Raw genomic sequence first — 42,855 nt, 5'->3', positions numbered from 1 at the left:
TATAAATTAAAGATAAAAACAGCGCCGAGCTTCCAGCACCAAACGCCTGTTAAAAATACACACCGTCTTTTGTAGTCCTGCGCTTTAGCTGCAGGTCCTGCGGAGCAGGATGGTTTTAATAAAATCCCGCTGAGACGGGAGTGCGCGCTCAAAGCGGCACCCTACAAAAGCGCCCTATATTTCGCCGAGCGCCAGAAGTTATTTATTAACTTCCGTGGGTTCTGTGCTTATCGTAGCAAAGAATCGTGGCGAAGAAGTCTTTGCCTTTAAAGGCGAACCAGCCCTGAATCCACATTCGTGATGAGGTATTGTTAACCCCTTATACCAATCACATTAAACAATCGTTCTATTCGATTGTCATATCAGCCCCGAACAAAGGGCCTACTCCACCGACTCGCTACAAGCACATCCATGTGGCGCTCAGCACATGACATCCCTGTCATGTGATGGTCGGTGGAGCAGAACCCTTTGTCCTCCTTCATGCTGCAGAGTCTCCTGTTGGCACTGCCTTCGGGCAACTCAGTGCTCTGGGAGAGGCAACAGAGATCGCCTCCCAAATACCATGGTCGGTATTTCCCGAGCCCTCAGAGATGAGTTCATGGCGTGTCGTGGGAGGCGGCTGTTGTGCCTCTGGCACTCCGGCCCAATACCTGACCACAGACTTACTGACCTAATTGCCCTTAATTAACATTTTATAAGTCGTAACAATCTGATTTTATTAACAAAACTCTGTTTGCTGCATTGATTCTCGAGAATGAGGTCAGTAATATGATTGGTATAACTTCTTACTTCTATTGTGAGCGAAACTAGATGTGATTCGGCTTGTATGAGGGGATTGCTAAGATAACGGGGATGACTAAGATGCGACTACATACTCAAGAATTTTCTGGTGTAAGTAACCTTACGTAACTGATGCGGAAGTCTTCGATACAAGATCAAGCAGTGCGGCCTCCAAGTCGTTATGCATCCATACCTGTTATACCTGACTGCTTAGACAAAAACATGATTAAAACAGTTAAATTAACATCTAAATTCTTATAGCTGATTAAGGAGTTAACTTAATTTTCATGCGATTTATTTCTCTGAAAACCTGACTCTCAACCTGACGAATCTGCTTACCTATAGATTCACTCTTTGTAAGCTCTTCAGCTCGTTGCAAATATTTAAAAAATCCCAACCTAGGAGCGCCCTGAGGAAGAATACCTGCGCCAAGCTTTTGGTAAATATTAGAGCCATAAGCGTCGCCATACCCTAGTCGTGTCAGCCGAGCGTATAGTTGGCGTTTTTTTATAAATATAGTTTCATTTTTAATTGCAGCGATTTTAGCTCGTTTAATAGCTCTTTTAGCCTTGATCATAAAGTGAGCAATAGTAGACTCTCTGACCCGAATATTTACACCATCAAAAGTAAAGCCCAGATATGCCATCGGCCTTAGCACAGTTAGATTGTAATTTTGATCAAGATTAAAGCACTTTAAGGCCTTGGCAACTTCTAAATACCTACACCGCATGGTTTTGGTTGGTTCTACGGTTAAGCAGACTGTTTGTAACGCCTGCGTCACAATCCTTTCAGCTTTTTGTCCACTTCCCTTAGGTACAACTAACAGAATATCATCGCTATAGCGTCGATAGCTGCCTCCTAGCTCTTTTATATGTAGCTGGATAAGACTATCTACTTTCAACATGTATAGATTAGCTAGCACAGCACTGATTGGAAGCCCTTGTGGAATTCCAGCAGGGCTTCTTTTTAAATGAGCAGGCGGTTGTTTACGTTTTACCTCCCAAGCTAGCTCATGTCGAGGACGCAGTTTGTGTTTAACCTTTGAACGGAATTGGACTGGAGTACAAATAGCAGCACCATCCTTGCCGGCTCTCCGCCTAATTTCACCACTAAATAAGTCTCGCAAAACAGGTACAGTAACTGCACTATCGCGAGTGCAAGCTTTATAGACGGCGTAATGATCGGCAGGTAATTGTTCATGGCCAAGCAATTTTTCCCAAGCCTGTTTCAACAAGTGGTGGTCGAGGGTATCAAAAAAACCTTCGACATCAATTGCAATTACATCACACTCTTTTCTACTTTTAATTTCATTAAATGCATCTAAAGCAAAGTGAATATTATTCTTGGGAGAATCGAAACGCCGGTAGGCAAGTACATGCTCGCCTCCATATTTTTTATAACTATCCTCCAGAGCTAAGTTCAACTTTTTAGCATAATACGCATATATATGAGAGTCGCTATGCGCAGCATAAGCTATTGGACGATACTTAGTAGTATAAATTCGCCTACTAGTATTTTTTTCTTTCTTGCGGGAAATAACACACTGGGGATTAATGATAACCGGCCAAAATGCATGACTAGCGACATTATCTGGACATTCAACTAACCGACGAGCTTGATCCTTGTGGAGAGGTCGATCAAAATGTGCATAACCACGCCTGCGATACCAATCCAAATCTTGGCACATAAATATAATTCCCTTGGGTCCGGTGACAGCAAGTATTCTGCGGCCACTTGCTATGTGTCACCGTCTTGATGCACCTCTCGATACACCTGACCGGCAATGACAATCGTCACTACTGAGATCTTCACGAACAATTCAGCTTAGGGCTAAACGCTCATGCCGCAACATTACCTGTTTATATAATATGCTTGGAGGTATCCTATGAAGCAATACGCTAATCACATTGGCCAAGATACGCCGAACAATACTGTAATAGCTACAGTCTGGTATATCGTGAAGCACCATGCGATCGCATGGTTGGCTAACATAATACTTGACAAAGGTGTAACCAAACGGCCACTTGCTCTATAGCAAGAGTATGGCTATTCTGGCTTATGGACTCATAAGTGTCAACGCTCATTAAAAGCACACTTGTATGCGCATACTTAAATACTCACATTCACAATCCATTATTCATTAGCTACCAAAAAATAAGCTAGTGTCTGGCCTTTATCGTAGGCCATTTAACCGTTAACGATAATGCTGATGGCTTACCTACTCAAAGCAGCAAATTTTGATGACGGACGAAAAGGCGTAGCATACTTACTCACTAACCCGTCCTAGCTATTAAGAGCCACCACCAACATGTCGATAAAAGCACGGGTTTTGGCGGGCATTAAACGCCGGCCGGGAAACACCGCCCAGGCAATGTGCTCAGGCGCACTCCAGGCCGATAGCACTGGCCGCAATTGGCCGGCCTGCACGCTGGTTAGCGCAAACTGATGCGGAATTTCAACAATACCGGCGCCGGTGCAGGCCAGACGCATTAGCAGCTCTGGCGAGTTGGCCGTTAATCGCCCCAATGGCACGCCTTGCCACTGTTTGGCACCGTTGCGCAAATGCCATGTGGCAGGCTCGCCGGTACGAGTGAGTAAACGCACGGCCTGGTGTTGCTGCAAGTCCTCCGGCTGCCGGGGCTCGCCCTGTCGTAATAAATACTCGGGCGCGGCATACAGACCGCTGGAAAATACCGTGAGGCGACGGGCGGTTAGCAGGGCATCGTCGGGCAAGACGCCCATGCGTACGGCCAGGTCAAACCCTTCACCCAGCAAGTCTACCCGTCGGGCAGAAAGATCCAGCTCCAAAGACACCTCGGGATGCAGGGCAACAAACGCCGCCAGCATGTCGACCAAAAACAGGTTGGCGAAGTCACTGGGAATAGACACCCGCAATCGTCCGCTCGGTTGCACCTTGCGCTGCTCGCTCAGCGCCCAGGCCGCCTGCACTTCTGCCGTTATGTGCTGGGCATGATCCAGCAACTGTTCGCCAAACTCGGTTAACGTCATGCGCCGGGTCGTCCGCACAAACAGCCGTTCACCCAGTTGTTCTTCCAGTAGGGTAATGCGCCTGGATACCGTCGACTTGGGACGGCCCAGCCGGTTGGCCGCCTGAGTAAAGCTGTGCAACTGTGCCACTTGCGCGAAGATCAGCAAGTCATCCGCCGATAATTGTTCTGTTGATGGAACAATGTTACTCATTTACCCCACCTAATCATTGATTGGTCGATGATATAGAGTAATCACATCTTATCCAGGAGGCCATTCAAAATGAAAATATTACAAGTTAATGCCAGTGCTCGCGCCACAGATGCCAACTCGACTCGCGTTGCCAATCGCATTGTAGAGCGGTTGCTGGAAAACCATCCCGATGCCACAGTGCAGGTGCTTGATTTGGCGACTCATCCTGCGCCAGCACTGGATAACGAGGCCATTACCGCCTTGTTTACGCCCACCGAGCAGCGTAACGCACAGCAAGCAGCCAGAGTCGAGCAAAGCATGGCCCTGGTGCAGACGCTACAAGACGCCGATGTCCTGGTGCTGGGTGTGCCCATGTATAACTTTGGCATTTCCGGCCAGCTGAAAAACTGGATTGATAATGTCGTGCTGAACGGCGTGACGTTCCGCTATACCGACCAGGGTCCACAAGGCCTGCTGAAAGACAAGCAAGCCTATATTGGTTTTGCACGTGGCGGCATTTATCGCGGCACCGAGGCTGACAGCCAAACGCCTTATTTAAAGACGCTGTTAAAGTTTATTGGTATTACCGACCAACACTTTATTTATGCCGAAGGGTTAAACATGGGAGAGCAAGCCGCGCAAACCGGCTTTACGCAAGCCGAACACGACCTGGCGCAGGCCTTAAACGCATAACCTTCAGGAGCCTTATTATGTCTACTCTGTTGCCATCAGACGTTATTTCGCACTCACGTACTATTGAGCAAGTGATTACCGGACGCGCCACCTCTGATGGCGCAGGGGTCACATTAACGCGCTATCTGGATGCCTCGTTGCAGCAACGCCTCGACCCTTTTTTAATGCTGGATGCATTTGGCAGTGATGATCCCGACCACTATAGCGCGGGGTTTCCGGACCATCCCCATCGCGGCTTTGAAACCATTACCTATATGCTGCAAGGCCGCATGCTGCACCGCGACAGCGAAGGCAATGAAGGCTTGCTGGAGTCCGGTGGTGTGCAATGGATGAACGCCGGGCGCGGGGTGATTCATTCTGAAATGCCGCAGCAAATTGCAGGCCGCATGGCCGGTTTTCAGCTGTGGTTGAATTTGCCCAGCCATGAAAAGATGAGCACCCCCTGGTATCGGGATCTTGACGCCGACACCCTGCCACGTTTAGTAACTGACTCGGGCGCACACATTAGTGTGATTGCCGGTAACAGCCATGGCGTGCAGGGGGCGGTGCAACGCCCGATGACCGAGCCCGTGTATCTGGATGTGCACCTGCCGGCAGGCAGCCATTTGGTACAACAGCTCCCCCCTGCGCATAACGCATTTATCCAGTTGTATCAGGGTGAAATAGGCGTGGCGCAGCAAACCATGCAAGCGCCCGGCATGGCGATATTGAACACGGGTAACGACTGCGACGGGGTCCGTGTTCAGGCGTTGCAAGACAGCCGCTTTTTGTTGATTGCCGGTCAGCCACTGCATGAACCGATCGAGCAATACGGCCCCTTTGTCATGAACACCAAAGAAGAGATTTATCAGGCGGTGCAAGATTTTCGCCATGGCCGATTGGCCTGACACTAAAAAGGGCAGCCCCTGGGCTGCCCTTTTGCAATCATTAACTCGTGCTGCTTACTTGCGGTTACCGCGATAAGCAGGTGAAGAGTTCAACACCATGTGACGGTTAACGTCTTTGTACAGCAGGTAGCGGAAGCGAGTTGGGCCACCGGCGTAACACGCCTGTGGGCAGAAGGCGCGCAACCACATGTAGTCGCCGGCTTCAACTTCAACCCAGTCCTGGTTCAGGTGATAAACCGCTTTACCTTCCAGCACATACAGGCCGTGTTCCATGACGTGAGTTTCGTCGAACGGGATTACGCCGCCAGACTGGAAAGTCACTATGTTCACGTGCATGTCGTGACGCAGATCGGTCGGATCGGTGAAACGCGTGGTAGCCCAGGCATCGTTGGTGTCCGGCATGGCGGTCGGTTCGATGTCGTTTTCGTTGGTGACGAAGGCTTCTGGTACGTCGATACCTTCTACAAATTCGTAAGCCTTGCGTAACCAGTGGAAGCGTACCGGAGCGTCGCTGTTGTTGCGCAGGCTCCAGTTAGCACCCGGTGGCAGGTAAGCGTAGCCGCCCAGGTCCATGTGGTGCTCTTGGCCTTCCAGGGTCAGGGTCATTTCCCCTTCAACGACGAACAGTACCGCTTCGGCACCACTGTCCAGCTCAGGCTTGTCACTGCCGCCCTTTGGCGACACTTCCATGATGTAATGGGAGAAGGTCTCGGAGAAACCGCTCATTGGGCGTGCGATAACCCACAGGCGAGTCTCGTCCCAGAATGGCAGGAAGCTGGTCACGATGTCACTCATGACACCCTTGGGAATAACGGCGTAAGCCTCGGTAAACACGGCGCGATCGTGGATCAGCTGAGACTGAGGCGGCAAACCGCCCTTGGGAGCATAATAGGTATTACGGGCCATGATTTCTGTCCTTTAATACGAGAGGGCCGGTCACTGGCCGGCAAAAGCCACGCCCATGGGCATAGCTATATAAATGGTGAACATTCACTATTGTAGAGCAAAGCAGTTTGATTTATAAATTAAATAATTTAATGGTGACTAGTGGGTTTTCCACTGAATGGTGAGCGAGGCGACAGAGGTGAATAGTGGCGTCTGGTAGGCGAACACTTGTTCTCGCATTATGCCGCAGGCATAACCGGTTTTGCCAAGGAATACCCCGTATCCTGATGTGGTGCTATTTCAGTAGCCTAGGTGTTATCTCGTCCTCTTTTCCCTTCACGCTTCACTCATTACAGTACATTGAGGGATCACATGAATTTAAACGTTACGCTGGATCCGGTATTGCTACGCAGCTTTATTGCGGTGGCCGATACCGGCAGTTTTACCCGCGCCGCCGACAGCACGCATCTCACCCAGTCTACCGTTAGCCAGCAAGTGCGAAAGCTGGAAGCCCAGTTCGGCTGCGAGCTGCTGCACCGCAAAGGCCGCTACATCACGCCTACTCTGGAGGGAGAGCGGGTGCTCAGCTATGCGCGGCGTATTTTGCAGATGATGAACGAAGCCGTGGCGCAAACCAGCGTGAGTGCCGAGCAGCAAAAAATTCGCCTGGGGGTACCGGAAGACTTTGCGACCCACGCCATCATGCCCACCCTGTCCGCCTTTTCCAGCGAATACCCGGGAATTCGCCTGGAAGTAAAAAGCGGCCTGTGCAGCGATATCTGGCGCGAATTTCAACGAGGCGACCTGGATCTGGCACTGGTTAAACAGCGTCAGGGCAGCGCACCCGGTCTGGCCAGCTGGCCCGAGCCACTGTGCTGGATTGACAGCCTGCACAGCAATAACCTGGAGAATCATCCTGTTCCCCTGGTCACCTTTCCGATTGGCGGCCTGTATCGCAGCGAAATGGCCCACACCTTCGATCGTCTGGGCCGCAGCTGGCGGCTGGCCTATGTGAGCACCAGCTTGTCTGGCGTGTGTTGTGCGGTCGAAGCCGGCTTTGGCATCTCCTTGCTACCGCGGCGCCTGGTGACGACCGAGCACCGAATTTTGAACGAGCAGGACGGCCTGCCACCGGTACCGGACTTGGAACTCACCCTGCACGCGCAAGACAAGCTTTCGGCACATTGCAAAATGCTCGCCAAGCAGTTGATCAGTGCCTGCAACCACATCTGCCGACAGTAAACGGGAATGTGAAAGGAGCCTTCAGTGTTAACCCTGCCTCACACATCGGCGAAAATATGCTTGAGATTGACGCCTTCATCGGCAACCGGCTCTAACTGCAGCTGGGCTTCAATTTCGTTGAGGTGGTCAATCATCAACTGTACCGCCAGCTCGACCTGATGGCTGGCAATGGCGTCCAGCAAGGCATTGTGATCACGGCATGACAAGCCGGAGTGACCATGCCGGTGGTGTCCCGAACGCTGGTAGAGCGCGAGTATCAGGGAGGATCGCGGGATGATTTCATGTAAAAAAGACGTCAACACCGGCTTGTTGGCCAGCTTGCCGATCAATAGGTGAAATTCACCGGACAAGCGAATGCTCAGGCTCTGTTCACCTTGTTCTATCGCCTTGTGCTCCTGCTCCAGATGCTCCTGCAACAGCTTTTTTTCGCGCATGGTACATTTGTTTGCCAGCTCCCGTACCAGCTCGGCTTCAATCAGGCGACGAGCCTGAAAAATATCTCTGGCCTCTTCCGGTGAAGGCTCGGCAACAAAGGCACCACTGTTGGGAACCAGGTTGACCAGCTTATGATAAGACAACTGCAACAACAGCTTGCGCACAAAGCCCCGGCTCAGGCCAAAGGTTTCGCTTAATTCTTCTTCCTTCAGGCGGGTACCCGGCAACAGCTTGTGGGCCACTATGGCTTCCCAGATACGTTGGTACACACTATCCAGATCCCTGGTTTTCTTACTCATCACGTTACCTTGATATGCATGGCAAATATCTGCTCAATAAGCCTGTCGTGCTCGCAGGCAGAGCCGACGCCCGGCACTGTACTGCGATACAAAGACTCAACGTTATCACAAGACAAGTTGTGAACTATAACGGCTGTTTTCGTCAATAAAAAAGGGCCGCAGCCCTTTTTTGTTTATGCATGAGCCAGGTCAACATTTATTTCGCTCTCTGATGAGCCGGATCCCGAACCAGCATCACCAGCATTTTGTAGAAGAAGCCTCCCAGGGCTGCGCCTATCAACCATCCATAGCCGTTAAGGTCGGCCAGGCTGGGGAGCAACACGGTGGAAATAGAGAAAGTCGCCGCCATGGCAAAGGCCAGCAGTGCCTTGACGTTCCAACCACCCCGATAGTAGTAGGCCCCTGTGGGAGCAGACGAAAATAGCTGCTCCATATCCAGCTGCTGTCGTTTTACCAGGTAGTAATCCACCACTATGATGCCGTAGAAAGGCGCCACAATTGCCCCTAATGCGTTAACAAAGCCGGGGATGCCAATCTGGCTGATAAAGGATACCCAGAAGGCTCCCACGAAAAAGGCAATAATGGCCGTGATCAGACCCCCGATTCTGAAGCTGATCATTTTCGGAAACAGATTGGCCAGATCGTAGGCGGGTGGTATGAAGTTGGCGACCAGGTTAATGCCGACGGTGGCGGCAAAAAAGGTGAGCGCAGCCACTATGGTCAGGGGTAGCGAATCGACTCGTTCGATAATATCGGCCGGATTCGTCAGCGCCTCACCAAACAGCACCAGGGTGCCAGCGGTAATTATCAAGGCAATAAACGAGAAGAAGGCCACGTTCAGTGGCAGGCCCACCAGATTGCCTACCTTCATCTCTCTTTCGCTACGCACGAAACGCGTAAAGTCTCCGAAGTTGATGACCACGGCAGCAAAGTAAGCCACCATGGTGCCGACAATGGCACTGAACGCCGCCAGGTCGCCACCTTCTCTGGTACCCGCACTACTAAAAATAGTACTGACTGCGGGTATCAACTGATCACCGGCCTTTACCCAGACAATGATCATTAATATAACCATCACCAGATAGACCAGGGGCCCGGCCAGGTTGAGGAATGTTTTTATCTTGTCGATACCCTGCCAGAACAACAGGATCTGAAACAGCCAGACGATAACGAACGACAACCAGGCGGTCGCCGACAACCCCAGAAATCCGGCGCCTTCACTCGGCCCCCACAAGGCGGTCAGCAACAAGGTAACGGCCGTCGAGGCGAAATAGGTCTGCACCCCGTACCAGAAAATACCGACGATGGCGCGCAGCATCGCCGGCAGGTTTGCCCCCCGGATGCCCATGCTGGAGCGGATGAGTACCGGAAAGGGAATACCATATTTTACGCTGGGTTTACCGGTCAGGTTGACCAGCACCATCACGATAAAACCCGCAAGAATAATGGCCCCCATCACCGCCCAGCCATTCAGGCCGTAAGTCAAAAACAGCGACGCGGCCAGGCTGTAGCCAAACAGACTCTGAATATCGTTGGACCAGACGTTAAAAATTTCAAACCAGCCCCAGCTACGATCCTTATGCTTGATGGGGGCCAAATCTTCGTTATACAGCAGAGGGTCCCTGCTTTTTACCTCGAGTAGGCGATCATCCATATCGGTATTCCTTATTTAGGGTCTGCTGACCTTTCGCGGTTAAATGGCATTCGGGATAAGCGCGTTGTGACTGCGCCATCGCGTCTGTATGCGGAGTGACTTCCGGCATCAACTCTGTCTTAGTATAAAACCCCGACCAATTGCTGCAGAAATAATCTCGAAAGGTAAACAGATTCTGAAACAAAGAGGGGCCCGTTGACCGGACCCCACCTGGGTTAATAACGGAAGCGCTGGCAGGGCTTCCAGTACTGCATCAATACATAATAGATGATGCCGGCAGGGAGCAGACTGGCGTACCAGGACACTGCGGAAAAGGTCAGCGCCACAGCTGCACCAACCAGGGCCGCAATGACTGCGCCATAGTTCACGCCCTTGTAGGGCCCTTGCTCGTCATAGAGCTTGTCCAGATCCAGCTTGCGACGGCGCAGGATGAAGTAATCCACCACCATGACCGCAAAGATAGGACCGAGGAAAGCCGAGTAGGTCTGCACGAACACCTGCAGGCCGGCGGACGACTCTTCCTTGACCAGTTCCCAGGGAAAGGTGCAGAAGGCCAGCAAGCCGACCAGTATGGTCGAGGTGCGAAACTTCAGCTTGAACACATCCATCAGGATATAGGTGGGTGGCACCACGTTGTTCAGCACGTTGGTGGTCACCTGGGCGAAGGCGATAAACAGCAGGGTAATCACCAGCAGCGGGGTATTGTCGACGGCGCTGGAGAAGACCTGAATCGGATCGGTTACTCCGGTGGCACCAGACACCATCAGGCCAATCAGTCCCATGAACAGGGTGCAAGGCAGGATGGACATGGCATAAATCACCGTTAGCAGGCCCGGCTTGGTGCCCTCTTTCAGCTCGCGGGAATAGTCACTGACGTTCAGCATCATGGTGCTGTAAATGCCCAGGAACAACATGGTGGCGCCCCAGAACGGCAGACCCCAGGTGCCCTCGACATTAACCAGGTTGGTGGTGATTTCCTGACCGTAACGATCAATCACGCTCCAGAACATGTAGACCAGCGCCAGCAGAATAAAGCCGCTGCCGATGTTTTCCAGCCACTTGATGCCCTGAAAACCGAAGATAGACAAACCAATCTGCAGAAACTGGAACAACACGAAGTAGAGCACCAGGTTGTCGAAGCCGAACAGGGTGGCAGACACGGCGTTCAGCGCGCCGGCGCCAATCCAGCTCTGAAAGCCGTACCAGACGATGGCCGGTATTGCGCGCACCAGTCCCGGAAAGCGGGTACCGGAAAAGCCGAAGGCGGCTCGCGCCTGTACCATGAAGGGGATGCCATATTTGTAACCGGCGGCCCCGTTCAACGCCAGGGCGATGCCGATAACAAAGCACCCGATGGCAATGGCCACACAGGTTTGCAGCAGGTTGAGCGTGCCAACGATGCTGGAACCCATGGTAAAGGTACCGATAGAGACACACCCACCAAACCAGGCCAGGAGGTACGAAAACCGCCCCATTATTCGATGTTTTTGTGGTGCAAGTGACTCTTCACCCGCCTTCTTGCCTTCTCCGCCAACCTGTTTGGCCGACGCCACCTTGCCTGTTTGCATGGGAATGGCGGCGCCGCCATTTACATTGTGAGTAGCCATAATTTCATCCTCGGTATTCCATTACTCGGGGCGAACCTTGCCCCTTCCTCAGCTGCCTGCTCTGAGCCGTACTTGTGTTGCGGCAGCCAAACCACTTCGCTCGCTGCCGCGGTATGTCGACAATATCGATTTAGCGCCCCGTGAGCGCCATGTCCGGGCGAGGCCAGTTGAAGGTCAGTACCTTGCTGGTGCCCAGCTTCATATCCACCATGGCTTCGCACAGCTTGACGGCTGCCACTGTGCCATCAATCACCGGAATGCCGATTTCCTGCTCGATAAATTCCCGATACTGGGACATTCCGGCACAGCCCAGCACTATGGCTTCGGCGTGATCTTCTTCCCGGGCGCGCAGGCACTCGGCAATCACCTTGCCGATGGCCTCGTCCGGCGAATTGGCCAGATCCAGCACCTTCATCGGGGTGGTACGAATTTTCTTGCACTGCTCGCTGAAGCCGTAACGGTTGATCAGGTGCTCGGTCATGAAGCGCACCCGCGGGGCCGTGGTCACCACGCTGAAACAGGCACCGCTCAACACCGCCAGGTGAAAGGCCGCCTCGGCAATGCCCAGTACCGGCTTGTCGGTCAGCTCGCGAGCGGCATAGAGCCCGGGGTCACCGAAGCAGGCCAGCACATAGGCGTCGATATTTTCTTCGCGATCGCCCTTGGCAATTTCTTCCAGCACGCCGGGCACCGACAGCGCCTCGTCGTAGAAGCTTTCGATGGATGCCGGGCCAGTGGCCGGACTGACGGCCAGAATGTCGGTATCGGGGCGGGCGACCTTGTCGGCCAGTGTTTGCAGGGCATCGGTAAATGCCTGGGTGGTATTGGGGTTGATGATCTTGATTCTCACAGCGAGCTCCTCGTTTACGAATCCGTTTATTTATTGTTAACGATGTAACAATAAATCATTAGTTAACGGTTTGTAAAACAAAAACTGTGCTCGGCACTCACGGTAAAACGAGAATGTATTGAACATTTAGCAAGGGAAAACGACGAAAAAGAAGATTAACTGCTTGTTTTACAAGGAGCAAGGTGACGATCAACCCGGTAGATTGTTAACAATCCATACAGGAGTCCAGATACCCCCTGGCGATATGTGGTGTTTTTGTTATCAGAAATGTGATCTGGCGCAAAGTGTCGCACACATAAAAAAACCCTCCTGGCGGAGGGTTTCACGTTATCGAACTCAGTATTCGGCGTTGTGGTAAACGTTTTGCACGTCGTCTACGTCGTCCAGCATGTCGAGGAAACGCTCCAGCTGGGCCAGGTCGTCACCGGTCACTGCCACCGTGGTTTGGGGTACAAACTGGATGGTATCGACCTCAAAGTCGATATCGCCAAAGGCTTCGGTCAGCGCCTGCTTGGTCTTGAAGTATTCGGTGTGCGGGGCAAAGACGGTAATTTTTCCGTCTTCCAGCTCGACATCGGTCACATCCACGTCGGCCGACATCAGCGCTTCCAGTACCGCATCTTCGTCGTCGCCGGCAAAGGCCAGAATGGCGCAATGGTCAAACATGTGGCTGACGGTGCCCGAGGTACCCAGCTTGGCTTTTACCTTGTTAAAGCACTGGCGCACATCGCCTATGGTACGGTTGGGGTTATCGGTCAGGCAGTCGACAATCACCTGGCAATTGCCGGGGCCAAAGCCTTCGTAGCGAGCGGGGGAGAAATCTTCACCGGCACCGCTGGTGGCTTTTTGCAATGCCTTTTCAATGACATGGGCAGGTACCTGGTCTTTTTTGGCGCGTTCAATCAAACCACGCAGCGTCAGGTTGCCGTCCGGGTCGGCACCACCGGATTTGGCGACCACGTAAATTTCGCGACCGTATTTACTGTATATCTTGCTCTTGGCATTCGCCGTTTTAGCGATGGATTCTTTGCGGTTTTGATAGGCTCTGCCCATGGGATGCTCTCATTGTTCATCGATAGTTCATCGGAAGAGGCTGAATTTTACACACAGCACAGCGCCAGATCTATTTCCCCGGCACGCAAACTGTATTTTTCTGCCGCCTGCCCTCAATAACCGGCAAATTCCTCGGTGCGCACCTGATCGTCCGCCACCCCTGCCTGGCTCAGCATCTGCTTCATTGCCGCCACCAATTCGGGGGGGCCGTCCAGGTAATACAGCGATGCCTTGAGATCATCGAGGTGGCGGGCCAGCATCGCCTGATCGACATAACCCTGTTCACCCTGCCAGGGCACAGACGACTGTTGCGCCTGCGTCATGGTCGCCACCAGGGTGCAGTTGCTGCTACTGGCGCAGGCTTGGGTCAGCTCATCGAGAAACGCGGCATCTTCGGGCCTACGGTTGGCATAAAACAACGTCATGGCCCGCTGTTGATGCTCGGCGATGGCCTGCAGCAGCATGCTTCTCACGGGGGTGATACCTATGCCACCGGTAAGAAACACCACACTGCGTTCGGCCTTGTCGGGTAGCGTAAAGTCGCCATAAGGCCCTTTCAACGTCAGGGTGGCACCGGGCTCCAGACTGCTCAGCACCCGCTTGAAGGCGCTGCTCCTGATGCGCGTTGCCATCATGAGCTCCGGCTCGTCCGGCGCAGATGCCAGCGACAAGTAACGGCCGTTACCCTCGCCATCGGTTTCTGGCGGATCGTTCAATACCAGACGCGCGCACTGACCCGCCTTAAAGCTGAAGTCCCGGGGCTTTTCAAAATAAAAAGCCAGGGTTCCCTCGGCAACAACCTGTTTGCGTGTCAGTGTTAGCTGATAACTGGCCATGGCATACCTCTCCTTTGCTCACACTTCAATATCCAGCGCCAGGCTGGCGTGGTCGTCCGAGCTTTGATAACGCTGGCTGATGACATTGAGTCGGCGACTCATGGTGGCATTGGTGCCAATCCAGCATACCTGTCCCTTATGCAAGCCCAGCCAGGCTTCAAAGGCGGCCTGGCGGCGATCCCGCTCCCGGTCTTTATGCCGAGGCCGAATAGCCACATAAGGCTGCACTGCCGTAATGTTCGGAATGCTGGGCCGGCGCGCCTTGTCGGCCGCGGCCGCCTCGGTAGAGGGTGCCGCCGCATTGGGCGCCATGGTGGGTAACATCACCGGTATTGCCATCGACCTGACCTCCCTGTGTCTGCTTACTTCACGTAGCCGCCAAGCCGGTTATTGTATAACCGGACTCATCGAGCGGATTCCTTTACTAACTATAAGCCAATCCGCCACAAAGCGGCGACTAGGGCTGGTTGTGCTTCAGGAAGGCTTTAATCCGTTCGGCGGTGGCCTCGGGGTGGGAGATAAAGGCGGCATGAGAGGCTTTAGCCTCAATGTGGCTATGACGCTGTGCCAGGTTTTCCGGCAACAGTGCTTCTACCTGCGGAATCACCTTCTTGGGTACCAGGCCGTCAAGCCGCCCGTACAAGCGCAACACCGGCAGTTGTAATTCAGCCAGCCGGGCACGCAGGTCCACGGCACCCAGCAGGGCCAGCCCCGCCGCCAATGCCACCGGATCCGGGCCGGGCTTGGCGGCCAGACTCGCCCTGAGCTGTCGAATATCTTCCCGCGCATGCTCGCTACCCATGGCTTGCAGCGCCAAAAAGCGGTTGATCACCCCTTGGTGATCTTCCACCAACTGCTGCTCGAACGCGGCCAGTACTTCAGGCTTGATACCTGGCCAGGCGGCATCGGCGACAAAGCGAGGAGAACTGGCCAGGGTGATAAGCTGACTGACCCGGTTTGGGGCCTGCAAGGCGGCCTGAGTCGCCAGCAAACCGCCCAGCGACCACCCCAGCCAGGCCGCCTGGTTCGGCACGGCGTCCAGCACCGCATTTACCCAGTCATGCAGCGTGCTCGACTCGGGCAAGGCCGGGCTATGCCCGAAGCCCGGCAAGTCGACCAGATGTAAACGGAAGTCGGCTTCCAGCCGAGAGGCCAACCCCTGCCACACGGCACCATTCATTCCCCAGCCGTGCAACAGCACCAGCTCGGGTCCTCGGCCACATCGTTCTACATATACACTCATAACAGATACCCTACCTTTAAGATGCCGCCATGATAAAACGCTTGCTCACTCGCTTACAATCCGGCCCGCTCTGGTGGGGGCAATGCCTGCTGTGTCGCCACGACTGCCAGCAGCAAGCGCTGATTTGCCTGCCCTGCCAGAACGAGCTGCCTCAGTTGTCTCACCCCTGCCCGCAATGTGCCTTTCCCCTGGCGGTGGCAGACGCCCATTGCGGACAATGCCAGCGTCACCCTGCCCCCTGGCAACGAATGCGGGTGCTGGCCGACTTTGAGCCGCCCTTTTCACGCTTGATCCACGACTTGAAATACCGGCAGCGGGCCTTAAACGGTCGCCTGCTTGGCCAGCTATTGGCACGTCAGCTCACGCCGCCCTACCCGGAGGTTGTTCTACCGGTGCCCCTGCACTGGTGGCGACAAGTGCGCCGTGGCTATAATCAGGCCACCGAAATTGCGCGGGGTCTGCAGGATGTACTGCCCATAGCGATAGATACCAGCCCCCTGACACGCCGGCGCCATACGCCATCGCAAACCCACCTGAGCCGTCGCCAGCGTCAGCAAAACCTGCGTCACGCCTTTCATTGTCGCCCCCTGAAGTACCGCCATGTTGCGTTACTGGACGACGTGATCACCACCGGCAGCACCATGACGGAGTTAACCCGCTTGTTACAGAACTGCGGGGCGACTCGGGTCGAAGTTTGGGCTATTTGCCGCACTCTTGAACGCTGACGGCTATTCAAGCGCAGGCAACAGGAGTATGATAAAAGTTGAGCTTTTTAGTCAGGTTTGTGAGGATAGCAATGATTACGATTTCCGAAACCGCACAAGAACACTTCCGCAAATTGCTGTCGCAACAGCCGGAAGGCACCAATATTCGGGTGTTTGTGGTTAACCCCGGCACCCCCAATGCTGAATGTGGCGTGTCTTATTGTCCACCTGATGCCGTCGAGCAGGACGATCTACACCTGCCATACAATGGATTCGAGGCGGTCGTCGACCAGCAAAGCGTCACTTTCCTGGAAGCCGCCGAGATCGACTTTGTGAGCGACCAGATGGGTTCCCAGCTAACCCTGAAGGCCCCCAACGCCAAGATGTCCAAGGTACCGGATGATGCGCCCCTGGCTGACAGAGTCGAGTATGTACTGCAGTCGCAGGTCAACCCCAGTCTGGCCAGCCATGGCGGCCAGGTCGTGCTGACCGAGATTACCCCAGAGGGTGTGGCCATACTGCAGTTTGGTGGCGGTTGTAACGGTTGCTCCATGATAGATGTCACACTGAAAGATGGCATCGAAAAACAGCTGCTTGAACTGTTTGCCGGCGAAATTACCGGCGTGAAAGACGCCACCGAGCATGAGCGCGGCGATCACTCCTACTATTGAGTTCATTATTTTCATAATGGGTTAGATAGTAAAAAGGGAGCCATATTGGCTCCCTTTTTTATCGGCTTATTCTGACAGCTGACCGCCTGTCTCTTAGTCACAATTCTGTCAGTTTATCATAGTGTCCAGAGGCAACTGGGTAGCCTCTTCCGACACGCTAAACTGCATCCCTGCGACGCTCAGCACATGACGTCCTGTCATGTGATGGTCGACTGAGGCTATCCCAGCTACCTCCGTTTAGGCTCCGAGTCGTCGGTTAGCACCACTGACAGGCAACTCCAGAGTCAATGGGAGGGAAAAGGGTGTCTGCTCCGCCGACCCTCCGCGCCAAGGATGGCGCGGCGGAGCCCCCATGGATGGGTTCACGGCGAGTCGGAGGAGTAGTGCCCTTTGCCCGACTAAACCACTAGTATCAAAAAATAGTTGTAACTAAGAGACAAGCTTATCGCTGACCGCTTTGTCATTCCGCTTTACGATCCCGGCTTAACAGGGTCATTGCGGCTTCTTTGGCGTTCTTGCCTTGATACAGCACCTGATAGACCTGATCGCAAATGGGCATTTCTACCCCATAACGACTGGCCAGCTGCTGCACCTCGGCGGCATTGCGGTAACCTTCCACCACCTGGCCGATTTCTGCCATGGCAGTTTGCACATCTTTGCCCTGGCCCAGGGCCAGGCCAAAACGGCGGTTACGCGACTGGTTATCGGTACAGGTCAGCACCAGATCTCCCAGGCCGGCCATGCCCATGAAGGTTTCCTGCTCGGCACCCAGGACGACCCCCAGCCGCTGCAACTCGGCCAGGCCGCGGGTAATGAGCGCGGTGCGCGCATTGGCACCAAAGCCCAAACCGTCGGCCAGACCGGCACCAATGGCAATCACGTTCTTGATGGCACCCCCCAGTTGCAGCCCCACCATGTCATCGTTTAAATACACCCGAAACGAACGGCCGCAGTGCAGCAAGTCGGCCAGATCCTGGCCAAAGGGGGCATCCGTGGATGCCAGCGAAATCGCCGTGGGCAGCCCCATGGCCAACTCTTTGGCGAAGGTCGGCCCCGACAATACGGCCAATGGTATCTGCTCGCCCAGAATATCCCGGGCAACGTCTTGCAGCAGATTGCCGGTGTTGGGATCCAGCCCCTTGGTCGCCCAGGCTACGCGGCTGTCTTTGCGCAAGAAGGGTTTAATCTGCTTCAGCACATCGGAAAATACGTGGCTGGGCACCACAATCAGCAGATTGCGGCTGGCCGCGACCACCTGCTTTAAATCTGCGGCAGGCGTCAGACTGTCGGGAAAAGCGGCATCGGGCAGAAACACCTTGTTGCAACGGTCGGCAGCCAGGGTGGCCACTTGCTCGGCCCTATGGCTCCACAGCAAGGTGTTATGGCCATTGCGCGCGATGGCAATGGCCAGGGCGGTACCATAAGAGCCGGCACCCAGAACCGAGATGGCGGCATCGCTATGCATTAGGCATCGGCCTGCTGTTGCTGCTCTTGGGCACGCTGTACGTGTGCGGCAAACAGCGCATCAAAGTTAACCGGTGCCAGGTTCAGCTGCGGGAAAGAACCCCGTCCGACCAGGCTGCCCACGGTTTCACGGGCATAGGGGAACAGAATATTGGGGCAGAAGGCACCCAGGCAATGAGCCAGTTGCGGTTCGGCCATGTTACCGATGGTGAAAATACCCGCCTGCTGAATTTCACACAAATAAGCGGTTTCGTTTTCACCCAGCTGGCAGGTAACGGTCAGCGTTAATACCACTTCAAAGATATTGTCACCCAGGCGCGCACTCTTGGTGTCTAAATCCAGCTTGACCTCGGGCTTCCATTCTTTCTGGAAGACCAAAGGGGTTGCCGGCGCTTCAAAAGAAACATCCTTTAGATAAATGCGCTGTATTTGAAATTCAACCTGCGGTTGTGCTTCGGTGTTGGCACCATTTGCTGCTTCAGCCATGAGGATATCCTTATAATATGCGTTGAAAAATTAACGTTTGGTTACGGGTAGATTCTGGGTACGCCAGTCAGCCATACCACCACGCAAGGCGTGAACCTGTTTGAAGTCAGCTTTGGTCAACAACCGGCCTATGCCGTTGGTGGTGACGCCGGTTTCACATACCAGTATCACCGGCTTGTGCTGATACTTTTGAATCAGATTCAAATTGTTCGCTTTAAGCTGAGCGGCGGGTACGTTAATGGCACCGGCTATGTGTCCCTTGCGAAACTCGTCGGCACTACGCACGTCGATCACCACGGCATCCTGCTTGTTGATCAGCGCGACCGCTTCCTGGGTGACCACTATCTGTACTTTGCTCAGTTTAGACATCAGGGTCATGGCGATAATGGCAATGACCAAACCACACCAGACCAGGATCAGCATGGGGTTGGCAGTAAAAAAATCGAGATACTCTTGCATGAGATTACTTCTTCAGGGTCAAAATACACAAAAAAGCGAGTATACATGGGGTATCGGCAAATAACAGCAGCCTGCTTTCAATCTCGTTCGGCAATTGCCACTTACCACTCACTTCACAAGACCTGATGGGCGTTTGGCTAGAGACCAAAACGGCAATTGTAGTAACATGGCGCCAGCTCTCTTCTTTACCTGCACTTTCAAACACAATACAGGGTTACACTATGAACTCGACCAAAAAGCCGCTGGTGCTCATCATTATGGATGGCTGGGGCTATAGTGAACAAACAGAACATAATGCGATTCATGCCGCGCGCACCCCGGTTCTTGATGGCTTGATGCAAGACTGTCCCTCCATGCTGATTTCTACCTCCGGCCATGACGTGGGCCTGCCCGATGGCCAGATGGGCAACTCGGAGGTGGGTCACGTTAATATTGGTGCCGGCCGCATTGTGTATCAGGATTTAACCCGCATCGACAAAGCCATTGAAAGCGGTGACTTTGTTAACAACCCGACTCTGATCAATGCCATCGATGGCGCGGTTGGCCAGGGCAAGGCCGTGCATATTATGGGCTTGCTGTCGCCGGGTGGCGTGCACAGCCACGAAGATCACATTGTCGCCATGATACAAATGGCCGCCGACCGCGGAGCCGAGCATATTTATCTACACGGTTTTCTCGATGGCCGCGATGTGGCTCCCCGCTCGGCCCTGGCCTCTATCGAGCGCGTTGACGCCCTGTTTGCGCAACTGGGCAAAGGCCGTCTGGCTTCCATCGTCGGACGTTACTTCGCCATGGACCGCGACAACCGCTGGGATCGGGTGCAAACCGCCTACGACCTGCTGACCCAGGGCAAGGCCGAGCACACTGCCGTCAACGGCGCCAGCGGCTTGCAGGCCGCCTACGATCGCGGCGAAAACGATGAGTTTTTGGCGGCCACCACCCTGGGCGAGCCGGTCAGCATGCAGGATGGCGATGCGGTTATCTTCATGAACTATCGTGCCGACCGGGCCCGCGAGCTTACCCGCAGCTTTGTGCAAGAAGACTTTGACGGCTTTGTTCGCAGCGCACGCCCCGCACTCAGCCACTTCGTGATGCTCACGGAATATGCCGCCGATATTCAGGCGGCTTGCGCCTATCCGCCCGAAGCACTGCCCAACACCCTGGGCGAATGGCTGGCTAAACACGATAAGACCCAGTTGCGTATTTCGGAAACCGAAAAGTACGCCCACGTGACCTTCTTCTTCAACGGTGGTCGGGAAGACTGCTTCAAGGGTGAGCAGCGCGAACTGATCCCCAGCCCCCAGGTCGCAACCTACGACTTGCAGCCAGAGATGAACTCGGAGCTGCTCACCGACAAGCTGGTGTCCGCCATCAAGAGCCAGGCCTTCGACGTCATTATCTGTAATTACCCGAATGGCGATATGGTGGGTCATACCGGGGTATTCGAGGCGGCAGTAAAAGCCTGTGAAGCCGTGGATACCGCCATTGGTCGTGTAGTGGCAGCCCTCAAGGAAGTCGGTGGCGAAGCCTTGATCACCGCCGATCACGGTAATGCCGAGCAGATGATCAATCCGGTTACCGGCGAAGTTCAAACCGCCCATACCAATTTGCCGGTACCGCTGATTTATGTTGGCCGCGACGCCACTCCCGCCGCCGCAGGCCGGCTGTCGGATCTCGCACCGACCATGCTGAACTTGATGGGCATGGAAACACCTGCGCAAATGACTGGTAAGCCTCTGATGGTTCTGAAATAATCAAGCCTATGGGCACAAAACAGCTGATTGTTTCATTACTCTTGTTAAGTACCGGCCTGCTGGCCGGTACTTTCGCATGGGCGGACGACAGTCAAGAGCTTAAAAACGTACAGAGCCAGATTGCCAGCCAGAAGCAGGATGTGCAGCAGCAAAAAAAGCAGCTGCAGCAGCTGCAGCAACAACTGGCCAAAGACGAAAAAGCCATTTCGGCCATGGCACGAGAGCTCAATCAGACCCAGCATAAACTGCAAGAAAACCAGGCCAGCCTCGCCCAGCTCGATAAACAACATCAACAGTTAAACCGGCAGGCAGAGCAACAGCAAGCCTTGCTGGCGGAACAGCTGCGCGCAGCCTATCAAAATGGGCGTCACGATTACCTCAAGCTGCTGCTCAATGGCCAGGACAGCACCGAAATAGACAGACTGCTGCACTATTACGCCCATTTGAATCAGGCACGTGCCGACGCCTTGCATCAGCTGGCCCGCACTCGCGAACTGCTGGCCGATAACCGTCGCCAGGCAGAACAGAGCCGCAATCAACTCAATCAGCTACTGGCCCGCCAACAAAGCGAGCGAGACAAGCTGGAAGTACAGCAGAGCAAACGCAGCGGCACTGCCAGGCAACTCAATGCCATGCTCAGCAAGAGCAATCAACGCCTGACCAGCCTGCAGCAGGCAGCAGGCAACCTGGAGCGTCAGATCAAGCTCGCCCAGGAAAAGGCGGCTCGCGAGCAGGCAGCTCGGGAAAAAGCCGAACGAGAACGCATCGCCCGGGAAAACGCCGCGCGAGAACGGGCCGCCCAGTCTGGCGGCTCGGGCAGAACCCCTGTGGTCGCCAAGCTGAGCGGCAACTTCGCCGGTTTGGCCAAAGGCACCCTGCCCTGGCCACTGAAAGGCCCGCTGATCCACCGCTTTGGCGCCGCCCGCACCAGCCAGTTAAGCTGGAAAGGCTTGCTGATCAGTGCCCCGGTAGGTAAGGAAGTGAGCGCCATTGCCAACGGCCAGGTGGTGTATGCCGACTGGCTCAGCGGTTTTGGCATGGTGATGGTGATCGATCATGGCAAAGGCTATATGAGCCTCTATGGCCATAACCAATCGCTGCTGCGCAACCCGGGCGACAAGGTCAAGGCCGGCCAGCCCATCGCCTTAAGCGGCGAAAGTGGCGGCCAGGACAAGTCGGGGCTCTATTTCGAGATTCGTTACCGGGGCGCGGCCGTCGATCCCCTGCCCTGGCTAAAGTCGTGAGGGGTGAAGGGTGAAGTGTAAGATATAAGCGCACAAGCTGCTGGTTTGGCGCTTGGTTCCTACGTCTCACGCCTTACGATTTACGCCTTACGGTCTAGCTCGTCTCCATTTCCAGCGTATTGATCAGCCACAAGGCGTCTGCCTTGCTCTCGCCGCATACATCCGCCATGGCTTTAAAGCTGCCACACACAGCGGGTCGCTCTGGCTTGCCGAACAAGGCGCAGCGCATATCGTCCAACAAATGAAAGCACGGCTCGCCCGCGGGCTTGCCATTGGGCATGCCTGGCAAAGGCCCGCTAATACTGGGGGCGATGCAGCAGGCACCGCACCCATTTCGACACTCCATTTCACTACCTCTTTTGTCACCCGCAGATGGCGAGCAAGCTGTTATCGGATGGCTGGCAAGGCGGCGGCCAGCGCCGACACATGGCCGTCACTGACTCCCAGATCATCCAGTGCCCGCTCGAGATTGAGCAAGTATTCCCGGTTGCTGCCGCTGGGCCCCTCTGCCTGGGCAATCTGCCCCGCCATGGCCGTAAGCGGAGCCTCCCCCAGAAAAGCATCGTTGTCCGGTGTGGCCAGATAAATCAGCCCCTCGGCCGAGCCGGTGGAGGTAAAATGTATCGGCACCCGCTCACGCAAGTAACCGTTTTTCTCTCGAATATCCAGCTGACGCAGCACGGTGGGCTGAATGCGATACGCCATGCCGTAGCAATGTGCACCCTGATCCCGGATCAGCGTCACTACGCGGCCCGGCGTCTCTGGCGTTCCTCTATGATCATGAGACCCCTGCCAAAAACGACGGCTCCAGTGCTCAATCCAGGCGGGTTTTCGCTCTAAAAAGGGAAAGTCTGCCTTCCAGATCAAGGAGCCGTAACCAAACAGCCAAAAGGACTCATGCTGATCAAAGTGCGTCATGCGGCTGTTATGTGTTGTGGTATCAAATGTCATGGCGAACCTCTAAAAAAAGCTGGAACCTTGAAGCTGTAAACGACCGGCTACAGAGAATATCAAAACCTAAAAGCGAAGCGTTACTTTTTGTCACGGCAGAGTGCGGACGAAAAGAAAAACGCTAAGATAAAGACGAAAATTGCCCATCATTTATAATATTTTACCAGTAATTGCCTTATCTTATTGGTGTTAAGTTTTCTGTAGTTCTGTGGACTCCGTGGCAAAGATGCCTTCCGCCTTTAAAGTCGCGGGCCTGCTTCATGATAAGCTGCCGGTTTTATTACAAGGAGCGTTTTCATGCGTCTGACCATACATCGCCTTGAGCAGATCCCCGCCGTGCACCGCCATCATGTCGACATTATTCTGCAGGGCCGGGGCTTGCCCGGGCAGGCGGTCTTTTACCTGGCGACTTTTAATGACAAGGCAGTGGCGCTCGCCTGGCGCGAGCAGGAACGACTCGACTTTATTGCGGTGCGCGATATTACTCGCCGCCGAGGCATAGGCCAGGAGCTGTTGCAGCAAATCAAGTCCGATGCCCTGGCCGCAGGCTTGACCCGCCTTACCTGTAATCCGGCCCAGGCCCCTTCGGCACAGCAAGCCGAGCTGGCGGCTTTTTTAACCAGCCAGGGCTTCAACACCCAGGCTGGAATGCTAAGCTGTTGCCTAGAGCATTAACCACAAAGGGGTATGGCATGAAGATGAGAACCGAGCAGGATTCCATGGGCGAAATAGAGGTGCCGGCCAGGGCACTGTATGGCGCTCAGACCCAAAGAGCCATTAACAACTTTCCCATCTCGGGTCAGCCGCTGCCTCCGGCCTTTATTAGTGCCATTGCCAAGATAAAAGCCGCCTGTGCCCATGCCAACGGCCAGCTTGAACGACTGGACCAAGGCAAGGCGGACGCCATCATCAAGGCGGCAGAAGCCGTGATTGCCGGCCAGCATATCCATGCGTTTCCTATCGATGTTTATCAAACCGGCTCGGGTACCAGCACCAACATGAACGTAAATGAGGTGCTGGCACACCTGGCGAGCGCCGAGCTTGGCAAGGCTGTGGGCGCCAATGACGACGTCAACATGGGGCAAAGCTCCAACGACGTCATTCCTTCCGCCATTCATGTTAGCGCCGCACTCGGCCTCAATCGTCACCTTATGCCCGCCCTGCTGCAACTCGAGCAGGCCATGCTGACCAAGGGCGAGCAGCTGCAAGAGCAGGTAAAAACCGGGCGCACCCATTTAATGGATGCCATGCCGCTGCGCTTTGATCAAGAGCTGGGGGGCTGGGCCACGCAAATACGCTATGCCAGCCAGCGACTGGACGGACTGCAAAGCCGGTTGCAGCAACTCGCACTGGGTGGCACCGCCATTGGTACCGGCATTAATGCCGATGCTCGCCAGGCGCAGCTGGCCTGCCATTATCTTAACCGGATCACCGGTCTTAACTTCTGCCCGGCAGACGATTATTTTTACAGCCTCAGCAGCCAGGACACGGCGGTAGAACTGTCGGGGCAACTCAAGACCCTGGCGGTGGCCTTAATGAAAATTGCCAACGACTTGCGCTGGATGAACTCGGGCCCGCTAACCGGTTTGGCAGAAATTCAGCTGCCGGCACTGCAACCCGGCTCTTCCATTATGCCGGGCAAGGTCAACCCGGTGATCCCGGAGGCCGTGGCCATGGTGGCGGCACAGGTTATGGGGCTGGATACCGCCAATACCGTGGCCGGTCAGTCTGGTAACTTTCAGCTGAATGTCATGCTGCCGCTGGTTGCCAACAACCTGCTGACCATGATCCAGCTGCTGGCCAATTCCGCGCCCTTGCTGGCCGACGCCATCAGTGGTTTTACCGTCAATCAGGCCCATATCGACGAGAACCTGGCCAGAAACCCCATTCTGGTGACCGCGCTGAACCCGGTAATTGGCTATGACAAGGCCGCCAAAATTGCCAAGCAGGCATATAAAGAGCAAAGACCGATATTGGAGGTAGCGCTAGAGCACACAGATCTCACGGAAGACGAACTGCGAACCCTGCTCGACCCGGCTGCTCTCACTCGCTGAGCAGCCGGCAGCCATATCTTTCCGGCAAGCAGCCCCCGGTGTAAACACCGGGGGCTGTCACGGCCTGTAGAGAGAAAATCAGTTGGCTTCGCTTTTGCCATCGTAGCGACGCTGCCATTCGGCAAGAATGGCCTCGCGCTGACTGGCCGCCCACACAAAGTCATTCTCGATCATCACCTCGGCTGGATTTTCCGGGAAGTACGGCATCGGCTGCGCCACTCCCGGCATGCCCACTACCGCAAAACTCTGATTGTAGAGCTCATTGGCCTGCCGGCTGATGGTAAAATCCAGCAGTTTCTGCGCGGCGGCCTGCTGTTCGGTCCCCTTGACGATGGCGGCGGCTTCCATCTCCCAGCCCACGCCCTCGCTCGGGAACACCAGCTCTAGCGGCGCTCCCTGCTGTTTAAGCCTGGCCCCCCGATAGGCCATGGATATTCCGATCACCGTTTCCCCTGTCGCCGCCTGCACACATGGCTTGGAACCGGAATGGGTGTAGTTGGCGATGTTCTGGTGCAGGCCGTCCATCAGTGCCCAACCTTGCTCGTCGCCAAACTGCTGCAGCCAGGCGGACACATCCAGAAAACCGGTACCGCTGGACGCCGGGTTAGGCATCACTATGTGGCCCCGGTACTCGGGCCTGGTCAAGTCCTGCCAGCTAGTGGGCTGGGGCAGGCCATGCTTTTCGGCCTCGATGGTGTTGTAGCAAATCACGCCCAGCCAGGCATTCATGCCGACCCAGTGCGGAACCTCTCGTTGATCACGAAACTGAGCAGACAGCTGCTCCAGACCAACCGGCGCATAGGGTGCCAGCATCTGTTGCTGATCCATCATCATCAGACTGGTGGCGGCCACTCCCCAGACGACATCCGCCTGGGGATTTTCCTTTTCCGCCAGCAAACGGGCGGTAATGATACCCGTAGAGTCGCGTACCCAGCGAATGGCGATATCCGGGTTTTCGCGCTCGAAGGCAGCCTGATAGCGCTGGAGCTGCTCCAACTCCAGCGCGGAATACACGGTCAGTTCGGTTTTGGCCTGGGCGCCGGCTGCGGCCAGGGCTAGCAGCAAGGCCAGAGGGGTCTTGTTCAGCATGCTCTCAACTCCAATTGGTATAGACCAGAAATTCAGATTAGCCTACAAGCCGCAGATGACAGTAAGGTGACTGATAAGATGAATAATACCAAACAGATTAAATTGCAGATCTATTTTCTTGCTCTATAAAGGTCGGATAAAGGGCCTCCTCCACCGACACGCTGCAAGCACGTCCCTGTGACGCTCAGCACATGACATCCTTGTCATGTGATGGTCGGTGGAGGAGATCCCTTCATCCTCCCTGATGCTACGGAGTTGCCTGTTCGTGCTGCCTACAGGCAACTCGGAGCCTAAGAAGAGGCAGCAGAGATCACCTCCCACGACCGTGAAATGCATGGATGGCATTTCCCGAGCCCTCAGGGATGAGTTTATGGCGTGTCGTGGGAGGTGGCTGTGGTGCCTCTGGTATTCAGGATCAAAGGTGAACAGATCTTTACTGTAATTGGTATAACAAGATTAACCGGTGGCAGGAATCAATACCGGCAGGATGAGGCTGGCTCTCTTGCCAGGCAGGTTCCACAGCGCATGCAGGCCGGCAGAACCCAAAACCAGCAACAGAGCCAGCGTCGATATCAGGGGCGCTCGCCGCGAGCCAGGCGAGCTTCGATATCGCTAATCACCACCGGCAATTCGGCAATGCTATCAACGACATAGTGAGCTCCGGTCGCTGCCAGTCGGGCATGAGCCCGGTCTCGCAAGCGCCGCTGCTCGTCGGTCGCCAATGCCTGCCAGTCTTCCAGTGACAGCCCGACTTCGTTGCCGGACACCGCCACCGCTACCGTCCACATGCCGGCGTTCAGGCCCTCTTCAATGCCGACCCCGGTGTCGTCCACCTTGACGCAGGCGTGCATCGCAGTCGCTTCCAGCGCGATAGCTGCCTGCAGGCTCATCTCTGGCCAGGGTCGGCCACGGCGGACATCGCTGGCGGTGATCACCACCTCGGGGGAGTAACCCTGTTCGGCGGCCCGCTGTACCAGCTCCACTATCATATCGCGGCTATAGCCGGTATTCGCGCCCAGGCGAATACCACGCTCGGTCAGCGTTGTGGCGACTTCGGCCATACCGGGGATCAGCACGGCACTGTCGCGAATACACTCGATCTGGATTTGCACAAATGCCTGATACAAGCGATCGATGTCCCCCTCGCTCGGCATGCTGCCTTTACTCTGGGTCCAGGCATCGCGGATACGGGCCATGGCCAGCATCTGACAGATGTGTTCGCGCTTATCGCTGCCCATAGGGGCCCGGCACTCGGCCAGGGTGACCTCGATTCCTTCCCCACGAAACAAGCGTTGAAAGGCGCGAACCGGTGCCATAGAGCCAAAATCCACAGTGGTGCCGGCCCAGTCCATGATCACCGCCTGTATCGACCCGGAGTAACGACGCTCAAAACGATAATTCATCAATTATTTTCTCCCTGACCAGAATATGACATCTTCGACAGCAGCCAGTAATCCGACCACATCTTGTTGATATACTTCACCTATGGTGCCGATGCGAAAACAATCCACCGCCGACACCTTGCCCGGGTAAATCACGTACCCCCGCTCTTTCAACCCCAGATAGAACCGTTTGAAGTCATAATCCGGGCTGTCCGGAGCAGCAAACACGGTAATGATTGGCGACTGCCAGTCACGTGCCACCAGCGGGCTGAAACCGAGTCGCTCCATGCCTGCTACCAGAGTGCGCTGATTGTCCTGATAACGCCGATGACGAGCCGGTATGCCTCCTTCCTGCTCCAGCTCGGCCAACGCCTGGTCGAACGCCCGCACCACATGGGTGGGGGAGGTAAAGCGCCACTTTCCACCCTGTTGCTCCATACAGTGCCACTGATCGAACAAGTCCAGGCTGACCGACCGGGCCTGCCCCTTGCAGCCTTGTATGGCGTCTTCCCGAGCGATAATGAAGCTGAAGCCGGGCACGCCCTGAATACATTTATTGGCGCTGGAGATCAAAAAATCGATGCCCAGCTCCCCCACATCCATGGGGACACCGCCAAAGGAACTCATGGCGTCCACCATAAGGATCCTGCCCGCCGCCTTGGCTGCGGCACACAACTCCGGCAGAGGGTTAAGAATGCCGGTGGTGGTTTCACAGTGCACAAAGGCCACATGGCTGATGGCGGGATCTGCCGTTAGTGCGCGAGTCAGCAGCTCGGCCGACAGCGGCTCGGTCTCCGCCACCTCCGCCATCACGACCTGAATGCGCAGGCAGCGGGCGATATCTGCCATGCGGCGACCATAGGCACCGTTTACCAGCACCAGCAACTTGCCGTCCTGCGGCAGGGCCGAGCCAAGCACCGCTTCCACCCCGGCCGTGCCGCTGCCCTGCATCAGTACACTGGTATAACCTGGCTTGCGGGTGCTCATGGCCACCAGCCGATGACGGATGGGCTGCACTACACCCTGGTTATAGTCGTCATCCCAGGTGCACCAGTCTTTCATCATCGCCTCACGCACGGTCGCGGAAGTGGATAGCGGCCCGGGGGTCAGCAGTAAGTAAGGATTATTCACTATCTCTCCTGGTATATACCAAATTCACGGGTACGATAGAGGCTCCTCATCCCGCGAGCAAGGTGGCAAGGGGCACTGACACAAAAGATTCATATTGCCCTGGCTGGGAAAATGGCGAGGCAAGAGTAATAATAGTTTGGTATTTCAGCGGGTTGTAAGTGTCACTCGGGTCTGCATACAGTAACGCGACACGCTATATCACCCCAAGTCATACTGGCCGCCGCCACCACAACGACACTTTAATGGCGGCACCCACCGCTATATTGATGATGTAGTCCATAACGGAAATCATGATGAACAGACCCCATTACCAACAGATCAGCGACAGTATCGAAGCCCAGATCCGTAGCGGCGCCCTGAGCGTCAACAGCAAGCTGCCCTCCGAGCGCCAGCTCAGCGAAGCTTTTTCCACCACTCGGGTCACCCTGCGTGAGGCGCTGTCACGGCTCGAAGGCAAGGGGCTGATTTATCGCGCCAATCGCCGAGGCTGGTATATTACCCAGGGCCGCATCCACTACGATCCGACCCAACGCCTGCCTTTTAACGAGGTCATCACCGGCCAGGGACGCCAGCCTCATACTCAGGTACTGGCACAACAGCTGGCGCCGGCCGAGCCAGAGGTTCACCAGGCGCTTGGCCTGGCCCCCCTCACCCCGATACACAGAGTGCGCCGGCTGCGCTCGGTAGACGGCCACCCGGTGTTGCTGGAGGAAAACCACATGAATCCACTCCTCTTTCCGGGGTTGGAAAATCAGGATATGAGCCAGTCACTGACCCGGCTGTTCGAGCAACAGTACCAGATACGCATCGCCACCATGGCGCTCAACATGTATCCGATAGCGCTAGACTCCGAGCGGGCCAAGGCCCTCGGCATGGCTTCCGGCGGAGCCGCACTCTTTATCAGCCGCTTGTCCCGGGATCAGCACGGGCGCATCATAGAGCTGGACTGGGAATACTGGCGCCACGATGCGCTGAATATTCAGATGGCGGTGTAATTCCGCCTGCTTTTATCCCCCCCTGTCACACCAACGTCACATTGAATTTGTACATTGCCCCAACTGGTCTAAACCAGATTAGGGAGATCAATCTGATGACATATCTAGCAATCGACAATGTGGTGAAAAGTTTCGGTGACTTTCAAGCCCTCAAGGGGGTCAGCCTGACGGTAGAGGAAGGCGAGTTTGTCTGCTTTCTTGGCCCCAGCGGCTGTGGCAAGACGACGCTGCTGCGCGCCGTGGCCGGCCTGGATTTACCCACCGCCGGACGTATTCATCAGGCCGGACGTGACATTACATTGGCGCCCCCCGAACAGCGCGACTTCGGTATCGTATTCCAGTCCTATGCACTGTTTCCCAACCTGACGGTATTTCAGAATATCGCCTTCGGGCTGGAAAACATGAAGCACCCCAAGGCAGAGATTCACTCCCGGGTCAGCCAGCTGCTAGACACCATAGGCCTGCCCGATAGCGGCTCCAAGTACCCAAACCAGCTATCCGGTGGCCAGCAGCAGCGTGTGGCACTGGCCAGAGCCATCGCTCTGTCTCCCGGGCTACTGCTGCTGGACGAGCCCTTATCGGCACTGGATGCCCGGGTACGCATTCAGCTGCGTGCCGAAATCAAGCGACTGCAGCGCGAACTGAATATCACCACCATAATGGTGACCCATGATCAGGAAGAAGCGCTGGCCATGGCCGATCGCATCGTGGTGATGAATCATGGCGTTATCGAGCAGATTGGTACCCCGGAACAGATTTACTATCAACCGGCCAGCCCCTTTGTCGCTCGCTTTATCGGCGCCATGAACTTCTACCCCGCGGTGGCCGATCAACAGGGCCGGTTGAGCCTTGGTCGGCAGACACTGCCACGCCAGGTCGCGCCGGGCAGCCGCCATCTGCTGGCCTGGCGCCCGGAGTTGATGCGCCTGGCCTGCCCGCAGGATCACAACAGCCTGCGCGGGCATATTCTGGGGCTGTCTTTTCTGGGTGCCTTTATTCGGGCCGAAGTTGCTCTGGACCATCACTCCGAGCCGATACTGGCCGATCTGTCGGCCCGGGACTGCGATTTGCAGCAATTGTATCCCGGCCAGGAAGTGGCGCTGGAGCTGCCGCTGGAGCATACCCACCTGTTTTGCGGAGCGTCCGCATGAGCATCCTGACCTTGAGCCGCCGCTTTAGTCGAGATGATGGCTTGCAGCGTATGTTGCTGGCCCTGGCCTGCCTGCTGTTTCTGCTGGCTCTGGTACTCCCGCTGGGACAGATACTGCACACCGCGCTGTTCGACGAGCAGGGCAACTTTGCAGGGCTCGATAATCTGCGCCGCTACCTGCTGACCCCCAGCCTGCTCTATTCGCTGACCAACACCCTGACCATGGGGCTGCTGGTCACTCTCATCGTCACCGGGCTGGCCTTTATCTATGCCTATGCCATTACCCGAACCCGTATGCCCTGCCGTGGCCTGTTCAAGGTACTGGCGATGATGCCGGTCTTGGCGCCTTCGCTGTTGCCGGCCATCAGTCTGGTCTACTTGTTTGGCAACCAGGGGGTACTGCGTCACTGGTTGCTGGGTGAAAGCATTTACGGCCCCATCGGTATTGTACTGGGGCTGTCGTTCTGGGCCTTTCCCCACGCGGTGATGCTGCTCAGTACCGCCATGGGTGCCACCGACGGCCGCCTGTTCGAAGCCTGCCGGGTGCTGCGCGGCGGGCCGGTACGCGCCTTCTTTCAGGTCACGCTGCCGGGTATCAAGTATGCTCTGCTGAGTACCTTGATGGTGGTGTTTACCATGGTCATCACCGATTTCGGCGTACCCAAGGTGATCGGTGGCCAGTATCCGGTACTGGCCACCGACATCTACAAGCAGGTGGTGGGTCAGCAAAACTTCGCCATGGGCGCGCTGATCAGTACCCTGTTGCTGCTACCGGCCCTGCTGGCATTTATTGCCGACAGCTGGTTGCAACGACGTAACAAACCACTGATCGACAGCCGCTCACAGCCCTACCACCCGGCTCCCAACCGCTGGCGTGACGGCCTGCTGCTCGGTTATTGCAGCCTGATCGCCCTGGCACTGCTGGCCGTCATCGGCATGGCCGCCTATGCTTCTGTGGTGCAGTTCTGGCCCTACAACCTGGGCCTGACCCTCAGCCATTACCGCTTCGATTTAATCGACGGCTGGCAGGCATACGGCAACTCCCTTCGTCTGGCCGGAATGACCGCCCTGTTTGGCACCTTGTGTATTTTTCTCATCGCCTATCTGGTGGAAAAGGGCCAGGGTCAGCACGGCTGGCGCAAGCTGCTACATGCCATGGCCATGATACCCCTGGCCGTCCCCGGCCTGGTACTGGGCCTGGCCTATATCTTCTTCTTCAACCGCCCCGACAATCCTCTCAACGTCCTCTATGGCGGCATGACGTTGCTGGTGGTGTCGACCGTGATGCATTTCTATACGGTGGGGCACCTGACCGCAATCACCGCGCTCAAGCAGCTGCCAGCCGAAATTGAAGCCATTGCTGCCTCACTCAAGATCAGCCGTTTCAAGGCCATGCGCCGGGTCAGCCTGCCCATGTGTCTGCCGGCGGTACTGGATGTGGCCATCTACCTGTTCGTCAACGCCATGACCACTGTCTCGGCGGTCGTGTTTTTGTACGGCTCGGATACCATGCTGGCTTCCATTGCCGTGCTTAACCTGGATGATAGCGGCAACATAGCCCCGGCCGCTGCCATGGCCATGTTGATATTCATCACCGCGCTCACCGCCCGACTGCTGCACCTGGCAGCCAGCCACGGCCTGCTGCGCCTCACCCAGTCCTGGAGACACACCCCATGACCGACAAGGTACAATACCAATCTAAGTAAAAATATGATCTATTTTAAAGCTGAGTACCAGAGGAAACAGAGTCAGCTCCCACGACACGCCATAAACCCATCCCTGGGGGCTCGGGAAATGACATCCCTGTCATTTCACGGTCGTGGGAGCCGATCTCTGTTGCCTCTCCACAAGCACCGAGTTGTCTGTAGATAGCACCTACAGGCAACTCCGCAGCTGGGGGAGGATGAAGAGATCTACTCCACCGACCATCACATGACAAGGATGTCATGTGTTTGAGCGCCACAGGGATGTGCTTGCAGCGTGTCGGTGGAGTAGACCCTTCGTTCGGCCTTTACTGAGCAGATAAATAGACCAGTTACTTACTCAGTTTGGTATAAACGACAAAAAGGGATGCCGAAGCATCCCTTTTTAGTTATCGCTGAATCGAAAGCCGTGAAAGGTAAGGTTAAATACCGGATCAGCAGGTGTGGATTGTACTCCTCACGTTTCACCCCTCACGGAAAACTACAGAATAATATCCTGCAGTTCCTGGCTCTTTCGAGACAGAATATGAGTGGAGCGAATGCGACGTACGGTGCGCGACTTGCCACGGATCATCAGGGTTTCGGTGTGGGCATAATAGCCATCGCTGCTGATCCCTTCCAGTAAGTCACCCTTGGTAATACCGGTGGCGGCAAACATGACGTTGTCGGTACGTGCCATGTCTTCCAGCTTTAATACCTTGCCCACTTCAATACCCATTTCTTCGCAGCGTGCAATTTCCTGCTCGCCCAGGGCGATATTTTCTTCGGTAGGCTCTTTTACCTTATAACGCGGTATCAGCCGGGCTTGCATGTCACCGTCGAGCGAGCGCACGGCGGCGGCGGATATCACGCCTTCCGGGGAGCCACCAATGCCATACAGCATGTCGACTTCACTTTCGGGAATACACGCCAATATGGAAGCGGCAACATCGCCATCGGGCACGGCAAACACACGCACGCCCAGTGCCTGGATGGTTTTAATGGCCTTGTCGTGCCGCGGCTTGGCCAGGGTAATCACGGTAAAGCGTGAGAGCGGCTTGTTCAGCGCCTTGGCCACCGCTTTAATATTCTGCTCTATCGACTTGGTGAGATCGATGGCGCCCTTGGCGTTGGCACCCACGATCAGTTTTTCCATATACATGTCGGGTGCACGCAAAAAGGCGCCTTTTTCACCCACGGCAATCACGGACAAGGCATTGGACTGGCCCATGGCCGTCATGCGAGTGCCTTCGATAGGATCGATGGCAATATCAACGTCTTCGCCACCCAAACCGACTTTTTCGCCGATATACAGCATGGGCGCTTCATCTATCTCGCCTTCACCGATAACCACTTCACCGTTGATTTCGATTTCATTCAGTACATGACGCATAGCCGCAACTGCAGCACCGTCGGCAATATTCTTATCGCCTCTGCCCAACCACTTGTAGCCAGCCAGAGCGGCGGCTTCGGTTACGCGGGAGAACTCAATGGCTAATTCACGTCTCATTAGATTTCCTATCTGTTCAAGTTATCGCTACCTGCCTAGTTATACTAATTCCATTAAACATATGTTCTATTTCATTTCCGAGTAAACGTCGGACAAAGGGCCCGCTCCACCGACCCGCTTCGAGCACATCCATGTGACGCTCAGCACATGACGTCCCTGTCATGTGATGGTCGGCGGAGCAGAGCCCTTTGTCCTCCTGATGCTGCGGAGTCGCCTGTTGACGCCGCCAGGGGGCAACTCGGTGTTCAGAAAGAGGCAACAGAGGTGGCCTCCCTCGACCGTGACATGCCAGAGATGACATGTCCAAGCTAAGATGGGCCGAGCTTGTCTCGCCGTGACAAAGGGTTTCAGCCTGACCGAGCATCCGGTGTGAATGCACGCAGCAGGTTGAAACCGTGAGTATCATTTATCTGTAGCGTGTCGAGGGAGGCGACTGTGTTGCCTCAGGTGCCCCGGCTCAATAGTTGTTCAGATGTTTAATATTATTGGTATTACTTGCCCAATATCCGTTGTTGCAAAATACGATAAACATCGGGTGTTTCTGATTTTTCCGTGGCGCATACATTCAGATCCTGTAACCGGCCATCCTTGATGCCAAATATCCAGCCGTGTACAGACAGCTCCTGCCCTCGTTTCCAGGCATGCTGCACTATCGTGGTGCGACACAGGTTGGCCACCTGCTCAACCACATTGAGTTCGCACAAAGCGTCTTCTCTCGACTGCAGTGACTCTATGGTCAGCAGGTCTTTGCGGTAGCGCTGGTACAAGTCTTTCAGGCTGCAGAGCCAGTGATCGATCAGCCCGTGCTCTTCATCGGTCATGGAGGCCTTGACCCCACCACAGCCATAGTGGCCGCAAACGATGATGTGTTTTACTTTCAGCACTTCAACCGCGTATTGTACCACCGACAAACAATTAAAATCGGTGTGCATCACCAGGTTGGCCACGTTGCGATGTACAAATACATCACCGGGCAACAGTCCGGTCAGCTGGTTGGCGGGGACCCGGCTGTCGGAGCAGCCTATCCACAAATACTCGGGCGCTTGTTGTAACGCCAACTTCTCGAAAAAGGTCGGATCTTCCGCTTTGATCCGTTCTGACCATTCCTGGTTATTCTCAAAGAGCTGCTTTAGTTTTCTCATGGGATGTTCCTGCTGGTTTGGCTCTGTTTAGAATAGATTACCGGCAGAAAAAAGGCCCCAGCGGGGCCTTTTTTCGACCTTTTTGACACTCAGGCATCCATGGCCGTTTTCAGCTTTTTAAGCGCGCTTTTTTCCAGCTGACGTATACGCTCAGCCGACACTCCATATTCATCTGCCAGGGTTTGCAAGGTGGTCTTTTCGTCTTCATCCAGCCAACGGGCCTGAATGATATGCTGACTGCGTTCATCCAGCGTGGCCAGGGCGGAACGCAACCGGCGATTGGATGTTTGTTCCCAGTTGTCCTCTTCTACCTGGTTGGCCACATCGGAGCTGTGATCCTGCAGGTAGTGCACCGGAGAGAAACTGGTGTCCTTGTCATCGTCGTCGGACGCCAGATCAAAGGCCTGATCCTGGGCACTCATCCGCGATTCCATCTCCAGCACTTCGGCCGGCAGCACGCCCAGGTTTTCCGCCACCATTTCAACTTCTGCCTGGTTGAACCAGCCCAGACGCTTCTTGGATTTGCGCAGGTTAAAGAATAATTTACGTTGCGCCTTGGTGGTGGCCACCTTGACGACGCGCCAGTTGCGCAAGACATATTCGTGAATTTCGGCCTTGATCCAGTGCACCGCAAAGGACACCAGGCGCACGCCGACCTTGGGGTCGAAGCGCTTCACCGCCTTCATCAGGCCGATATTACCTTCTTGAATCAAGTCTGCCTGGGGCAGACCATAACCAGAATAACTGCGGGCAATGTGCACCACAAAACGCAGATGAGACATAATCATCTGTCGGGCAGAAGACAGGTCACCCTCATTATACAGCCGTTCGGCCAGTGACTTTTCTTCCTCCGCGCTCAGCACGGGAATAGTGTTAACTGCCTGGATATAAGCCTCCAGGCTGCCTTGGGGAACCAAGGAGAAATGGCGCTGAAAATCTGTCGTCATCACACTTGTATTCATTATTACATGACTCCGTATCAAACAGCCGCGGTGCACGCTTAAAATGGTGCTTGTGACTCTAAGTCGCATGCTGTACAGCGGAAAATGTATTTATTCAGGACTAAATGTCAAGAGGGCTGCTTTCTCTGCCCACATAAGACCACATTCAACTAATTAAGTTCAACCGGGTTTTGTACTTTTTGTTGCCACAACCGTCTTAATTCGGCTCTATGGCTCTAATATGGCGGCGTACCGAAAACCCGGACGCCAACAGGCTAAGCAGGGTCCCGGTCAGGATCAGCAGCAGGCTTTCCTCCAGGCTCAGCCCCAGCAGGTCAAAGTCACTTTGATACAGGGCAGCCAGTGCACTGACCTTGTGACTCAGCCAGAATACCATAACCAGGGTGAGCCACCACGCCAGCAAGCCACCAATAATGCCATACCATAGCCCCACATATAAAAAGGGACGCTGAATAAAGCGATCCGTGGCCCCCACCAGCTTCATGACTTCAATCTCGTAACGGCTGTTCAGAATATTCAGCCGTAAGGTATTACTGACCACCAGCAGCACCCCGGCCAGCAGTAAACCTGCCATGCCGACTACCACCTGTCGCAGCAAGTCGACAATTCCCGACAAGCGAGCCAGCCAGGCCATGTCCAGCCGCGCCGTCGCCACCGTGGGTTCGGCATGCATGTCGGCCAGCAGCAACTCGGCGGCATCCGGTGAACGTCCGGCTTCAGACAAGCCCAGAATAAACACCGCCGGCAGCGGATTATCGGTCAGCAAATCCAGCGCCTCGGCAAAGCCCGCCGCGCCCTTGAAGTCATTGAGCCCCTGCTCGGCACTGATGTAGGTCACAGTGTCTATTTCCGGCATGGCGGACAGGCGCTGCTGCAGCTCGGTCACCTGCTGTTCTGTGGTGTCTTGCTGCAAATACAGGCTGATTTGTGCCTTGCTCTGCCAGAAGGCACTCACCGACTCGGCATTTTTCAACAGCACGAAAAAACTGGCGGGCAGCGCCAGGCTCACGCCCAGCACGGCTATGGTCATTAACGAGCTTAACGGCGTACGCCACAGCTCGCCCAGACTGGCAAACAACTGTCGCAGGTGGTCAAGGCCATACATGGCCAGGCGCTGCAGCCAGGATAACTTGTGCCGGCTCATGACGTCTCCTCCGCCTGCAGTCGACCCGCGTTCAGCGTCAGGGTTCTGTGCCGCTGCGAGTTGATCAGTCCCGTATCGTGGGTGGCGATCAACACGCTGACCCCCACGCTGTTAAAGGCTTCAAACAAGCGCAATATCTCCATCGACAGCTCGGGATCCAGGTTACCCGTGGGCTCATCCGCCAACAGCAGTGACGGCTTGTTAACAATGGCGCGCGCAATACCCACGCGCTGCTGCTCCCCTCCCGACAGCATCAGGGGGAAGTAGCGATCCTTGCCAAGCAGGCCGACCTTATCGAGCGCCGCCGACACCCGACGCCGAATATCCTGATGGCTGTAGCCTTCGATCACCAGCGGCAGCGCCACGTTATCAAACACGGTGCGCCCATTAATCAGATGATGGTCCTGAAAAATCATGCCGATACGCCGACGCACATACGGAATATGACTGCGGCGAATGCGGCTGACGTCCTGGCCATTAAACAGTACCTGGCCGTCGGTGGGTCTTTCCATCACGCTGATCAGTTTAAGCAGCGTACTCTTGCCCGCCCCCGAGTGGCCGGTAAGGTACGCCATTTCCCCTTTCCCTAGATGGAAGCTGACCTTTTGCAGCGCCTGAAAGCCACCGCTGTATACCTTGCTAACCTGCTCGAAGCGGATCATTTATTCGTCCTGAGTGAATAGGGCGTCTATAAATTCCCGGGCAACAAAGGGACGCAAGTCGTCAATTTGTTCACCCACGCCAATGTAGCGAATAGGAATACCGAATTTGTCGGCCACGGCAAAGATAACCCCGCCTTTCGCCGTGCCATCCAGCTTGCTCAGCGTAATCCCCGTAATGGGCACCGCCTCGTTGAAGACCTTGGCCTGGCTAAGCGCATTCTGGCCGGTACCGGCATCCAGGGTCAGCATGATCTCGTGCGGCGCAGCCCCGTCGATTTTTTGCATGACGCGCACTATTTTCTTCAGCTCATCCATCAGGTGCGCCTTGTTCTGCAGGCGACCGGCGGTATCGGCAATCAGTACATCGACCTTGCGCGCCTTGGCGGCCTCAACCGCATCAAAGATGACCGAAGCGGCATCGGCGCCGGTATGCTGGGCAATCACCGGAATATGATTACGCTCACCCCATACCTGCAGCTGCTCTACCGCGGCGGCACGGAAGGTATCACCTGCCGCCAGCATCACCGATTTGCCCTCGGCCTGAAACTGGCGGGCCAGCTTGCCGATGGTGGTGGTTTTGCCCACGCCGTTAACGCCGACCATCAGAATAACGTAGGGCTTGTGCTCGCTATCTATGACCAGAGGCTGTTCAACCTTGCTCAGGATGTCGCTCATATCTTCTTTTAACAGCTCATACAGGGCTTCACCGTCCTTGAGCTGACGACGACTGGCCTGGCGTGTGAGGTTGTCGATGATGGACACCGTGGTTTCTACACCCAAATCTGCCGTGAGCAGCTGGGTTTCCAGCTCCTCAAACAGCTCATCGTCAATCTTTTTGCCCCTGAACAAGCCAAAGAAGCCGGATCCCAGGTTTTGTCTGGTTTTAAACAGACCACTTTTAAGTCGAGCAAAAAAACCTTTCTTGGGAGCCTGTTCGGCCTGTTCCTGCGCAGCAGCCGCTTCTTCGGCCGCAAGGCGTTCTGCTTCTTCCTCTGCCAGTCGCGCCTGCTCTGCCGCTTCGGCTTCCGCCGCCAAGCGGGCCTGTTCTGCCGCCTCGGCTTCGGCCACCAAACGCGCCTGCTCTGCCGCCTCGGCTTCCGCCGCCAATCGGGCCTGTTCTGCCGCCTCGGCTTCCGCCGCCAACCGGGCCTGCTCTGCCGCCTCGGCTTCGGCCGCCAACCGGGCCTGCTCTGCCGCTTCGGCTTCCGCCGCCAACCGTGCCTGCTCTGCCGCTTCGGCTTCCGCCGCCAACCGGGCCTGCTCTGCCGCTTCGGCTTCCGCCGCCAAACGGGCCTGCTCCGCCGCTTCGGCTTCCGCCGCCAAACGGGCCTGCTCCGCCGCTTCGGCTTCCGCCGCCAAGCGGGCCTGCTCTGCCGCCTCGGCTTCCGCCGCCAAGCGGGCCTGCTCCGCCGCCTCGGCTTCCGCCGCCAAGCGGGCCTGTTCTGCCGCTTCGGCTTCCGCCGCCAGTCGCGCCTGCTCTGCCGCCTCGGCTTCCGCCGCCAATCGGGCCTGTTCTGCCGCTTCGGTATCCGGCTCCGCCAGCGTTCTTTCTACTTCTGCGCTGCCCGCCTCAATTTCCGATTCCAGAGCCGACTGCTGCTGTTCCTGCTCTTTAACTTCTTCTTGCTGACCTTTGTTTTTGCCAAAGCCCAGCCAGGAAAAAAAACCTTTTTTTGCCATTCTGTCATTACTCACTGATGTCGGGGGTGATTAGGGCTGGCCGTCACTCGGCCCCTTCTTTAGAATACTCACCCCTTATGGGTGCAAAACCGCCTTATACTAGCACTTTATTGAAACACGGCGAAACGAGATGGCAAAAGCAAAACCGGTAAAAAAGACCTCCGCGGGTAACGGACAAATCCGTTTGATTGGCGGCCAATGGCGCGGACGCAAACTCCCCGTGTTAAACAGCGAAGGGCTAAGGCCCACTGCCGACCGTATTAAAGAGACATTATTTAACTGGTTAATGTTCGATATTCACCATTGCCGTTGCCTGGATCTGTTTGCCGGTAGCGGCAGCCTGGGATTTGAAGCCTTGTCCCGCGGGGCCAGCGAAGTAATGATGGTAGAAAAAGATGCCAGGGTCGCTCAGCAGTTACAACACAACCTTGCCAGCTTGCCCCTTGCCCGAGGCAAGGTCATCAACACCGATGCTATCGGCTTTTTGCAGTCGCCGGCTTCCCCCTTTGATCTGGTGTTTCTCGATCCCCCGTTTCACCGCGAATTACTGCCCACCGTCTGCCAGTTGTTAGAACAAAACGGCTGGCTGAACGACAACGCCAAAGTTTATATCGAACGCGAGCAGGCATCAGAATCATTGCTGTTGCCACCAAATTGGCGGCTGCTGAAAGACAAGCAGGCGGGTCAGGTTAACTATCAACTTTATCAAAGAGAACCAGAGCAATGAAAATAATAAATTTAGCTATGCGACTGATCATGCTGATATTTTGGGCCGGTATTATTTATGCCCTGATCGGCCCGGACTTTCAGGAAGTGGGCTCGATACCGCTTATTTTAGGGGCCGTGGTGCTCTTGATGCATTTGTTGCAAATGCTGATGCTGAAACAGGTCGCCAAACTCCTACACCCTACGACCGGAGATTACCTGTCTGTGCTGGTGTTCGGCTCGTTTGCCATGCAGCATCACAGGGCTCGCCTAAAAGAAATCATCGCAGAAAAGCAGCAGCAAAAACAGGAACAGGGGCAGGAACAAAAATAATCACCCACCGGGTTACTGGTTGGCGGCCTGAGCATCCTGGCCGCATTGCCAGCATATTTCAAAACTAGCCGCATTCTGTTCACCGCACCGTGAGCAGTACCAGGCAGGCTGCTCGGCTTGCTGATAACGCGCCAATATCAGCCGGGCCGACTCGCTGTCCCGGGGCCGGACCAGTAACGCTACTTCCATGGCATTAGCGGGTAACTCGCCCAGCGCACCCGCCAAGGCCTCGCCCTTTAGCTGCACCTCAATGCCAGCCACTTCCAGCGCGCCTTTCAGCGTGTGTGCTTCCAGGCTGTTCGCCGCCTGATAAATCGAACTCCACTCGCTCATCGTTTCCTGGCACCCAACATAGTTATCAAAAAACAATAGAAAAAGGGGGTGACATCATGTCACCCCCTTTTGAGTTGTCGTATGGCTCTAATCCCTAAACCAAATTGCTCCCTGCATTCCCTGACGTATTACCTTAATCCTTAAGGTGTTTCCTCTTACCTGTCCTTAGGCGTGTCCTTGTCATCCTGACTGCGCTTCATCCTGAGTCGCCTTGCTGTCTCCGTCCTGGAGGTGTCCTTTACCGCTTCCTGCGGGTGTTCCTTTCGCCTTGCTTGGCAAGTCTGTCTTCCTGACGGACTTCCTCGCTCCTTGCCTGATTAACTATAGAGGATTTAAGCGACCCCACAACATAAAAAATGATGGCAAAATGAGTCCCCAAAAACCAACCCAAACATAAGCTATTGTTTTTATTGATTTATTCTATTATCAATCTGACAAAACTGCAACTTAAAGCGTGTTATCCGCCAGTGAGTTAAGTCATTGCTTACGCCCGGCCGGGCGGATCTCTTACAAATCAGAATCAGGGATAAAAAAGTAGCCCGAACAGACCCGGCCGCTTAGGATAAAACAACGGTATACCCAAGGAGAGATCAAGATGAATCCATTAACCCTGCCAGCCTCGCTGGTAGACAGCCAGTGGCTGGCTACCCATCTGGGTCACCCGGATCTGGTTGTGCTGGACGCCAGCTGGTACATGCCTGCGGCCAAACGTTCCGGCGAACAGGAGTGGGGCCAGCAGCGTATTCCCGGCGCCCGCTTCTTCGACTTCGACAGCCAGATAAAGGATCAGAATAGTCCGCTGCCTCACATGCTGCCGCCAGCAGCCCAATTTTCACGGCAAGTGTCGGCGCTAGGGATCAACAACCATCATCGCATCGTGATCTACGATGGTGATGGCATTTTTGCCGCCCCCAGAGCCTGGTGGATGTTCAAGGCCATGGGACATGAGCAGGTTGCGGTACTGGATGGCGGCCTGCCCGGCTGGATAGCACAACACTTGCCGCTGGAGAGCAGTGCACCGGCACCGGTGACACAGGGCCGGTTTGTCGCCCAACCACAGGCCGCCTGGATAGCCAATGCCGAACAGGTGCAAGCGGCACTCTCACAGCCGCAACACCGGATACTGGATGCGAGAAGCCGCGAGCGGTTCAGCGGCCAGGCGGCCGACCCTCGTCCCGGCGTCAGAGCCGGCCATATGCCCGGTGCTGTCTGCCTGCCCTTTACCGAGCTACTGGATCAAGGGCACTTTCTCCCTCGAGAGCAGCTGACACAAACGTTTGATGCCCTGGTCACCCGCGAGCAAAACTTGATTTTCAGTTGCGGATCCGGCGTGACCGCCGCAATTTTGGCGTTGGCTGCGGATATCACCGGCCATGACAAGATAGCCGTTTACGATGGTTCCTGGACCGAATGGGGGGGATCGGCACATTTACCGGTAGTAGTGGATTAATACCAATTACAGTAAAGATTTGATCACCTTTGAACCTGAATACCAGAGGCACCACAGTCACCTCCCACGACACG

At 55.4% G+C, this 42,855-nt stretch carries 41 protein-coding genes; 15 read left to right on the top strand and 26 right to left on the bottom strand.

Annotation, left to right across the window (positions count from 1 at the left end; genetic code table 11):
• Window positions 1-1,045: 1,045 nt before the first annotated feature.
• Both ACN0VL_RS12015 and ACN0VL_RS12010 read right to left on the bottom strand, forming a co-directional pair.
• Window positions 1,046-2,467 (bottom strand): reverse transcriptase domain-containing protein, encoded by a 1,422-nt coding sequence (locus ACN0VL_RS12015; protein ID WP_417617682.1) that lies wholly within the window; start codon window positions 2,465-2,467, stop codon window positions 1,046-1,048.
• Between the two features lie 596 nt (window positions 2,468-3,063).
• Window positions 3,064-3,981: a LysR substrate-binding domain-containing protein gene (locus tag ACN0VL_RS12010; RefSeq protein ID WP_417617680.1), complete on the bottom strand. Its 918-nt coding sequence runs from the start codon at window positions 3,979-3,981 to the stop codon at window positions 3,064-3,066.
• Between the two features lie 69 nt (window positions 3,982-4,050).
• On the opposite strand from ACN0VL_RS12010, the gene ACN0VL_RS12005 reads away from it, so the two are divergent.
• Together ACN0VL_RS12005 and ACN0VL_RS12000 are read left to right on the top strand one after the other, a co-directional pair.
• Window positions 4,051-4,653: an FMN-dependent NADH-azoreductase gene (locus ACN0VL_RS12005; RefSeq protein ID WP_417617678.1), complete on the top strand. Its 603-nt coding sequence runs from the start codon at window positions 4,051-4,053 to the stop codon at window positions 4,651-4,653.
• 17 nt (window positions 4,654-4,670) lie between these two features.
• Window positions 4,671-5,540: a pirin family protein gene (locus tag ACN0VL_RS12000; RefSeq protein ID WP_417617676.1), complete on the top strand. Its 870-nt coding sequence runs from the start codon at window positions 4,671-4,673 to the stop codon at window positions 5,538-5,540.
• A gap of 54 nt (window positions 5,541-5,594) precedes the next feature.
• Here ACN0VL_RS12000 and ACN0VL_RS11995 read toward each other — a convergent pair whose 3' ends face one another.
• Window positions 5,595-6,446, bottom strand: a complete 852-nt coding sequence (locus ACN0VL_RS11995) for a bifunctional allantoicase/(S)-ureidoglycine aminohydrolase (protein WP_417617674.1) — start codon at window positions 6,444-6,446, stop codon at window positions 5,595-5,597.
• Window positions 6,447-6,797: 351 nt separating this feature from the next.
• On the opposite strand from ACN0VL_RS11995, the gene ACN0VL_RS11990 reads away from it, so the two are divergent.
• Window positions 6,798-7,667: a LysR substrate-binding domain-containing protein gene (locus ACN0VL_RS11990; protein WP_417617672.1), complete on the top strand. Its 870-nt coding sequence runs from the start codon at window positions 6,798-6,800 to the stop codon at window positions 7,665-7,667.
• A gap of 38 nt (window positions 7,668-7,705) precedes the next feature.
• Here the strand turns inward: ACN0VL_RS11990 and ACN0VL_RS11985 are convergent, their stop codons facing one another.
• The 8 genes from ACN0VL_RS11985 to bioH form a co-directional block, all read right to left on the bottom strand.
• Window positions 7,706-8,401: a GntR family transcriptional regulator gene (locus ACN0VL_RS11985; RefSeq protein ID WP_417617670.1), complete on the bottom strand. Its 696-nt coding sequence runs from the start codon at window positions 8,399-8,401 to the stop codon at window positions 7,706-7,708.
• A gap of 196 nt (window positions 8,402-8,597) precedes the next feature.
• Complete coding sequence (locus tag ACN0VL_RS11980; RefSeq protein ID WP_417617669.1) at window positions 8,598-10,055, bottom strand: NCS1 family nucleobase:cation symporter-1; 1,458 nt, start codon at window positions 10,053-10,055, stop codon at window positions 8,598-8,600.
• A gap of 215 nt (window positions 10,056-10,270) precedes the next feature.
• On the bottom strand, window positions 10,271-11,662 hold the full coding sequence (locus ACN0VL_RS11975) for an NCS1 family transporter (RefSeq protein WP_417617667.1): 1,392 nt from the start codon (window positions 11,660-11,662) through the stop codon (window positions 10,271-10,273).
• A gap of 130 nt (window positions 11,663-11,792) precedes the next feature.
• The gene (locus tag ACN0VL_RS11970; RefSeq protein WP_417617665.1) at window positions 11,793-12,512 is read right to left on the bottom strand and encodes an aspartate/glutamate racemase family protein; all 720 of its coding nucleotides are present in this window, start codon (window positions 12,510-12,512) and stop codon (window positions 11,793-11,795) included.
• 336 nt (window positions 12,513-12,848) lie between these two features.
• On the bottom strand, window positions 12,849-13,565 hold the full coding sequence (locus ACN0VL_RS11965) for a YebC/PmpR family DNA-binding transcriptional regulator (RefSeq protein WP_417617663.1): 717 nt from the start codon (window positions 13,563-13,565) through the stop codon (window positions 12,849-12,851).
• A 113-nt stretch (window positions 13,566-13,678) separates the two neighbouring features.
• Entirely contained in the window at window positions 13,679-14,401 is a 723-nt protein-coding gene (locus tag ACN0VL_RS11960) for a ferredoxin--NADP reductase (protein ID WP_417617661.1), read from the bottom strand.
• Between the two features lie 18 nt (window positions 14,402-14,419).
• Window positions 14,420-14,740, bottom strand: a complete 321-nt coding sequence (locus ACN0VL_RS11955; RefSeq protein WP_417617660.1) for a hypothetical protein — start codon at window positions 14,738-14,740, stop codon at window positions 14,420-14,422.
• Between the two features lie 118 nt (window positions 14,741-14,858).
• On the bottom strand, window positions 14,859-15,644 hold the full coding sequence (bioH, locus tag ACN0VL_RS11950; protein ID WP_417617658.1) for a pimeloyl-ACP methyl ester esterase BioH: 786 nt from the start codon (window positions 15,642-15,644) through the stop codon (window positions 14,859-14,861).
• Window positions 15,645-15,673: 29 nt separating this feature from the next.
• Between bioH and ACN0VL_RS11945 the strand changes: the two genes are divergently transcribed.
• Both ACN0VL_RS11945 and nfuA read left to right on the top strand, forming a co-directional pair.
• Window positions 15,674-16,369: a ComF family protein gene (locus tag ACN0VL_RS11945; RefSeq protein WP_417617656.1), complete on the top strand. Its 696-nt coding sequence runs from the start codon at window positions 15,674-15,676 to the stop codon at window positions 16,367-16,369.
• A 71-nt stretch (window positions 16,370-16,440) separates the two neighbouring features.
• Entirely contained in the window at window positions 16,441-17,019 is a 579-nt protein-coding gene (gene nfuA / locus ACN0VL_RS11940) for a Fe-S biogenesis protein NfuA (protein WP_417617654.1), read from the top strand.
• 460 nt (window positions 17,020-17,479) lie between these two features.
• On the opposite strand, the gene gpsA is transcribed toward nfuA, so the two are convergent.
• From gpsA to ACN0VL_RS11925, 3 genes are read right to left on the bottom strand one after another with little or no spacing between them, the layout of a single operon-like run.
• Window positions 17,480-18,484 (bottom strand): NAD(P)H-dependent glycerol-3-phosphate dehydrogenase, encoded by a 1,005-nt coding sequence (gpsA, locus tag ACN0VL_RS11935; protein WP_417617652.1) that lies wholly within the window; start codon window positions 18,482-18,484, stop codon window positions 17,480-17,482.
• Window positions 18,484-18,969 (bottom strand): protein-export chaperone SecB, encoded by a 486-nt coding sequence (secB, locus tag ACN0VL_RS11930; protein ID WP_417617650.1) that lies wholly within the window; start codon window positions 18,967-18,969, stop codon window positions 18,484-18,486. Before secB ends, gpsA begins: the two co-directional genes overlap by 1 nt.
• Window positions 18,970-18,999: 30 nt before the next feature.
• On the bottom strand, window positions 19,000-19,428 hold the full coding sequence (locus tag ACN0VL_RS11925; protein WP_417617648.1) for a rhodanese-like domain-containing protein: 429 nt from the start codon (window positions 19,426-19,428) through the stop codon (window positions 19,000-19,002).
• 221 nt (window positions 19,429-19,649) lie between these two features.
• Between ACN0VL_RS11925 and gpmM the strand changes: the two genes are divergently transcribed.
• Both gpmM and envC read left to right on the top strand, forming a co-directional pair.
• A complete protein-coding gene (gene gpmM / locus ACN0VL_RS11920) occupies window positions 19,650-21,182 on the top strand; it encodes a 2,3-bisphosphoglycerate-independent phosphoglycerate mutase (RefSeq protein WP_417617646.1) in 1,533 nt (510 codons plus the stop codon).
• 8 nt (window positions 21,183-21,190) lie between these two features.
• Window positions 21,191-22,426 carry a murein hydrolase activator EnvC gene (envC, locus tag ACN0VL_RS11915; RefSeq protein ID WP_417617644.1) on the top strand — a complete coding sequence of 412 codons (1,236 nt, stop codon included), beginning with the start codon at window positions 21,191-21,193 and terminating at the stop codon, window positions 22,424-22,426.
• Between the two features lie 94 nt (window positions 22,427-22,520).
• Here envC and ACN0VL_RS11910 read toward each other — a convergent pair whose 3' ends face one another.
• Window positions 22,521-22,772: a YkgJ family cysteine cluster protein gene (locus tag ACN0VL_RS11910; protein WP_417617642.1), complete on the bottom strand. Its 252-nt coding sequence runs from the start codon at window positions 22,770-22,772 to the stop codon at window positions 22,521-22,523.
• A gap of 41 nt (window positions 22,773-22,813) precedes the next feature.
• Complete coding sequence (locus tag ACN0VL_RS11905) at window positions 22,814-23,377, bottom strand: gamma-glutamylcyclotransferase (RefSeq protein ID WP_417617640.1); 564 nt, start codon at window positions 23,375-23,377, stop codon at window positions 22,814-22,816.
• 297 nt (window positions 23,378-23,674) lie between these two features.
• Between ACN0VL_RS11905 and ACN0VL_RS11900 the strand changes: the two genes are divergently transcribed.
• Together ACN0VL_RS11900 and ACN0VL_RS11895 are read left to right on the top strand one after the other, a co-directional pair.
• Window positions 23,675-24,052, top strand: a complete 378-nt coding sequence (locus ACN0VL_RS11900) for an acetyl-CoA sensor PanZ family protein (protein ID WP_417617638.1) — start codon at window positions 23,675-23,677, stop codon at window positions 24,050-24,052.
• Between the two features lie 17 nt (window positions 24,053-24,069).
• A complete protein-coding gene (locus tag ACN0VL_RS11895; protein ID WP_417617636.1) occupies window positions 24,070-25,431 on the top strand; it encodes a class II fumarate hydratase in 1,362 nt (453 codons plus the stop codon).
• Between the two features lie 78 nt (window positions 25,432-25,509).
• Here the strand turns inward: ACN0VL_RS11895 and ACN0VL_RS11890 are convergent, their stop codons facing one another.
• The 3 genes from ACN0VL_RS11890 to phnW form a co-directional block, all read right to left on the bottom strand.
• Complete coding sequence (locus ACN0VL_RS11890) at window positions 25,510-26,520, bottom strand: putative 2-aminoethylphosphonate ABC transporter substrate-binding protein (protein ID WP_417617634.1); 1,011 nt, start codon at window positions 26,518-26,520, stop codon at window positions 25,510-25,512.
• A gap of 572 nt (window positions 26,521-27,092) precedes the next feature.
• Window positions 27,093-27,923, bottom strand: coding sequence for a phosphonoacetaldehyde hydrolase (gene phnX, locus ACN0VL_RS11885; RefSeq protein WP_417617633.1), 831 nt, complete (start codon window positions 27,921-27,923; stop codon window positions 27,093-27,095).
• Between the two features lie 3 nt (window positions 27,924-27,926).
• The gene (gene phnW / locus ACN0VL_RS11880) at window positions 27,927-29,057 is read right to left on the bottom strand and encodes a 2-aminoethylphosphonate--pyruvate transaminase (RefSeq protein WP_417617686.1); all 1,131 of its coding nucleotides are present in this window, start codon (window positions 29,055-29,057) and stop codon (window positions 27,927-27,929) included.
• A gap of 266 nt (window positions 29,058-29,323) precedes the next feature.
• On the opposite strand from phnW, the gene ACN0VL_RS11875 reads away from it, so the two are divergent.
• The 3 genes from ACN0VL_RS11875 to ACN0VL_RS11865 all read left to right on the top strand — a co-directional run bounded on the left by ACN0VL_RS11875 (window position 29,324) and on the right by ACN0VL_RS11865 (window position 32,855).
• Complete coding sequence (locus ACN0VL_RS11875) at window positions 29,324-30,028, top strand: UTRA domain-containing protein (RefSeq protein WP_417617631.1); 705 nt, start codon at window positions 29,324-29,326, stop codon at window positions 30,026-30,028.
• Window positions 30,029-30,123: 95 nt separating this feature from the next.
• A complete protein-coding gene (locus tag ACN0VL_RS11870) occupies window positions 30,124-31,179 on the top strand; it encodes a putative 2-aminoethylphosphonate ABC transporter ATP-binding protein (RefSeq protein WP_417617629.1) in 1,056 nt (351 codons plus the stop codon).
• Entirely contained in the window at window positions 31,176-32,855 is a 1,680-nt protein-coding gene (locus tag ACN0VL_RS11865; RefSeq protein ID WP_417617627.1) for a putative 2-aminoethylphosphonate ABC transporter permease subunit, read from the top strand. Before ACN0VL_RS11870 ends, ACN0VL_RS11865 begins: the two co-directional genes overlap by 4 nt.
• Window positions 32,856-33,362: 507 nt before the next feature.
• Here the strand turns inward: ACN0VL_RS11865 and glpX are convergent.
• From glpX to ftsY, 6 genes are all read right to left on the bottom strand, one after another.
• Window positions 33,363-34,370 (bottom strand): class II fructose-bisphosphatase, encoded by a 1,008-nt coding sequence (gene glpX, locus ACN0VL_RS11860; protein ID WP_417617625.1) that lies wholly within the window; start codon window positions 34,368-34,370, stop codon window positions 33,363-33,365.
• A gap of 491 nt (window positions 34,371-34,861) precedes the next feature.
• Complete coding sequence (can, locus tag ACN0VL_RS11855; RefSeq protein WP_417617623.1) at window positions 34,862-35,512, bottom strand: carbonate dehydratase; 651 nt, start codon at window positions 35,510-35,512, stop codon at window positions 34,862-34,864.
• An 89-nt stretch (window positions 35,513-35,601) separates the two neighbouring features.
• Window positions 35,602-36,459: an RNA polymerase sigma factor RpoH gene (gene rpoH, locus ACN0VL_RS11850; RefSeq protein WP_417617684.1), complete on the bottom strand. Its 858-nt coding sequence runs from the start codon at window positions 36,457-36,459 to the stop codon at window positions 35,602-35,604.
• A gap of 211 nt (window positions 36,460-36,670) precedes the next feature.
• A complete protein-coding gene (ftsX, locus tag ACN0VL_RS11845) occupies window positions 36,671-37,618 on the bottom strand; it encodes a permease-like cell division protein FtsX (RefSeq protein WP_417617621.1) in 948 nt (315 codons plus the stop codon).
• The gene (gene ftsE, locus ACN0VL_RS11840; RefSeq protein WP_417617620.1) at window positions 37,615-38,280 is read right to left on the bottom strand and encodes a cell division ATP-binding protein FtsE; all 666 of its coding nucleotides are present in this window, start codon (window positions 38,278-38,280) and stop codon (window positions 37,615-37,617) included. The genes ftsX and ftsE overlap by 4 nt, the downstream gene beginning before the upstream one ends.
• The gene (gene ftsY, locus ACN0VL_RS11835; protein WP_417617618.1) at window positions 38,281-39,960 is read right to left on the bottom strand and encodes a signal recognition particle-docking protein FtsY; all 1,680 of its coding nucleotides are present in this window, start codon (window positions 39,958-39,960) and stop codon (window positions 38,281-38,283) included.
• Between the two features lie 130 nt (window positions 39,961-40,090).
• Between ftsY and rsmD the strand changes: the two genes are divergently transcribed.
• Both rsmD and ACN0VL_RS11825 read left to right on the top strand, forming a co-directional pair.
• Window positions 40,091-40,687 (top strand): 16S rRNA (guanine(966)-N(2))-methyltransferase RsmD, encoded by a 597-nt coding sequence (gene rsmD / locus ACN0VL_RS11830; protein ID WP_417617616.1) that lies wholly within the window; start codon window positions 40,091-40,093, stop codon window positions 40,685-40,687.
• Window positions 40,684-40,998 (top strand): DUF1145 domain-containing protein, encoded by a 315-nt coding sequence (locus ACN0VL_RS11825; protein WP_417617614.1) that lies wholly within the window; start codon window positions 40,684-40,686, stop codon window positions 40,996-40,998. Before rsmD ends, ACN0VL_RS11825 begins: the two co-directional genes overlap by 4 nt.
• Before the next feature lie 12 nt (window positions 40,999-41,010).
• On the opposite strand, the gene ACN0VL_RS11820 is transcribed toward ACN0VL_RS11825, so the two are convergent.
• On the bottom strand, window positions 41,011-41,331 hold the full coding sequence (locus ACN0VL_RS11820) for a DUF2007 domain-containing protein (protein WP_417617612.1): 321 nt from the start codon (window positions 41,329-41,331) through the stop codon (window positions 41,011-41,013).
• A 595-nt stretch (window positions 41,332-41,926) separates the two neighbouring features.
• Here ACN0VL_RS11820 and ACN0VL_RS11815 point away from each other — a divergent pair.
• The gene (locus ACN0VL_RS11815; protein WP_417617610.1) at window positions 41,927-42,781 is read left to right on the top strand and encodes a sulfurtransferase; all 855 of its coding nucleotides are present in this window, start codon (window positions 41,927-41,929) and stop codon (window positions 42,779-42,781) included.
• The last annotated feature ends 74 nt before the right edge of the window (window positions 42,782-42,855 follow it).

Source organism: Oceanisphaera sp. (genome assembly GCF_048268965.1).
Taxonomy (GTDB): domain Bacteria; phylum Pseudomonadota; class Gammaproteobacteria; order Enterobacterales; family Aeromonadaceae; genus Oceanimonas.
The sequence above is the reverse complement of the archived record's forward strand: the minus strand, read 5'-3'. Positions and strand labels throughout refer to the sequence as shown.

Bases quoted from the DNA above. Each gene is read 5' to 3' on its own strand.
- ACN0VL_RS12015 (WP_417617682.1), bottom strand. From the start codon at position 2,467: ATGTGCCAAGATTTGGATTGGTATCGCAGGCGTGGTTATGCACATTTT.
- ACN0VL_RS12010 (WP_417617680.1), bottom strand. From the start codon at position 3,981: ATGAGTAACATTGTTCCATCAACAGAACAATTATCGGCGGATGACTTG.
- ACN0VL_RS12005 (WP_417617678.1), top strand. From the start codon at position 4,051: ATGAAAATATTACAAGTTAATGCCAGTGCTCGCGCCACAGATGCCAAC.
- ACN0VL_RS12000 (WP_417617676.1), top strand. From the start codon at position 4,671: ATGTCTACTCTGTTGCCATCAGACGTTATTTCGCACTCACGTACTATT.
- ACN0VL_RS11995 (WP_417617674.1), bottom strand. From the start codon at position 6,446: ATGGCCCGTAATACCTATTATGCTCCCAAGGGCGGTTTGCCGCCTCAG.
- ACN0VL_RS11990 (WP_417617672.1), top strand. From the start codon at position 6,798: ATGAATTTAAACGTTACGCTGGATCCGGTATTGCTACGCAGCTTTATT.
- ACN0VL_RS11985 (WP_417617670.1), bottom strand. From the start codon at position 8,401: ATGAGTAAGAAAACCAGGGATCTGGATAGTGTGTACCAACGTATCTGG.
- ACN0VL_RS11980 (WP_417617669.1), bottom strand. From the start codon at position 10,055: ATGGATGATCGCCTACTCGAGGTAAAAAGCAGGGACCCTCTGCTGTAT.
- ACN0VL_RS11975 (WP_417617667.1), bottom strand. From the start codon at position 11,662: ATGGCTACTCACAATGTAAATGGCGGCGCCGCCATTCCCATGCAAACA.
- ACN0VL_RS11965 (WP_417617663.1), bottom strand. From the start codon at position 13,565: ATGGGCAGAGCCTATCAAAACCGCAAAGAATCCATCGCTAAAACGGCG.
- ACN0VL_RS11960 (WP_417617661.1), bottom strand. From the start codon at position 14,401: ATGGCCAGTTATCAGCTAACACTGACACGCAAACAGGTTGTTGCCGAG.
- ACN0VL_RS11955 (WP_417617660.1), bottom strand. From the start codon at position 14,740: ATGGCAATACCGGTGATGTTACCCACCATGGCGCCCAATGCGGCGGCA.
- bioH (WP_417617658.1), bottom strand. From the start codon at position 15,644: ATGAGTGTATATGTAGAACGATGTGGCCGAGGACCCGAGCTGGTGCTG.
- ACN0VL_RS11945 (WP_417617656.1), top strand. From the start codon at position 15,674: ATGATAAAACGCTTGCTCACTCGCTTACAATCCGGCCCGCTCTGGTGG.
- nfuA (WP_417617654.1), top strand. From the start codon at position 16,441: ATGATTACGATTTCCGAAACCGCACAAGAACACTTCCGCAAATTGCTG.
- gpsA (WP_417617652.1), bottom strand. From the start codon at position 18,484: ATGCATAGCGATGCCGCCATCTCGGTTCTGGGTGCCGGCTCTTATGGT.
- secB (WP_417617650.1), bottom strand. From the start codon at position 18,969: ATGGCTGAAGCAGCAAATGGTGCCAACACCGAAGCACAACCGCAGGTT.
- ACN0VL_RS11925 (WP_417617648.1), bottom strand. From the start codon at position 19,428: ATGCAAGAGTATCTCGATTTTTTTACTGCCAACCCCATGCTGATCCTG.
- gpmM (WP_417617646.1), top strand. From the start codon at position 19,650: ATGAACTCGACCAAAAAGCCGCTGGTGCTCATCATTATGGATGGCTGG.
- envC (WP_417617644.1), top strand. From the start codon at position 21,191: ATGGGCACAAAACAGCTGATTGTTTCATTACTCTTGTTAAGTACCGGC.
- ACN0VL_RS11910 (WP_417617642.1), bottom strand. From the start codon at position 22,772: ATGGAGTGTCGAAATGGGTGCGGTGCCTGCTGCATCGCCCCCAGTATT.
- ACN0VL_RS11905 (WP_417617640.1), bottom strand. From the start codon at position 23,377: ATGACATTTGATACCACAACACATAACAGCCGCATGACGCACTTTGAT.
- ACN0VL_RS11900 (WP_417617638.1), top strand. From the start codon at position 23,675: ATGCGTCTGACCATACATCGCCTTGAGCAGATCCCCGCCGTGCACCGC.
- ACN0VL_RS11895 (WP_417617636.1), top strand. From the start codon at position 24,070: ATGAAGATGAGAACCGAGCAGGATTCCATGGGCGAAATAGAGGTGCCG.
- ACN0VL_RS11890 (WP_417617634.1), bottom strand. From the start codon at position 26,520: ATGCTGAACAAGACCCCTCTGGCCTTGCTGCTAGCCCTGGCCGCAGCC.
- phnX (WP_417617633.1), bottom strand. From the start codon at position 27,923: ATGAATTATCGTTTTGAGCGTCGTTACTCCGGGTCGATACAGGCGGTG.
- ACN0VL_RS11875 (WP_417617631.1), top strand. From the start codon at position 29,324: ATGATGAACAGACCCCATTACCAACAGATCAGCGACAGTATCGAAGCC.
- ACN0VL_RS11870 (WP_417617629.1), top strand. From the start codon at position 30,124: ATGACATATCTAGCAATCGACAATGTGGTGAAAAGTTTCGGTGACTTT.
- ACN0VL_RS11865 (WP_417617627.1), top strand. From the start codon at position 31,176: ATGAGCATCCTGACCTTGAGCCGCCGCTTTAGTCGAGATGATGGCTTG.
- glpX (WP_417617625.1), bottom strand. From the start codon at position 34,370: ATGAGACGTGAATTAGCCATTGAGTTCTCCCGCGTAACCGAAGCCGCC.
- can (WP_417617623.1), bottom strand. From the start codon at position 35,512: ATGAGAAAACTAAAGCAGCTCTTTGAGAATAACCAGGAATGGTCAGAA.
- rpoH (WP_417617684.1), bottom strand. From the start codon at position 36,459: ATGACGACAGATTTTCAGCGCCATTTCTCCTTGGTTCCCCAAGGCAGC.
- ftsX (WP_417617621.1), bottom strand. From the start codon at position 37,618: ATGAGCCGGCACAAGTTATCCTGGCTGCAGCGCCTGGCCATGTATGGC.
- ftsE (WP_417617620.1), bottom strand. From the start codon at position 38,280: ATGATCCGCTTCGAGCAGGTTAGCAAGGTATACAGCGGTGGCTTTCAG.
- ftsY (WP_417617618.1), bottom strand. From the start codon at position 39,960: ATGGCAAAAAAAGGTTTTTTTTCCTGGCTGGGCTTTGGCAAAAACAAA.
- rsmD (WP_417617616.1), top strand. From the start codon at position 40,091: ATGGCAAAAGCAAAACCGGTAAAAAAGACCTCCGCGGGTAACGGACAA.
- ACN0VL_RS11825 (WP_417617614.1), top strand. From the start codon at position 40,684: ATGAAAATAATAAATTTAGCTATGCGACTGATCATGCTGATATTTTGG.
- ACN0VL_RS11820 (WP_417617612.1), bottom strand. From the start codon at position 41,331: ATGAGCGAGTGGAGTTCGATTTATCAGGCGGCGAACAGCCTGGAAGCA.
- ACN0VL_RS11815 (WP_417617610.1), top strand. From the start codon at position 41,927: ATGAATCCATTAACCCTGCCAGCCTCGCTGGTAGACAGCCAGTGGCTG.